Source organism: Candidatus Planktophila sp. (assembly GCF_036734405.1).
Classification (GTDB): domain Bacteria; phylum Actinomycetota; class Actinomycetes; order Nanopelagicales; family Nanopelagicaceae; genus Planktophila.
This window is the reverse complement of sequence record NZ_DAIMYR010000004.1, coordinates 1-55,309: the sequence shown is the minus strand read 5'-3', so window position 1 is coordinate 55,309 and position 55,309 is coordinate 1. Positions and strand designations below refer to the sequence as shown.

The window sequence follows — 55,309 nt, the reverse complement described above, 5'->3', positions numbered from 1 at the left end:
CCGTGTGAGTCAGGGTTACAGTTGCATTTTCTTGTTTGCGAGTAAGCAACAAACCCAATGGCCTACCAACAGTTAAGCCACGGCCGATGACTGTGATTTCTGCGCCTTGTGTCGAAATTTTATAGTGATCTAAAAGCGCAACGATTGCACGAGGTGTGCATGGCAGTGGTGCATCAAAACCCAACACTAGGCGACCTAAGTTCATAGGGTGCAAGCCATCTGCATCTTTTTTGGGATCAATCGCTTCTAGAATCCTTTGCGTATTGATTACTTTTGGTAATGGAAGTTGAACAATGTAACCGGTGCACTCTTTGGAAGCATTTAAATCTGCAATTGCGGCTAAAACATCTTTCTCAGTTGCATCACCTGGAAGATCAAATCGAATTGAGTTGATTCCAACTTCTTTGCAATCCCGATGTTTTCCATTGACATACGAGACCGAACCAGGATCGTCTCCAACCAAGACTGTTCCAAGGCCTGGAGTGATTCCTTGTGATTTAAGTGCAGCTACTCGAACATTTAGTTCGGCTTTCATAGCCGAGGCTAAGGCCTTGCCATCTAGTATCTGCGCGCTCATGTTCTAAGCCTACCGACTTCGTTATGCATGAGAGAAATGCCGAGTATTAGTGAAAAACATTGCTATTCCTGCAGCCTTAGCCGCAGCAATAACCTCTTCATCGCGCACACTGCCACCAGGTTGAACAACTGCGGTTACACCTGCATCAATCAGAATTTGAAGGCCATCTGCAAATGGGAAGAAGGCATCACTTGCCGCTACAGAGCCTTTCACTCGATCTCCTGCACGAGATACGGCTAAACGTGCCGAATCAACTCGATTCACTTGGCCCATTCCAATTCCAACAGAAGCTGTCATCTTTGCTAGCAAGATTGCATTACTTTTCACAGATCGCACACTGCGCCAGGCAAACTCAAGATCCTTCATTGTTTGTTGATCAACTGGTTCGCCACTGACTTGATTCCACTGTGAAGGTAAATCACCGTGTGCATCTATTAAGTCTGTTCCCTGCAACAACATTCCACCCGATACCGGACGTAGCTCCAATGGATTGATCGTCGTGAAGGCACACTTTAGGATTCGAATCGAAGGCTTTTTCATTAACAATTCAAGCGCGTCTGGATCAAAATCAGGTGCAATTAGTACTTCAGTGAAAATCTTGGACAGTAGCTCTGCCATAGCCAGATCAACTTTTCTGTTTGCGGCAACGACTCCTCCAAAAGCAGAAACAGGATCACATTCATGTGCGAGTTGATAAGCAATGGCAATACCTTGCTCACAGACTGCAACACCACAAGGATTAGCATGTTTCATAATTGCAACGGCAGGGTCACGATGATCCAAAACTGCTCTCCAAGCCGCATCAGCATCCGTGTAATTATTAAATGACATTTCCTTGCCATGAAGCTGTTGCGCATCAACAATCCCTGATGTTGCACCAGAATAAATCGCCGCACCTTGATGTGGGTTTTCGCCGTATCGCAATGAACTCTTGCGCTGCCAAATCTGCCCAAGCCAATCTGGAAGTTCATTTCCTTCAGATTGTCCAAGCCAGTTAGCGATGGCTAGATCGTATTGTGCTGTTGTCCGAAATGCTTCGAGCGCTAATTGACGACGCGCTGCTTCAGTAAAGCCACCAGAATTAATTGCCTCAAGGAGTTGGTCATATTGAGATGTGTGAGAAATAACCGCAACTGAGCCATGATTTTTTGCAGCGCCTCGAAGCATTGCTGGGCCACCAATATCAATCTGTTCAATGCTTTCCTCAAAACTGGCACCCGAAGCGATGGTCTCGGCAAATGGGTAAAGATTAATAATCACTAAATCAAAGGGTGCTATCTCTAGGTCAGCAATTGCAGCCATGTGCTCTGAATTTTCTTGATCCGCCAATATTCCACCGTGGATACGAGGATGTAAGGTCTTAACTCTGCCGCCCATAATTTCTGGAAAACCTGTGTACTGGCTGACTTCTACGACAGGTATTCCAGCATCTGCCAAATTCTTGGCAGTCGATCCAGTTGAGAGAATTTCAATACCACTAGCGCTAAGAGCTGTCCCAATTTCGATTAAACGATTTTTATCATAGACACTGACAAGCGCGCGACGTATTGGTTTTCTCATCGTGAAATCGTCTCCAGTGTCGGAATAATCAATGCTATGGTCGCAACGATGAGACCCCGTTCTACTTTCTTAATTCTCTCATGAAGAGTTGCCTCATCATCTTCCGGCAACACCGGAACCTCCATTTGAGTGATAACTGGACCAGTATCCACGCCTGCATCTACCCAGTGCACAGTTGTACCTGTTACCGATACACCCGCCGCTAATGCATCTCGAACGGCATGTGCCCCAGGGAATTCGGGAAGTAATGCAGGGTGGCTATTTATTGTTGGAAAATGATTAACAAAATCAGGAGATAAAATTCGCATAAAACCAGCACTAACAACTAGATCTGGTTTGTAATGCTCCACTTGTTGAAAAAGTCTTGTGTTCCAACTTTGTCGATCGGAATTTAATTCAACTACTGAAGTATTGATTGCAGCTCTTTTTGCTCGCTCTAAGACAGGTGCATCGGCGCGATCAGAGACAACTGCAACAATTTGAATCTCTAGGTCAGTTGCATCAATAATTGCTTGTGCTAAAGACCCCTGCCCTGAAGCAAGAATGACGATACGCTTTCTCATCTGCGATTTATGAATCTCGGCAGATAAATTGCCAGTGCGGCTCCAAGACCAAGTTGGGCAGCAATTGCTAATGTGAACTTCCAGGTAGAGACACCTACTGCAGACATCGCATCGGTAATCAATGCACCGCTAGCTGAGTACCCTACAAATGCTGCAAGTAAAACGGCAACAATTAAACTCTGCAAAAGCACCTTTTGATTGAGGGAAATTGTCCACGAAACTAAAAGCGCACCCGCTGCAACAATAACAAGTACTCCAATCAGGGAAATCAGTGATTTACCTTCAGGCAGAGCACCCAACAATGGCATTGCCGGAATCTTGTTTAAATTGAAGGAAGTTGGCGATACAAGAGTTCCAGACCCAACTGCAAAGCCCACTCCTGAAAAGTAAGCCAGAGTAGAAACTATGGCATTGGGGATATACAAAATATTAAGAAGTAGCAAAAGAAATCCGCCAAAGATTCCTGGCTGCAAAACAGTAGTTAGATTCTTAACCATTGTGATATTTACCAGCAGCAAAATTCCAAAAATAATTGAAGAGCTTCCTAGCAACAAGGCAATAATGCGTGAGCCATAAAGAAATCCTTGGCCCAATGCGACTCGTCTTCCGACCGTTGCCGCACATAACAAAGTAAAAGGAAGAACATAAATTAAGGCGAAGTACCAAACGGGGCGAATTGATTCGGTCTTTGAGAAAAAGGAGGCCCCAACAGCAAACAATGTGTACAAAGCTGCAAAGGCAGCACGTGCTGGGCCTACTAATGAACTGTCATTATCTAAACGTTCAATTGTGCGCGCTACGCCATTACGAATAGCAAGAACCGGGAAGATCAACGCTCCTAGTGGAAGATATGAAAGATGACCCGCCAAACCTGAAGGTGGCAGTGATAAATCAAATGGAATTGAATGCGCACCGATCCAGATCCACAACGCTGCACGCAGTGGGTCCCCTGTATTACCTGTTGCACTGCCTGCAGTAGCCCAAGCAAGGAGCGCGATAAATGATGTAGGAAGTAAAAGCCAAGCAACGCTACGCAAGACTTGGGGCAATGCAGCTCCAAGTACCCGCGTAATCATTGTTATCGACCCATGATTGCGCGTAACAAACGCGCGGTTTCACTAGGTGTTTGGCCAACCTTTACGCCGGCAGCTTCTAATGCATCTTTCTTGCCTTGGGCAGTTCCTGATGAACCAGAAACAATTGCACCCGCGTGACCCATTGTTTTTCCTTCTGGTGCGGTAAAGCCTGCAACGTAACCAACAACTGGCTTGGTTACATACTCTGCAATAAATGCAGCTGCACGCTCTTCTGCATCTCCACCAATTTCACCAATCATGACAATCGCAGTTGTCTCTGGATCATCTTGGAATGCACGAAGGCAATCGATGTGGGTTGTTCCAATTACTGGATCTCCACCGATTCCAACTGCTGTGCTAAATCCGATATCACGAAGCTCGTACATCATTTGGTAGGTCAGCGTTCCTGACTTTGACACTAAACCAATTGGACCTGCACCTGTGATATCTGCTGGAATGATTCCAACATTTGATTTTCCTGGGCTAATCAAGCCTGGGCAGTTTGGTCCGATGATCTGCGTTGTTCCCTTTGTTTGGGCATATGTATAAAAACTTGCAGAATCGTGAACTGGAATACCTTCAGTGATAACAACAACTAATGGCATTGCGGCATCAACTGCATCAATTACAGCTGCCTTTGCAAACTTAGGTGGTACGAAAACAACTGAAACGTTTGCACCAGTTGCGGACATAGCTTCGGCAACTGTATTAAATACTGGAAGTTGATGACCGTCGATATCAACGACCTGGCCACCCTTGCCTGGTGTAACTCCACCAACAACTTTTGTGCCTGATGCCAACATACGTCGAGTGTGCTTGGTTCCTTCAGAACCAGTCATTCCCTGAACAATTACCTTGCTTGAATCATTGATGAAAATAGACATTACTTCGCCGCCAATTCTGCAGCGCGATTTGCTGCTCCATCCATTGTGTCTGCCTGCTCAACCAGTGGGTGCGCAGCCTTAGCCAAAATTGCTCGTCCTTCAACAACATTGTTTCCATCCAGGCGAACCACGATTGGCTTAGTCGCCTTAGGGCCAAGTAATTCAAGGGCTTGAACGATTCCGTTTGCAACAGCATCACATGCAGTGATTCCGCCAAACACATTTACAAATACGCTCTTTACATCCTTGTCACCAAGAATAATTGAAAGACCATCAGCCATGATTTGCGCAGATGCGCCGCCACCAATATCAAGGAAGTTAGCTGGGCGAACTCCACCATGCTTTTCTCCTGCATAAGCAACAACATCCAAAGTGCTCATTACAAGACCTGCACCGTTACCGATGATTCCTACTTCGCCTTCAAGCTTTACGTAGTTAAGACCCTTTTCTTTAGCGGCAGCTTCTAGTGGATTTTCTGCGGCTTGATCAACGAGAGCTTCATGATCTGGTTGTCGGAATTCTGCGTTCTCATCAAGAGTAACTTTTCCATCAAGTGCGATGATCTTGCCATCTTTTGTCTTTACCAATGGGTTAACTTCGACAAGGGTTGCATCTTCACCCTGGAAAACATCCCATAGCTTGAGCAACACATCAGCAACTTGATCTGCAACATCTGCTGGGAATTGCGCAGCTGCAACTATTTCTTTTGCCTTAGCAAGTGAAATGCCATCAACAGCTGACACTGGAATCTTTGCCAGCTTTTCAGGTGCAGAGTGTGCAACTTCTTCGATATCCATTCCACCTGAAACAGATGCCATTACAAGAAATGTTCGGTTTGAACGATCGAGCAAGATAGCTAAGTAATACTCAGATTCGATTGGCGCAGCTGCGGCGATCATTACTGTGCGAACTGTGTGCCCCTTGATATCCATTCCAAGAATTGCGCCAGCCTTTTCGCGAGCATCGTGTGGATTCTCAGCTAGCTTTACTCCGCCAGCCTTTCCGCGTCCACCAACTTTGACCTGTGCCTTAACGACAACCTTTCCGCCAATAGCTGCTGCTGCTTTTTCTGCCTCATCTGCAGTTGTTGCAACGCTTGCAGCTAGTACGGGTACGCCATGCTTTTCAAAGATGTCGCGAGCTTGGTATTCAAAGAGATCCACTGGGCTTCCAATCAGTTCAGTTCTGATGCGCTAATGAGGGTAATCCTAGAGCTTCTCAACGGGTGCATAACGCAGCAGCAAACGCTTCTCACCATATTGTCCGAAGTTAATTGTGGCTTCAGCCTTATCGCCTGCCCCAGCCACCGAAACTACGGTCCCCAAACCGAATGTGTCATGTGACACACGCTCACCGACAGCTAGCTCCATTGCAACGCTCTTCTTTCCTGTCGCTCTTGGCGGAGGCGTTGATGGAGTTCGTGTTTTTTTAATCAAAGATGGAGATACAGATGTTCCTGATTGATTACGCCATTCGATTACCTCTTCAGGAATTTCATCGAGAAAACGTGATGGTGGGTTGTAGTTAGGTGCGCCCCATGTAGATCTGTATTCGGCACGCGAAATATAAAGCCGCTGGCGTGCACGAGTTAAGCCAACGTATGCCAGACGACGTTCTTCTTCGATCTCATCTTTTTCTCCAAGGGTACGAGAGTGAGGAAAAATTCCATCTTCCATACCTGTTAAGAAAACTGTTGGAAACTCAAGACCCTTAGCAGTATGAAGAGTCATCATGGTTACAACTCCGCCATGATCTTCTCCCTCTGGAATTTCATCAGCATCTGCAACCAAAGAAACCTTTTCTAGAAAACCAGCAAGTGATATCTCTTCATCTTCGCCAAGTTCTTCAAACGGTCTTTCTTCGTATTCCATCGAAACTGCGACAAGTTCTTTTAAGTTTTCAACTCGAACTTCATCTTGTGGGTCGGTGCTATCGATCAGCTCTTTCAACAAACCTGATTGTTCAAGCGCGGCTTCAACAATTACAGATGGCTTGGTCTTGGCTTCGACTAATACGCTTAATGCACTGATCATGGAGGTGAACTCATTAATTGCTTGTGCAGCGCGTGAAGGCACCGATCCAACTTCTTGGCAGCGAAGCAAACCTTGCCAAAATGAAATGTTGTTATCTCTGGCAAACAAATCTACGTAATCCAGAGAAGTATCGCCAATTCCTCGTTTTGGAACATTGATGATTCGACGAAGCGAAATTTCATCTTCAGGGTTAGCCAGAACTCGCAAATACGCCAGTAAGTCCTTTACTTCACGACGCTCGTAGAATCGAAGACCACCGACAACTTTGTAAGGTAGCGCGCTGCGCATAAAGACTTCTTCAAATACACGTGATTGTGCGTTAGTGCGATAGAAAATTGCAGTATCACCAGGAGTAGAAACGCCTTCGCGTTGAAGTGATCTAATTTCATCAGCAATAAAGTTTGCTTCGTCATGCTCGCTTTCGGCGACATATCCAACCAGTGGTGTTCCAGAACCTGCATCTGACCACAAGTTTTTCTCTTTACGGCTTTCATTACAAGTGATTACGGCATTAGCAGCATTAAGTATGTTTTGCGTAGATCGATAATTTTGTTCCAGCAATACAGTCCGAGCGTTTGGATAATCCAATTCAAACTGCAATATGTTACGGATCGTCGCACCCCGGAAGCCGTAAATGGATTGATCTGCATCTCCTACAACGCACAGCTCTGCAGGTGGCTGGCCTTCAAGATCGGTCCCCACTAACTCTTTTACAAGAATGTACTGGGCGTGGTTTGTGTCTTGATACTCGTCAACTAAAACATGACGGAAGCGTGATCTAAATCGAGCTTTGGCTTCTGGGAAACGTTGCAAGGCTTCTACCGTTTTTAGAATCAAATCATCAAAATCCATTGCATTAGCCCGCATCAATCGTTGTTGATACACCGCATAAACATCGGCGACGACCTGTTCGAATTGATTAGTTGTTGAGTTCAGATAGTCCTGTGGGCCTAGCAACTCATTTTTTGCATTGGAAATCATGGACTGGAATTGACGTGCTGGATAACGCTTAGGGTCAAGGTTTAACTCTTTGGCCACAATAGTTATTAGTCGTTGCGAATCAGCAGAGTCATAGATGCTAAATGAGTTGCTGTATCCAAGACGTGTTGCTTCTTGGCGCAGGATGCGAACGCAGGCCGAGTGGAAAGTTGAAACCCACATGGATTTTGCAATTGGCCCTACAAGTTCGGCAACACGTTCTTTCATTTCCCCTGCAGCTTTATTTGTAAAAGTGATTGCAAGAATTTGATAGGGAGCAACATGTCTGCGCGACATCAAATATGCGATTCGACGAGTTAAAACTCGAGTCTTTCCTGACCCTGCACCTGCAACAACCAAAAGTGGCCCGCCTGCATGGGTAACCGCCTCCGCTTGTTGAGGGTTAAGTCCCTCAATGAGTGGATCGATTTCAGTCATAAGGTCGAGTCTATTAGGCTTCATGCATGGAACCGATCGCAGATACCGAGATCAAGCGAGTTTTGGTCGTCAATGCCCACCCTGACGATTCAGATTTTGGCGCGTCAGGAACTATTTCGCAGTGGATAAAAAAGGGAATTGAAGTCGCCTACGTCTTTTGCACAAATGGTGATCAAGGTGGCGAAGAGTCAGGTTTTACTAAAGAGGAAATGCCTGCCATCCGTCAGCGCGAGCAACGCGCTGCAGGTGCGGCAATTGGTGTCACTGACATAACTTTTTTAAATTATGTTGATGGACATTTAGAACCAACTCTTGCACTCCGCAAAGATATCGTCCGACAGATTCGAATTTCACAACCAGATCGCATTGTGTGTCAAAGTCCAGAACGCAATTGGGATCGAATTGGTGCAAGTCATCCAGATCATTTAGCTGCTGGAGAAGCAACTATCCAAGCTGTCTATCCTGATGCTCGTAACCCTTTTGCTTTCACTGATTTAATGGAAAAAGAAGGCTTACAGCCGTGGCGCGTGAAAGAGGTATGGGTATCTGGATTTGCCCACCCAGATCATTGGGTTGATATCACCGACACTTTTGATCTCAAGATGGCGGCGCTACATGCCCATGCATCCCAAACTGCACACAATAAAGATTTAGAAAAGATGGTTCGAGAATGGGGTCAGCGCAACGCAGGTATGGGCGGACTTCCAGAAGGTCGAATTGCTGAAGCTTTTAAGATTGTTAATACTGCGTAACAAAGCTAGCTAGGAGATCACAGTGAAGTCGTTAAAGGTTAAGACTAAACTGAGCGCTTCTTATTGGAAGTTGTGGGGCGCAACCACAATCTCAAACCTGGGTGACGGCATAGTTGCTATCGCATACCCATGGTTGGCATCTGCAGTTACACGATCACCTCTTCTCATCGCACTGTCGGCAGTGATCTCGCGCTTACCATGGCTCATTTTTACTCTGCATGCTGGAGTTATCACAGATCGATTTAATCGTAAACGAATAATTGTTGCGATGGACATCGTCCGCGGCTTACTTACCTTTGCAGTCGGAGTATTTGTTTACCTCGAAAGAGATTCCCTTCCGGCTCTTAACGAATTAACTTCTCTAACGAGCTTAGAAACCAATTACATGCTTTACTCTGTTATTCTGATGACTGGCTTTCTTTTCGGCCTAGCAGAAGTCTTGCGAGATAATTGCGCTCAAACCTTGATGCCAGCGATTGTTGAGGACAAGGATTTAGAGAAAGCAAATGGCCGAATGTGGTCTGCAGAATCTCTAGCAAACTCATTTATCGGTCCACCTCTTGGAAGTTTTATTATCGCGACTGCAGTATTTCTTCCATTTTTTGTTGATGCTGTCACCTTTTTTGTGGCAGCAGCACTCATCGCGGGAATGAAGCCGACGGTAAAAAGTTTTGAGCCGCAAGCAAAATCTGATCCGATCAATTTTCGACTCGAAATTAAAGAAGGTTTTTCTTGGCTCTGGAACCATGACTTACTTCGACCAATGGCGATCATCCTTGGATTACTAAACGGTATCGCATCACTTAGTGCGGCTGTCTATATTCTCTTCGCACAGGAAGTTCTAAATACATCGGTCTTTATCTTTGCAATTCTCGGAACAGCTACCGCCTTTGGCGGAATTCTTGGAGGACTACTCGGACCTAAGGTCTCGGAGAAGATCGGGAGTGGTCGATCGCTCGCAATAGCACTTTTTGTAATGCCATTTGGTGCGTTACTAATTGGATTTGCTTCAAAGTGGTATCTCGTTTGGGTGCTTGTATTTTTTCAAACATTCGCTGGCGTCCTATGGAATATCGTTACTGTTTCACTTCGACAGAGTCTGATTCCTGCAAATTTACTGGGTCGTGTAAACAGTGTTTATCGTTTCTTTGCTTGGGGGACCATTCCAATTGGCACTCTCCTCGGTGGAGGAATTGTATTTGCCTTGGAAGGAGTTATTGGCCGCGAAATGGCATTTCGATCTGTTTACTTTATTGGAGCAGGATTTGGATTTATCCTTTTCGTTTACGCGATCAGAGTTTTGACGACCGAGGCGATTGATAAGGCGCGTTCTTCGAGTTTGTAATTAACAAAACTTCGCTTACTTTATTCAGCTATTTGAAACCGTCACACGATTAATTGCGATTGGTTGATTAGGTGTGCCATCTGCGCCACCACCCTTAACGCCAGCTTTAGCAATCGCTTTCACGATATCCAAACCTTGAGTAATCGTTCCCCAAATTGTGTAATTTGCACCCAAAGTTGTGTCTGCAAAAACTAAGAAGAACTGACTTCCATTTGTTCCAGGACCTGAATTAGCCATTGCAACTGTTCCAGCTGGATAGTTGTTTAAAGATTCCGTTGGAAGATTTTCATCGCGGTATGTGAAGTTTGGTCCTCCACCACCTGTAGCCGTTGGATCTCCACACTGCAATACATATAAACCTTTAGTTGTTAAGCGATGACACAAGGAGTTATTGAAGTAGCCACCACGTGCAAGGGTGGCTAACTGAGTAATTGTGATTGGTGCCTTAGCTCCAACAGTTGTTACTACGATATTTCCGCAATTTGTTGCAAAAGTAAATGTACGTGGGAAGCGCTTCAATAATTTCTCAGCTGGTGCAACCAATGGAGGTGTGTGTCCTACTGCTCTAGTTTTTGTACATTTTATTTCAGAAACTTTTGCTGACTTACTTTTTGTGTTAGCAACAGCAGCAGGAGAAATAATTAATGATGAAGCAGATAATGCAGCTACTGATACCGCTGCAACGATCAATCTCTTCACGTGAACTCCTTTTGACATGGCCTAATAGTAAATCGAAACCCTGTGAAAACCCTTAATTTATTCCCATTCAATGGTGCCAGGTGGCTTGCTTGTTACATCAAGAACTACGCGATTGACCTGGCGGACCTCATTGGTTATGCGTGTAGAAATCTTTTCTAGAACCTCGTATGGGACGCGTGACCAGTCTGCGGTCATGGCATCCTCAGAAGATACTGGGCGCAAAACAATTGGGTGCCCATAGGTGCGGCCATCCCCCTGCACGCCGACACTTCGAACATCGGCCAAAAGAACAACTGGGCACTGCCAAATTTCGCGATCTAACCCAGCAGACTTTAACTCTGCTCTAGCAATTGCATCAGCTTCGCGCAATAAATCCAAACGTTCTTGTGTTACTGCGCCAACAATTCGAATCCCCAAACCTGGACCAGGAAATGGCTGTCGCCACACAATCTCTTCCGGTAATCCAAGTTCTAGACCAACCTGTCGGACCTCATCTTTAAACAAGGTGCGAAGCGGTTCTACTAATGTGAATTGCAGATCATCGGGTAAGCCGCCCACATTGTGATGCGACTTTATGTTTGCCGTCCCTGTTCCGCCACCAGATTCAACAACATCTGGATACAAAGTTCCCTGAACTAAGAATTCAACGTTTCCTTCTGCCGCGATATTGCGGGCAGCTGCTTCAAATGAACGAATGAATTCGCGTCCAATTATCTTTCGCTTTTCTTCTGGATCTGTAACATCCTTGAGTGCATCTAGGAACTGTTTCTTGGCATCGACAACTACTAATTGAACGCCGGTAGATGCCACAAAGTCTCGTTCTACTTGTTCGGCTTCACCTTTACGTAATAAACCATGATCGACAAAAACGCAGGTTAATTGATTTCCAACCGCCTGCTGGATTATTGCGGCCGCAACCGCCGAATCAACTCCGCCAGATAATCCACAAATTACTTTCTTGTCGCCAATTACTTGCTTGGCTTTTGCTATTTCAGTATCGGCAATATTTGTAGTTGTCCATGTCGCATCGCACTTTGCGATATTTACCAGCCAATTACTAAGGATTGCTTGCCCGTACTCACTGTGTAGGACCTCTGGGTGAAATTGAACACCCGCAAACAGCGCCGTTTCATTTTCGAAGGCAGCAATTGCGGTATCAGCAGTTGCGCCACACACAGTAAATCCTGCAGGAACTTTGCTGACTGCGTCACCATGTGACATCCACACTTTTTGCTGGGCTGGCAGTCCTGTAAACAACTTGGAAGTTGTAACCACTGTTGTGTCTGTGCGACCAAACTCTGATTTACCTGTTTGTGTTACAACACCGCCAAGTGCCACCGCCATGGCTTGGAACCCATAACAAATACCAAAAACTGGAACACCTAGCTTAAGTATTTCAGCATCCAATGCTGGAGCATTTTCTGCGTAGACGCTGGAAGGTCCACCAGACAAAATAATTGCAGCAGGATTCTTGGCCTTTACTTGGGCAGCAGTAATTGAAGATGGAACAATTTCTGAATAAACATGTGCTTCGCGAACACGTCGTGCGATTAATTGTGCGTACTGTGCGCCAAAATCAACAACTAGTACTCCGCGCGTTTCAGCCACGATGAATAAGAACCTCTACGCGCTGGAACTCCTTCACATCTGAGTAACCACATGTTGCCATTGCGCGACGAAGAGCTCCAAACAAGTTCATTGATCCATCTGCTGTATGTGAAGGTCCGAGCAAAATCTCTTCAAGGGTTCCAACAGTTCCAACATTGACGCGTTCACCACGTGGAAGAACTGGGTGGTGGGCCTCTGAGCCCCAGTGCCAACCAAGTCCAGGTGCTTCAACCGCTTTTGCTAAAGGTGATCCCATCATTACCGCATCTGCACCACATGCAATCGCTTTTGCAATATCACCGCTACGACCTACTGAACCATCTGCAATCACATGAACATAGCGTCCACCTGATTCATCAAGATATTCACGTCTGGCAGCAGCAACTTCGGCAACTGCAGATGCCATAGGAACTTCTACTCCTAATACTTTGCGCGTTGTATGTGTTGCGCCTCCACCAAATCCAACCAAAACTCCAGCTGCTCCTGCACGCATTAAGTGAAGGGCGGCTGTCGATGTTGCAACTCCACCAACAATTACCGGCACATCTAATTCATAAATAAACTTCTTAAGGTTAAGAGCTTCATCTGCCGCAGCAACATGTTCTGCTGAAACTGTTGTTCCGCGAATAATGAAAATATCTACTCCGGCAGCAATTACAGCTTTATGGAATTCAGCGGTGCGCGCTGGTGACAATGAAGCTGCAACAGTTACTCCAGCATCACGAATTTGCTGAATGCGTTCTTTAATTAATTCTGGACGAATTGGAGCGGCATAAATTTCCTGCATGCGCTTGGTCGCATGCTTATCGGGCATTGACGCAATTTCGCCCAAAGGAATTCGAGGATCGTCATAGCGAGTCCACAAACCTTCAAGGTTGAGAACACCTAGGCCACCAAGTTTTCCAATCGCGATAGCAGTCTCGGGTGAAACTACTGAATCCATTGGAGCTGCAAGCATTGGCAAATCAAATTTGTAGGCATCGATCTGCCAAGTAGTTGAAACATTTTCAGGATCGCGGGTACGTCGGCTAGGAACAATGGCGATGTCATCAAAGGAATAAGCGGTGCGAGCGCGCTTTCCTGGGGCGATTTCGATGTTATTCATTAGCGGCCCTTCTTCTGATAGTTCGGTGCATCAGCAACATGTGCCACATCATGAGGGTGGCTTTCTTGTAATCCTGCAGCGGTAATTTGAATCAAACGACCTTCGCGGCGAAGGGTTTCGATATCAGGTGCACCTGCATACCCCATACCTGAACGAAGTCCACCAACGAGTTGATGTACAACCTCAGCCACAGATCCGCGGAATGCAACCTTGCCTTCAATACCTTCAGGTACAAGTTTGTCTTCAGACAAAACATCATCCTGCATGTAACGATCCTTCGAATAAGACTTCTGCTCACCGCGAGATTGCATCGCACCTAGTGAACCCATACCGCGATAAGCCTTGTACTTGACGCCGTTAATTTCAATCAATTCACCAGGTGATTCTTCGCAACCTGCAAGAAGTGAACCCAACATCACTGAGTTAGCACCAGCGACAAGAGCCTTCACGATGTCACCTGAATACTGCAAGCCACCATCTGCAATTAAAGGAATGCCAGCTTTGTTACAAGCCTTTGATGCTTCCAAAATTGCCGTTACTTGTGGAACTCCAACACCTGCAACAACACGAGTTGTACAAATAGAACCTGGACCAACGCCCACCTTTACTGCATCAGCACCTGCATTAATCAGAGCTTGTGCACCTGCACGTGTAGCAACATTTCCGCCAATAATTTGGGTGTTTGGTGAGAATTTTTTAATGCGGGCGATTGAATCCAGAACTGCTCGGTGGTGACCGTGTGCTGTATCGACTACAACTACATCAACGCCGGCTTCGATCAAAGCTTGTGCGCGTGCAAAACCATCATCACCAACACCTACGGCCGCTCCAGCCAAACCAACATTCTTAACAAGTTTGACGTGAGTAACTTGGGCTTCAATCGGAAGGTTACGGTGGATGATTCCGATTCCGCCGGCTTTTGCCATGGCGATCGCCATTTCAGATTCTGTAACTGTGTCCATCGCTGAAGAAACCAGCGGTACCGCAATAGAAATATCTCGAGTTAATTGAGTAACTGTGCTGACTTCAGATGGGACAACATCAGATGCATCAGGCAGAAGTAAAACATCGTCGTAGGTGAGTCCAAGCATTGCGACTTTGTCTGTATCGCTCATGTGACCCCCTTCCCTATCGAAGGCCAAAGTCTATCGGGGCTTTAGAGCCCTACTGCACGCTCGATTTCAGCGCATGCTTGCGACAAATCGCTGACATGGGCCACAGGGCAATCCGCATTCACGCCCCAACCTGGACCACCGATGATGATGCGTGGGGCAGGACGGACAGCTGGAATATCTGTGTAAAAACGTGGATCACCGTTGCGTGGCAATTGTGCCCACAGGAAAACCGCCGGTGGAGCTGAACGCGTAATCACGCCACTGAGAGCTTCTAATGGTGTGCGCGCTCCAAGAAAATAGGTCGAAATATTTTTCTCTGCCAACGCCGATGCCAAAGCATGCAGTGCCAATGAATGCATTTCTTCGCCGACTGATGCGAGTAAAACAGGCCGCGGATTACATGGTTCGGAAACTCCCGAGGATTTCTCGCGCAAGACTCCCTTAAGAATTTCGGTAAGTAGATGTTCTACCTCAATACCGGTTTGTGTCTTTTCCCAATCTTCACCAATCAAAAACAAGAGCGGGACAATAACTTCAGACCACGAAGCAATTACTCCATGTTTTTCAATGTCTTTGCGCAGTGCATCTTCAACAAATGTTTTGTCCAATAATTTAGATGCGGCGTAAAGGGCTTCGACTAGCTCTTCGCGAACTTCAAAACTATCCATGATGTGTTCAACTGAAATTGGACCCTTGAAATCTTTTGCTTGCTGGGCTGCATCGGCCGGAGCTACCCCTGCCGTAATCAACTTTCGCATTGTGGTCAGGATCGCTAGATCTTGCGGGCAGTAACGACGATGCTCGCCCGCCTCGTGCGCTGAAGGTCCAAGGCCATAACGGCGGTCCCAGGTTCTAAGGGTTGCTGGAGCCACTCCTATGCGGCGAGCGACCGCGGCAACGGTCAATAGCTCCTCTTCCATGGGGCTATCGTGTCGTGAAGTGGTCCAACTCACCACCTGAAAACGCCATTTGAACAACTTATGGCACGGAAATACTTGAACAACCTATGGCGCGGTTGTACAGTATCGCCATGGCCGAAATTTCACGCTTACCCCGCCCCGTTGCTGATGAATGGGAGTGGCAGTACCAAGGTTCATGCCGCGAACTTCCTTCTGAGATGTTCTTTCATCCAGATGGAGAGCGCGGACCTCGCCGACGCAATCGCGAGAATACAGCGAAGGCTGTCTGTGCAGCATGTCCAGTGATCGCTGCATGCCGTGCACACGCACTTGCAGTGCAAGAGCCGTATGGAATTTGGGGAGGATTATCTGAAGATGATCGCCTAGCAATTCTTGGCAAGGACGGCGTTACTCCGGATATTTCACACGCTTCATAGTTTTCTTCCGACCTCGAGAAATAAAAAAGCCCCGCAGAGAAATCTGCGGGGCTTTTTCCATTCAATTTACTTTAGTGAGAGTGTCCACCTGGGCCATGTGAATGTCCATGTCCGCCGGCAGCATCAGCAGCTGCTTGCTCTGCTGGCTTCTCATAGACAACTGCTTCAGTTGTAATAAACATTGCGGCAATTGATGCAGCGTTTGCTAGTGCCGAACGAGTTACCTTTACTGGATCGATAACACCATCTGCAGCAAGATCGCCGTAGACATCAGTTGCAGCGTTGAAGCCCTCGTTGTGCTTCATTGCGCGAACCTTTGCAACTACTACGTAGCCTTCTAGTCCTGCGTTTTCTGCAATCCAACGAAGAGGCTCATCACACGCTTTGCGAACTAAACGAACTCCAACAGCCTTGTCGCCTGTGAATCCTAGATCGCCTTCGAGTGAATCAGCTGCGTGAACTAGTGCAGCACCTCCACCAACAACGATTCCTTCTTCAACAGCGGCGCGAGTTGCAGAGATTGCATCCTCTAGACGGTGCTTCTTTTCATTTAATTCAACTTCAGTATGTGCGCCAACCTTGATTACGCATACTCCACCAGCAAGCTTTGCCAGACGCTCCTGCAATTTTTCCTTGTCCCATGAAGAGTCGCTGTTTTCGATCTCCTTGCGAAGTTCAGAAACACGAGCAGCAACTGCTGCCTTATCGCCTGCTCCATCAACAATTGTTGTTGCATCTTTAGTAACAACGATGCGACGAGCTTTTCCAAGATCTTCAAGCGTTACTCCATCAAGCTTCATTCCAAGCTCTGAAGAAATTACCTGTCCACCTGTAAGGATTGCGATGTCCTGAAGCGTTGCCTTGCGGCGATCTCCAAAACCTGGCGCCTTAACTGCAGCTGAAGCAAAAACTCCACGCATACGGTTAACAACGAGGGTTGAAAGCGCTTCGCCTTCGATGTCTTCAGCGATAATCAATAGTGGCTTTGATGTCTGGGCAACCTTTTCAAGCAATGGCAATAGATCAGCCAGCGCAGAAATCTTGTTTGCTGAGATCAACACGTAAGCATCCTCAAGGATTGCCTCCATGCGATCTTGATTGGTAACAAAGTATGGAGAGATGTAACCCTTGTCGAATTGCATTCCTTCTGTGAATTCAAGATCTAGTCCAGTTGTTGATGCTTCTTCAACTGTAATAACTCCATCTTTACCCACACGGTCCATAGCTTCAGCAATTAGTTCGCCAATTGCGCGATCTTGTGCAGAAATAGTTGCAACATCTGCAATCTGTGGCTTTCCATTAACTGGAGTTGCCTGCTCACGGAGCTTTTCTGAAACCGCTGCTACGGCTGCTTCGATACCCTGCTTAATATCCATTGGCTGTGCGCCCGCTGCAAGGTTACGAAGTCCTTCTTTAACCATTGCTTGAGCAAGAACAGTTGCTGTTGTAGTTCCATCGCCTGCGACATCATTTGTCTTTGTCGCAACTTCTTTAACTAACTGAGCTCCCATGTTTTCTGCAGGATCTGAAAGTTCGATCTCCTTTGCAATTGTCACACCATCATTAGTGATGATCGGTGCGCCAAAAGACTTAGCGATAACAACGTTACGACCCTTAGGTCCAAGTGTTACTTTTACTGTGTCAGCAAGAATGTTGACACCACGCTCCATGGCGCGGCGTGCTTGCTCATCAAATTGAAGGCTCTTTCCCATTTACTTCTCGATTACAGCGAGAATGTCGCGAGCTGAAAGAACAAGTAGATCTTCTCCACCGTGCTTGATTTCAGTTCCGCCGTACTTGCTGTAAAGAACTACATCGCCAACCTTGACATCCATTGGAACGCGTACGCCATCATCAAAGCGACCTGGGCCTACTGCGATAACAGTGCCTTCCTGTGGCTTTTCTTTTGCTGTATCTGGGATAACAAGACCTGATGCTGTCGTTGTTTCAGCCTCATTTGTCTTGATAACAATGCGATCCTCTAGTGGCTTTACTGCCATGGTGTGCTCCTTCTAGTTTTACCTTTTGGTTTCCTCATGCGACCCGAATTAGCAGACTCAGGTCGTGAGTGCTAACGCAAACTCTAGGCGTGCTATTCCCCTGCAGCAAATCGAGGCAGCCACGCTGGAAATCGGAATTAGAGGCTGACGGTGGTCACAGGCAGGCTTGAATCAGCGTCAAAAGCCACTGGGCTGGGCATGCGGCCGGCTGAGACCATCAATGAGCCAAGGGCGGCGACCATCGCCCCATTATCAGTACACAATCCGGGGTTTGGAACGCGCAGCTGGATTCCGACCTTGTCGCACCGCTCCTGAGCCACGGCCCGAAGTCTGGAATTAGCCGCAACTCCGCCAGCGATCACAAGGGAATCAATCCCAGATTGCTTGCACGCAGCAAGGGCTTTCAACAACAAAACATCAACGATTGCTTCTTGGAAAGAGGCTGCAACATCTGCTCGTGCGTAATCTGGTGTTGCTTCTAAATATCTAGCAACTGCGGTTTTTAAGCCAGAGAAAGAAAAATCAAGAGGCCGGGTCTGCCAATCATTTGATGTTGTTAAGCCACGTGGAAAATCAATAGCGCTCGCATTTCCATCGTGTGCCAGTTTGTCTATTGCAGGACCGCCCGGGAAACCTAACTTCATTACGCGAGCAATTTTATCAAAAGCTTCTCCTGCAGCATCATCCATAGTTTCGCCAAGTTTTGTAATAGAGCCGGTAATGTCATCAACTTGTAGCAATGATGAATGACCACCGCTGACTAACAAAGCAATTGTTGGATCAAGCGGCTTGTCATGAGTTAAGTAATCAACACTGACATGTGCGGCTAAATGGTTTACTGCATAGATTGGTTTATTTAATCCCAGTGCTAAACCTGCCGCCGAGCCAACTCCAACCAAAAGGGCCCCAACTAATCCAGGTCCACCAGTTACAGCAACTGCATCAATATCTTTAAGAGAAATCTTTGAATCTTTCAATGCTTGATACAAAGTTGGAATCATTGCTTCTAGATGGGCACGACTTGCGATTTCAGGAACTACTCCCCCAAACCGTGCATGTTCTTCCACACTTGATGCGATTACGTTAGCTAGCAATGTGCGGCCACGAACAATGCCGACAGCGGTTTCATCACATGAAGTTTCGATTCCTAAAACAATTGGTTGGCTCATGGCAAATCCAATCGCATCACCACAGCATTTAACCCTGCACCAAAGTAATCCTTGCGAATGTTTAGTTTTGAATACCCCAAAGATTCATATAAACCAATTGCCTCGATGTTATCTACTTTGACTTCAAGCATCATTGCGATTGAGCCTTGCGCTGTAGCCCATTCGGTAATCATCCTCATCAATTGGCGGGCAATTCCTTTTCCGCGCTGGGCAGGAATAACGCCCACAGTCAGTACATCTGCTTCGGCGCCCCCTGGTGCGAAAACACCTGCGTATCCAATGATGTTGCGTGCTTCATCTACTGCAACAACAAAGTGGCGGGTTGGGCTAGAAAACTCTTCTTTGTATTGGGAAGCAGACCACGGTGAATATGGAAACAGCTCTCTATCCAGAGAAACAAAAACTGGAAGATCAAAGGCGTTAGCTTGGCGATAAGTAATCATCTATCAGCCGTTGCTACCGCGTCAGGTCTACGCAAATAAATTGGCTCGGTGATATTGCCAGGCAAATTGACCAATGACACCATGTCCGGAAAAAGATCTGCGTGAATTGGTGCACCCGTGACATCTGCCGGAAAATTAACTGCAGGTTGGCCAACTCGAACACCATTTGTATATCGCGCCCAGTAAACCTCTTTGCGACGTGCATCAACGGTGATGATGAAATCAGCTTCATTAATCTGTGCCGCAATTGCATCCAGGGAACAAACACCACGCACGGGTATTTCGCGGGCTAGCGCAAAACTTTGTGCAAATGCGATTCCTACTCGTAGCCCAGTAAATGGTCCTGGGCCCATTCCAACAATAACTTGATCAACATCGCTGATTGCTAACGCATCTTGAACTAATACTGGTAAGGATGGACCGTGCGCAGTTGCACCATCTCGAAAACCGTTATACAGAACAGTGCCTTTTTCAATTATTGCCACACTGGTTCGTGAAGTTGAAGTATCTATCGCTAAAACTTTGCTCATAACGAAAACCCTGCCCAGCGTGAACCGATGGGATTAACGTCAACTTTTCTTACGTCATCGCTTCGATCAATTGTGATTTCAAGGCGGTCTTCGCTTAATCGCGCTGATTCAGCACCGCCCCATTCGATTACGGTAATTGAATTCGCAATGTCTAGATCTAAATCATCTAAGTAAAGATTGGGGTTTTCAGAATCCACTAAACGGTATGCATCAACATGGATAAATGGAATTGCGGCTTTGTGAACTCTTGAAATAACAAAGGTTGGAGATGTAACTCCGGAAACACCAAGCCCTGCTCCGATTCCCCGAGCCAGAACTGTCTTGCCTGCGCCAAGTGGGCCATTTACAAGGAGTAGATCACCAGCACGCAGATGTGCGGCTAACTGAAGGCCAAGGTGATGCATGGCTTCCGGTGTTGCAATTGTGATCACTGTCTTAGAGTAAAGGAAAGCGGGGCCAGATAAATCTGGCCCCGCTTTTTACTTACACCCTATATAGAGCTGATTACTTAGTTATCTCCGTAGTATTTCAACTGCGGAGCGCTGTAACCACGATCGTAAGTCATATTTCCTGCCTTACGAAGCTTAGTAAGCAATGGACCTCCTGAAAGATGCTGCCCATTAGCTGAGGCATGTGCAAGTAGATCTGCAATTGCCATGTACTGAGATGTGGTGAAGTTACAGTGATTAGTACCAGTTGCAGCAGGAACAGATGTATCTGGCGCTCCCGCAGCTGTGTACTTGGTGTACTTCTCAGGTGGGAGGTTCCAAATAGCTAGCACATTGTTAACAGGACGCTTGCGATCTCCTGCCTTTCTTGCAGCTACCCACTTCTCTGCCCAATAAGTTGCATACTTATCAATCACTGACTGCTGGTTACCAGCAGTAGTGATTGGATCTGCAACACCGGTAAAGAGGATGGTTGGGATTTCAACCTTTCCTGAATGCGAAGCAAGTGTCTTCAACTTAGCTACTGCAGCAGGACTTGCCTTAGCGCGAGGTGATGCAGCAAGAACACTGAGAAGTCCCGCTGTTCCTGATGTACCTGAAAGCGCTGATGCCCATGAATACTGATCCTCAGCAACTCTTGCTGAATAGTCAGTGTTGGTGTTATCAAACACTGCGCCGCCAGCTTGTAGTTCCAAGTCATGCGTTGCAAGAACTGCAAGTGCTGCAGCGTTTGCTACGTTCTGAAGAGCGGCAAATGCTGGGTTAATCGCAAGCTGGAAGGAAAGAGCGCTCGCAGCTGGCAAACCAGCAGGTGCTGATGTTGAATCGAAGTTCGCTGATTGCATCGGAATTCCAGACATCAACGCTACTAATACAAGTGCGCTACGTGAAGGAATTGCCTTGATTGCATCTGGAACCTTTGAAGTCGCTGGCCAAGCTGGAGTGCTTGGGTTTGCAGCAAAAGCTGCTTGCAGTGATCCGATAGCTGTGAAGACCTTAACTAGGTCTCCCATCGCTTCGGCGTAACCCGCAGTTCCAGCTGAGTAGTTACCACCCTTGATTGTTGGATCAAAGAAGGTTTTGATACCCCAGAGCGCATCTCCTGCCATTGTCATAAGCGGAGTGATATCGCTAGCCATACACAGCGGTGCTGCAGCACTGAAGAGATCAGAATGCTTCTCTGCAAGAGCTTGAGTAATGAATCCACCTAGAGATTCGCCCCATGCAACAACTTTTGTGGTCTTGGTGAACTGCTTCTTGAATAGACCTACAAGTTCAACGTTGGTCTTGATTGCTGAATCTGCATTCCAACCTTGGCGTGCAAAACCAGAACCAACAACACCATATCCCTTTGCCAAAAGCGCGCCAATTACTGTTGCGTTTGGGCCAGGCTGCGGTGTATTAGTGACTGTGTATCCACCGTATCCAGGAATTCCAGCAGGAACTGGAACATTTGGACGGTATCCATGTGAATACAGATAAACAGTTCCATTGAAGTTTGCAGGAACCATCATTGCGTACGGCGCACCATCAGATGTTGCACCTCCGCATGTCTGAACTGGGATCTTGCCATCGCAAACAGGGTTTGCGCTGGCAACCGTAGGTGCTGCAACAAGCAGTGATGCAGCAAGTGCTGCTCCTGCTACGAGCGTTAAGGAACGCTTGAATTTAAAGTTTCTCATGAGTTACTTGGTAATCCTTTCGCTGGCATTGCCGGACGTTTGAAAGTGGATACCGTAACTGGACCAGTGCCACTGTTAGTGGTGTAGAGCGTTACTTTTCCACCAAATGGCTTTCTATCTCCATTGGCATCCATCACTGCCATGTAGTAACCGGTGTGACCAACGTTGCTGGTCTTTGAAAAACCAAGAGGAGAATAGGCAACGGATGCAAAGGTTGAACCCTTGGTTTCCATAGCTCTAATCAATCCCTTACGAGTTGGTCGTGGTCCTGCGGCACGCAAAGCTTGAACAGTCATAAGACCAATGTTCATACCTTGCAATACATAGTCATCAAAGGCAGTACCTGTGTTGTACTTGGTGTTGATCTCTTGGAATTGCTTCACGTACTCATCGCTAGTGTCATTTGGTGATGGGTTACCAGCTGGAGTCTGTGCGCCATTAAGAACTGCTAGTGGAACACCGAGAGCTCGAAGAGTTAATGGGTCTGCACCAACTGATCCAAGGATCCACTGTGGTGCGTACTTAGCTGCTGCAGCTACTGCAAGCAGCGGAGCTGTTGCTGAAGTTACACCAAAGAAGACAACGACTTGAGCTCCACCTGCTGCAAGCTGGGAAACCCAGGTCTGTGCAGTAGCAGCGCTCTGAGTGCCTGATGTGTAAGCAACAGTTACATCAAATTTAGTTCCGGCTGCCCTGAAGGCACCCATTCCATCAATTCCAAACTCATCGTTCTGATAAACAATGCCGATTTTCTTTCCGGCATGATTCTCTTTCAGGAATTGTGCGATGATCTTTGCTTCCATTGCATATGAAGGAAGAACCATGAATGAGGTCGGATAAGTTTTCTTATTTGCAAATCCACTAAATCCAGTGTTGAGGAAAAGACTTGGGATTCCGCGTCGTGCAATACCGACTGACTTGTGTACTGATGTGAAGTTTGCAGTTCCAAGTGGGCCAACTAATGCAAAAACTTTATCCTTCAAAATCAATTCGTTTGTCTTAGCAATCGACAGTTGTGGTGAGTACTCATCATTTTTTTGGATGAGAGTGACTTTTCGACCATAGACCCCGCCATTGTCATTGACATACTTGAAGTAGGCGTTCATCGCATTGCCGATCTTGTTATAGCCAGGCGATGCTGCTCCAGTAAGCGGAAGAGTTATACCGAGTTTTATCTCGCTGCTGGTGACTCCGGTCTCTGCGTATGCTGGAAGCGATGTTGCAAATAAGCTTCCAACTGCGAGAACTGTGGCTGCAAGCCAGGTCCCCTTTCTGCGGGTCTTTCTGATCATTGTTTTCCTTCCATCGAGGGTGGTTGAACTTCTCGTAATCTACTAGTTACTTACTAGTAATTTAAGCGCTCATGTCTTCTTTTTATGGTGGTGTCCACGCAACTTCTCGCCCGGCCCATTTGGTGTAAAAATTACTGAGAGGATCAGCAAAACACTGACAATCAGGCTTGGGAGATAATTGTTCAGGTTCTCACCACCTCCAAATCTGTTGGCCACAACATCTGCGACCTCGGGAATGAGAACTAAAATCAGGGCGCCGAAGACCACCCCCGGCAAGCTCGAGACCCCAGCGAGTACGGCCCCTGTAACCAAAGCAAAGGAAAGAGTCAGTGTGTATGCCCCAGGTGCAACCAGGCTTATGGTCATGGCCAGCACCGCGCCGGCTAGTCCAGCAAGGGCTGAACTGATGGTGAAGGCAAGGATCTTCATCCGCGATGAATTGATTCCCGAAAGCTCGGCGGCCAATGGGCTGCTACGGATCGCACGCCAGGTTCGCCCGTAACGTGATTGAAGGATATTCGAGGTAATAAACAAAGCAAGCAGTGCAATAAAGCTTGCGATCCAAAAGAACCATTTATATTGCGAGAACTCTGGGCCAAATCTTTCCGGAGGAAAACCAACATCAAAGAGAAGTCCAGGAACTCCGCCAAGAAAATCAAATTGATTAGCAATTTCTGGAAGACCCACCGCCAAAGCCAAGGTTGTTCCCGCCAGATATGGTCCGGATAATCGGGCAGCTGCCGTTCCTAGGAAAGCACCAAAGAGAGCTGAGGCAACTATTGCCATTACAAATGCAAACCAAACGGGACTTCCTAGATTGTTGAGGGACAGGGCCGCGGCATAACCACCGACGGCCATCATCGCTCCATTACCAAGTGATACTTGGCCAGAATAACCAGTGAGCAAAACTATTGATGCAAGCGCAATCGTGTACATCGCGATCTGTGCGCCTTGATAAACACGAAGTTCATCTACGCGATCACCAACTAAAACCAAGACCCAACCAATGAAGATAAACAAAGCAATTTTTTTACGCACGGCGGGCCCTGCCCTTCGCCATTATTCCATCTGGCTTAACAAGAAGCACCACAATCAGAACTACAAATCCACCGATAAACACCAATGATGTTCCGACGTAGTTCAAAATAAAGGTAAGAGCAATTCCTAGAAGTAATGCACCAACGACAGACCCGACCATACTTTCAAGTCCACCAATGACCGCTGCAATAAATCCAAAGACGAGCAATAGATCTAGTGAATAAGGTGAGAGGAAGTTGTTAGATGTAACTAACATTCCAGCGACGCCACCAACCCCACCAGAAATCGCCCAACCTATAGTCCTGATTCGAGCCGTCTTGATACCCGCTAACTGCGCAATCTCGGGCGCATAAGCAGAGGCACGTAGCGATAATCCCAAATTTGTGCGTTGAAATACTATGGCCAAGGTAATAAGAATTGAGAAAACGGTGCCAATAACCAGCAGATTTAAGGCTGAGAATGGAATCGTCGTATCACCAATTGTGAAACCGTCTGTGGATGCTGGCGCTTTGATTGATTTGAATTCTCCGCCCCAGATCAATCCCACAATGCCTCTGATTATTCCGAGTAAGCCCAAGGTTGCAATTACCGGTGCAACCACGGCGGCAGCTCCTGAAACGGCATGTTTAAATAAAACTCGCATGAAGAAAAAATCCACTGCTGCTCCAAGTAAAGCTCCGGCAGCAATGGCACCGGCCAAGCCAAGCCAGAATATTTCAGTTCGGCTAGCAATCTCAAAACCAATATAGGTGGAAAGCATTGCTTGACCAGCTTGGGCAAAATTGACTACACGAGTTGATCTCCACACCAGCACCAAAGCAATCGACATCAGGGCATAAATAGATCCGGTTGATATGCCAATAAGAACGGTCTCTAATAGTTTGCTCATTAGTACCCCAAATATGCCGCGCGCACGGCAGGATCATCGATGAGCGCTTGGGCATGATTCATTGCAACAACTCTTCCAAGATTGAGAACAATTCCAAGATCGGCAATCTTTAGTGCTCCCATTGCATTTTGTTCTACCAATAGAACTGTTAAGTTCATTGAAGTTGTTAAGTCGCGAATTGTTTGGAAAATCTGTTCAATAACCAGTGGTGCAAGACCAAGGGATGGTTCATCCAAAAGAAGTAGTTGTGGTTTAGACATAATCGCTCTGCCAATAGCCAACATCTGTCGCTCGCCGCCAGATAAAGTATCGGCACGTTGTTGTAAGCGCTCACCTAATCGTGGAAATATTGAAACAACTTGATCGATAGATTCTTTTGATTCTTTGGCATTACGGCGCCAAATAGCACCTAACTCTAAGTTCTCGCGCACTGTTAACTCTGGGATAACTGATTTACCTTCGGATACATGTGAAATGCCCCGGCGAACTAATGTTTCGGGTTTCATTCCAACAATCTTCTCGCCCTTCCACATCACTGAGCCATGTGTTGGTTGATTGAGCCCAGAAAGAGCGCGCAGTAAAGTGGTTTTGCCCGCTCCATTGGCCCCAATAATGGCTGCAAGCTTGCCGGTTGGTACCGCTATCGAAACTTGGTTGACCGCACAAATGGCCCCATGATGCACAGTTAAATTTGAAACATTAAGCGACATTGTTGCTTCCTGTTCCAAGATAAGCAGCCATCACTGCTGGATCACGTCGCACTTTCTCAGCATCTCCACTTGCAATCACTTCACCAAAGTTAAGAACATAGAGCCTGCTACAAACTGACATAACAACATCCATGTGGTGTTCAATGAGAAGCACAGACATGTCAACACTAAGATTCTTGATTAGCGAATTCATCCACTCAATATCTTGGCTTCCCAAACCTCCGGCAGGTTCATCCAACATTAAAATCTTTGGCTCACTCACTAGGGCACGTGCAATAGCAACACGCTTGGTGTCGGGGTATGACAACGTGTCTGCACGGCGATGTGCGATACCACCTGCATAAACACGTTCTAATGCAACTCGTGCTTTGTCGCGAATTTGATTCTCATCTTTTCTGTTGCGACCAAGAGCTGCTGAAAGAAATCCAGTCGTTGCTAAATGTTGCGCACCAATCATGACATTTTCTAAAACAGTTAAGTCTCCGAAGAGCCCCACACCTTGCAATGTTCGCGCGATACCTAGATCAACTAATTCATATGGCTTTGGGAAATCATGTTTTTTTCCATTGAGATGGAGTTCGCCTGAATCTGGATTTACCAAGCCGCAGAGTGCATTAAACAAAGTTGTCTTGCCCGCACCGTTAGGGCCAATCAATCCAACAACTTCATTCTTTGCAACTTCTAAATACACATCATTGAGTGCCCGAAGACCGCCGAAGGAGACGTTTACTCGTTCGACTTGCAGCGCTGAATTATTAGTAGACATGAGGTGCGTAGATTCTAGGCACACGGGGCCCGATTCGTGTAATTATTTCATAATTAATTGATAACGATGCAGCTCCCCAGTCATCTGCTGTGTACTCACCGGTAGAACCATCGCCAAAAATAATCACCCAATCACCCGTAGCAGCCTTGGATTGAGCCCCCAGATCCACCACAAATTGATCCATAGAAACTCGGCCAATTATTGGTGCGCGTTTCCCATCTACAAATACACCAGCACCTTGTGCGACTCGTGGAATCCCATCTGCATATCCCATTGCAACAACTCCCAGTTTTGTCTCAGCAGTTGTATGGGCCGTAGCGCCATATCCAACGGGTGAATTAGCCGGAACTGTCTTTACTAAATGCAGTTTTGCGCGTACCTGCATCGCGGGTTTTAATCCAAGCGATGCACTATCACCCAGAGTTTTCACATCTGGTGACATTCCATACATCGCAATTCCGACTCTGACCATATCAAACCGGGACTCTTTATCTTTAAGTGTTGCTGCAGAATTAGAAAGGTGACGAACAATATTGGTGTAACCAAATGATTCAACAGTCGCAACCATTTCCTTGAATCGATTGCGTTGCAAAACATTTTGTTCTTCATCTGGTTCATCGGCTCGGGCAAAATGAGAGAAAATTCCAACGATGTCGATGTTGGCAACATGGTGAGCATCCAATTTGCCCCACTCATTGAGAAATCCTCCGCGAGTCATTCCGGTATCAACTTCTAAGTGGACACGTGGACGATTGTCGGATTTCACCGCACCGATTTGTCCAAGGGCGATAATTGATGATGCAGCTAATTCGATCTGATTATCGACAGCTAATTTAAAGTCAGATCTGGGTGGAACTAGCCAGGCAAGAATTGGTGCCGTAATGCCCGCCTTGCGTAGGGTTATTGCTTCTTCCAATAGCGCTACACCCAACATTGATGCGCCTGCATCCAGGGCAGCTTGAGCAACCGGGAGTAATCCATGTCCGTATGCATCTGCCTTAACGACAGCCATTACAGGAGCACCTGAAACTTCTTTCAGATGCTTGATGTTCGCCTTAATGCGATCAAGATCAATACGCGCTTCAGCTCGCTCGAACATTTCCGAAGTCTAGTGCAACTGGCTTTTCGAAGGAACATACCTATCAATAGCAATAACCGCGACTAACAAAGCACTTCCAACAAATAAGCCACCCAAAAGATCGCTAAACCAATGGGTATGGCGGATCAGGGACACAACGCAAACTGTAAGACTGATTAGAACCACACCTGCGCTAGCAAGGCGTCCTTGGTAGCGATCTACCTTTGCATATCGGTAAATCAAGTACGCCAGAATTCCCCACGACAAAACCGCATTAGATGCATGCCCGCTTGGATATGACATTCCACCTGCATGCAAAAGATCAAAACCATCACGAGGTTTTGTGCGACCCAAAACAATTTTGAATGATCCAACAACAAGATTGAGAGAAAGTAATGAAATCATCGCTAAATTAAGTGGACGCCACGTTTTGAATTTATATGCGATAAATGATGCGGCAATCAGCAATATTGTTGCGGTTAAACTCCGCAGTCCTAAATCATCTAAACGTCTGAGAATGAATCCTGCTAGACCTTCAAATTGAGGTTTAGATTGACTATTGATCTCTTTGTCATAAGCAACTAATGGACCATTTGTCAGAACTTGTTGGGTAACTATCAAAAACCCCACAAAAAGAAGTAAGGACCAGCGAAGGGCTCGGTCCATTTGCCTCTTGCGTGTTTGTGCTAATTTTTCCATTATTCAACCGTTACAGATTTAGCCAAGTTTCTTGGTTGGTCAACATCATTACCGCGAACAACCGCCATTTCATAAGCAAATACCTGCAGCGGAACTGTTGCTAAAACTGGCTGGAACAAAGCAGGAGCAATTGGAATTCGAATCACGTGCTCTGCGCCATCAACACGTGCCCCTTCTTCTGCAATAACAATTACACGAGCACCGCGCGCTTTGACTTCTTGAATATTGCTGAGCATCTTTTCATCCAAAGCATGTTCGTGGCCCGCTGGAAGAATCGCAATCACAGGCGTTCCTTGATCAATTAGTGCGATTGGACCGTGCTTTAATTCGCCGCCAGCAAAACCTTCGGCGTGGATGTAGGCAAGTTCTTTGAGCTTTAATGCACCTTCTAGTGCCACGGGATAACCAATATTTCTACCTAGGAACAAAACGGTGTTATTCGTTGCAAATGTTCGAGTTAGCTCGCGCAGCGGTTCTACCGTTTCTAGGATCTGCTCAATCTTTCCTGGAAGTTCTAAGAGCTCCTTGTATAGATCTCGAACTTCTGAATCCTTTAAGGATCCATTTACCTGACCTAGATGTAAACCAATCAGATACACCGCGATGATCTGAGTTAACAAAGCCTTCGTTGATGCCACTGCAATTTCGGGGCCTGCATGTGTGTAAAGGACTGCATCTGATTCGCGAGGAATCGTTGAACTATTTGTATTACAGATTGCTAAAACTCTTCCACCGGCTGCCTTTGCATGACGTACCGCCATCAAGGTGTCCATGGTTTCACCAGATTGGGATATCGCAATGATTAAGGTACTTGGATCAATGATTGGATCGCGATATCTAAATTCGCTAGCAATCTCTACATCAACTGGAATCTTTGCCCATTTTTCAATTGCATACTTCGCGACCAAGCCTGCGTGATAGGCGGTTCCACACGCAATTACAGTAATTTTCTTTAGTGAACGAATTTCGTCGGCACTCATATGAAGTTCATCTAGCAGAATTTGATTGTTATCGCTTAAGCGGCCAATCAAGGTATCTGCAACAGCCTTTGGTTGTTCAAAGATTTCTTTCAACATGAAATGGGCAAAACCACCCTTTTGTGCAGCACTTGCATCCCATGAAATTTCGTAATGCTTTGGTTTTACTGGATTGCCATCAAGGTCGGTGATTTCAACCGATGTCGGAGTCATTGTGACAACTTCATCTTGGCCAAGTTCAATTGCTTTCTTTGTGAACTCAATAAAGGCTGCAACATCAGATGCCATGAAGTTTTCACCATCACCCAAACCAACAACAAGTGGTGAATTACGTCGAACTCCAACGATTACATCGGGAGCATCGGCGTGAATAGCCAGCAAGGTAAATGATCCACGTAGTGCTTTGACGGCATCTCGCATTGCTGCGGTTAAATCTCCATTGTGCGATTTACGCAAGTCGCTAAGCAAGTGCGCCACTGATTCTGTATCTGTCTCAGATGAAAACTTATGCCCTTTAGCTTCTAACTGTGTGCGAAGCTCAGTGTAATTTTCAATTATTCCATTATGAATAACGGCAAGCTTTCCTTCATTATCAACATGAGGATGTGCGTTGCCATCTGTTGGCCCACCATGAGTGGCCCAACGTGTATGACCAATTCCTGAATGAACATCAGGAAGAGAGGCATCAAGTGAATTTTCTAAGTTAGAAAGTTTGCCAGCCTTCTTTTCAATGAATAACTTGCCTGGTGTGCCAAGCGCGATTCCTGCAGAGTCGTATCCGCGATATTCAAGGCGGCGCAGACCTTCGATTAATGGATGTGAGGCAGATTGGGGTCCTGTGTAACCCACAATTCCGCACATATTTAACTACTCCTAGTTCGTTTATACAGACAACTGAGCGTGAACTACATCTGCAAGGTGCTGAGCAACTTCTTGCGCAAGGCTATCACTGGCAGCTTCAACCATGACTCTTACCAGCGGTTCAGTTCCAGATGCGCGCAATAAAACTCGCCCTGAATCCCCCAGTTGTTGCTCGGCTGCTTTCACAGCTAATTCAATAATAGTATTTCCAGGCAGCTTATCCTTTGCCACATTTTTCACATTGATAAGAACTTGTGGGAAGCGAACCATGGTTGATGCTAATTCTTGGAGAGTTTTTCCAGTGAGAACAACTTCTTGCATCAGTTGAAGCGCGGTTAACAAACCATCGCCGGTATTAGCTAATTGGCGCATAATGACATGGCCAGATTGTTCCCCGCCAAGTGAATAATCATTTGCAATCATGTTTTCAAGCACATAACGATCGCCAACCGGAGTTGTAACAACGTTGATTCCAGAATCTTTCATGGCATGCATGAAGCCAAGATTGCTCATAACGGTGCCCACAACCGTGTCGGCTTTCAAAACTCCGCGAGCTTTAAAGCCGCGAGCCAAAATTGTAAGAATATGATCGCCATCGATTTCATTACCCAAGGCATCAATTGCTAAACAACGATCCGCATCGCCATCATGAGCGATACCAAGATCAGCACCTTCTTTAAGCACGGCAGATCGAAGTTGATGCAAATGTGTTGAACCACAGTCATCATTGATATTCCAACCATCAGGTTGATTAAAGATTGCAACTACTTCTGCTCCTGCTCGGCGATATACCTCTGGTGCAACATAAGATGATGCTCCATTGGCGCAATCGACGACAATCTTTAGACCTTTTAGTGGTGTTTCAACAGAAGATAAAAGATGCTTTAAATACTTCTCTGCAACAGCTTCATCTTTAATCACGCGGCCAACATTGCGACCAGTCGGGCGCTCCCAGTCCTCGCCCATGCGAGCTTCAATACGAGCCTCGATTGCATCATCTAGCTTTCCGCCACCACGGGCAAACAATTTGATTCCATTGTCTGGCATTGGGTTATGAGATGCAGAAATCATCACACCTAAATCGCACTTCATTTCTGCTACTAAGTGCGCGATTGCAGGTGTTGGAAGCACGCCTACTCGATACACATTGATTCCAGCACTTGTTAAACCAGCGACAACGGCTGCTTCTAGGAACTCTCCAGAGGCACGTGAATCCTGCCCAACAATTGCAGTTGGTTGGTGATCTTTATTTGACGAGCTTTCTACCAATATATGCGCAGCGGCGACAGAAACATCTAATGCGAGTTCTGCGGTGAGATCACGATTGGCTAAGCCACGGATTCCATCGGTGCCAAAAAGCGCCAATTGAACTCCTTTGGTAAAAGTGAATTAACGCTTTGAGTATTGAGAACGCTTACGAGCCTTCTTAAGGCCGTACTTCTTGCGCTCAATTACACGTGCATCACGTGAAAGGAATCCAGCCTTCTTAAGTGCTGGACGGTTTGCTTCCTCATCAATTTGGTTAAGTGAACGTGCAACACCTAAACGAAGTGCGCCAGCTTGACCTGAAACTCCACCACCGTTGATGCGAGCAAAAACGTCGTACTGGTTTTCAGCACCAACTGTGCGGAATGGTTCTGACACTAGTTGTTGGTGAACCTTGTTTGGGAAATAGTTTTCAAGAGCCTTACCGTTTACAACCCAACGACCTGTTCCTGGAACAAGGCGAACACGTGCAACAGCTTCCTTACGACGACCGGTGCCTGCACCTGGTGCCTTGATTGCTGGACGGTTTGTTGCAGCTGCTGGTGTTGAAGATGAGTATGAAGTAGGAGCTTCTTCGTTGTCGATTAGATCAAAGTTCTCTGACATTTACTTTTCCCTTACTTCACGATTTGTGAAACTTGATTGAATACATATGGCTTTGGTGCTTGAGCAGCATGTGGATGCTCTGGACCTGCGTAAACCTTTAGCTTTGATCCGATCTGACGACCAAGTGAGTTCTTTGGAAGCATTCCCTTGATTGCCTTTTCAACTGCACGTGTTGGGTGCTTCTCAAGAAGCTCGCCGTACACAGTAGAAGTTAAACCGCCTGGGAAACCTGAGTGATGGTGTGACCACTTCTGTGATGCCTTGTTACCTGACAACGCGATCTTTTCTGCGTTAATAACAACGACGAAGTCGCCCATGTCCATGTGTGGAGCAAATGTTGTCTTGTGCTTTCCACGAAGAAGAACGGCAGCATGTGTTGCAAGACGGCCCAAGACCACATCTTGTGCATCGATGATGTGCCAGTTACGGACTGCATCACCAGCTTTTGGACTGTATGTACGCACGCTCTTGCCTACCTTCTTATAGTAATTAGTGACGGCGCTCTTTCAAGCGCAGAGGAGTAAGGGTACCTTCGTCAGGCTCAGGGGTCAAAATGGCCCTTTAAAGCACGCTCGGATAGTCCACTTGGCGAAGGCTCAGCCCACAAGCCGGAAAGACCAAACTATCTGAGATTCGAACCTTGTTAGCCAGGGTCTGCTCGATCCAGTCTGGCCCAAAACGCCCATCTGCCACACAAACAACTGCGCCGACTAAGTTGCGAACCATTGAATAGCAGAATGAATCGGCAACAACATCGCCGATGAGAAAGCCGGCTGAATCTCTGGTCCATTCGAAACGTTGCAGATTTCGAACAGTTGTAGAGCCTTCGCGAAACTTGCAATAGGCGGCAAAATCGTGGCTACCCAGCATTAGCGCACTGGCTTGATTCATGAGATCTACATCTAGCACGCGGTACCACGGGGCCACATCTAGGCGATCGAGCGGTAGGACAGTTTGATTGCCATCCAAAATCTTGTATGTGTAGTGACGGCGTAGCGCTGAAAAGCGAGCATTAAATGGACCGTTGACGACTGCGACTTTTAAAATCCGCACATCGGTATCTAACATGCGGTTTAACTTGTAGCTCAACTCATCTAAATTTAGTGAGTCGGGTACATCGACATGGATGACCTGACCTGTGGCATGTACGCCTGCATCGGTGCGCCCCGCAACAATAGTTTCAATCTTTGATTGCGTTGCTGTTGTTAGCGCCTTTTCGACTTCTTCCTGCACCGTTCTGCGATCTGGTTGTCTTCCCCAGCCAGAAAAGTTTGTTCCATCGTATGCAAGATCGATCCGTAAACGAAGAAACCCACTCTCAGGGTAGAGAGTGGGTTCCGTCATGATAATAATTTCTAAAAAAGAAAGTTTTACTTATCTTTCTCAGTTAGTAGTTCAATTACTGCCATTGGTGCGTTGTCACCCTTGCGAGGACCGACCTTAGTAATACGTGTGTATCCACCTTCGCGTGTTGCAAAACGTGGACCGATTTCAGTGAACAAAGTGTGTACTACGCCCTTGTTTTGAATCTGCGCCATAACCTGACGACGTGCAGGCAGATCACCCTTCTTAGCGAAAGTAATGAGCTTCTCCGCTAATGGACGCAGGCGCTTAGCCTTTGCCTCTGTTGTTGTGATCTTGCCATGCTCGAACAACTGCTCTGCGAGTGTGCGTAGAAGTAGTCGCTCATGTGATGGGCCTGAACCCAGACGAGGACCTTTACTTGGTGTTGGCATTATCGATTCTCCTAGGCCTGCTCTGCATCGACGAAATCATCGTCGACTGATGCGTTGTAGTTCTGATGTTGGGTTGGATCGAAACCAACTGGGCTGTCCTTTAGAGACATTCCCATTGAGACAAGCTTTGCCTTGACCTCATCAATTGATTTTGAACCAAAGTTACGGATATCTAGCAGGTCAGCCTCTGAACGGTTAACTAGCTCTCCAACTGTGTGAATGCCTTCGCGCTTCAAGCAGTTGTATGAACGAACTGTTAGATCTAGATCTTCGATTGGAAGCGCAAGATCTGCAGCAAGTGCTGCATCCATTACAGATGGCCCCATCTCGATACCTTCAGCATCAAGATTAAGTTCACGTGCAAGACCGAATAGCTCAACCAATGTGCGACCAGCTGATGCAACTGCATCGCGTGGCTTCATTGATGGCTTTGTTTCTACATCTACAACAAGGCGATCGAAGTCTGTGCGCTGTTCAACACGAGTTGCTTCTACCTTGTATGTAACCTTCAAAACTGGTGAATAGATTGAGTCAACAGGAATGCGACCGATTTCTGCGCCAGCCTGCTTGTTTTGTACCGCTGTTACGTAGCCACGGCCACGCTCAACTGTAAGTTCAATCTCAAGATTGCCCTTGCCGTTAAGTGTTGCGATGTGAAGTTCAGGGTTGTGAACTTCTACGCCAGCTGGAACCGCAATATCTGCACCAGTAACAACACCGGCACCTGACTTACGGATGTAAACAACTGCTGGCTCATCGTTATCTGATGAAAGCACCAAGTTCTTGATGTTCAAAACGATATCGGTGAGATCTTCCTTGACTCCTTCAAGAGTTGTGAACTCGTGAAGTGCACCTGCAACGCGAATGCTTGTAACTGCTGCACCTGGAATAGATGAAAGCAATGTACGACGCATGCTGTTACCAAGTGTGTAACCAAAGCCTGGCTCTAGCGGTTCAATGATGAACCGTGAGCGATGCTCAGAAACTACTTCTTCGCTGAGAGTTGGACGTTGTGCAATTAGCACTGCTGCTCCTCTTCATTCGGGGAAATCCACTATTTGATTTCCGCTCTTTCCCCTGATCCTTCAATCAGGGGCCCTGCTAGGTACTGCCCGCATGTCCTGTGCTTTCGCACAAGACTTTCAAAAATTACTTGGAATAAAGTTCAACGATTAGCTGCTCTTGAACCTGGGTATCGATGACTGCACGAGCAGGAACTGAGTGAATGATGATTCGCATCTGTGAACCAACAACCTCCATCCATGCTGGAACTGCCTTCTCGCCAAGCTCTGCGCTAGCAACGATGAATGGTGTTAGGTCCAATGACTTTGGAAGAACATCAATGATGTCCATCGCAGAGACACGGAATGAAGGAATGTTTACCTTCTTACCATTTACCAAGAAGTGACCGTGACGAACTAACTGACGTGCCATGTCGCGACTCTTTGCAAAGCCTGCACGGAACACAACATTGTCTAGACGTGTCTCAAGAATGACGAGAAGGTTTTCACCTGTCTTGCCCTGCTTGCGGTTAGCTTCTTCGTAGTAACCACGGAACTGCTTTTCTAGAACACCATAAATACGTGCGCACTTTTGCTTTTCGCGCATCTGCAATAGGTACTCAGATTCCTTTGAACGGCCACGGCCGTGCTGTCCTGGTGGATAAGGACGTGATTCGATTGGACACTTTGGTCCATCGCACTTTGAGCCCTTAAGGAAGAGCTTTACTTTTTCGCGACGGCAACGCTTGCAGTCTGCTCCGGTATAACGAGCCATTTATTCTCTTCCTTCCTTAAACTCGACGTGGTTTCGGTGGGCGGCAGCCATTGTGTGGAGCTGGAGTTACATCTGAGATGGCTCCAACTTCTAGGCCTGCTGCTTGCAATGAACGGATTGCAGTTTCGCGTCCGGAACCAGGTCCCTTTACGAAAACATCTACTTTCTTAAGGCCGTGCTCCTGTGCGCGACGAGCTGCTGCTTCTGCTGCAAGCTGTGCTGCGAATGGAGTCGACTTACGTGAGCCTTTGAAACCGACCTGGCCAGAAGATGACCAAGAGATAACAGCGCCCGTTGGGTCTGTAATTGAGATGATTGTGTTGTTGAAGGTCGACTTAATGAAAGCCTTACCAACAGCAATGTTCTTCTTCTCTTTCTTACGAATCTTTACCTTGCCCTTTGTTGCGGCAGCGGTCTTTGATTTAGGAGCGGCCATTACTTAGTCACCTTCTTCTTACCTGCAATTGCCTTACGAGGTCCCTTACGTGTACGCGCATTTGTATGTGTGCGCTGACCACGTACAGGTAGTCCCTTGCGGTGACGAATACCTTGGTAGCTCTGGATTTCAACCTTGCGACGAATGTCGCCAGAAATTTCACGACGAAGATCACCTTCGATTTTGAAGTTTGCTTCGATGTATTCGCGAAGCTTTGCAAGATCTGCTTCTTGCAGATCCTTAACGCGAATGTCTGGACTAATGCCAGTTTCAGCTAATGTCTTTTGTGAACGGGTAAGACCCATTCCAAAGATGTACGTGAGTGCGATTTCCAAACGCTTTTCGCGTGGAAGATCGACACCAACTAGACGTGCCATGTATCTACCTATCTATATCTGGAGGTCCTCCGCATTACTCCTCATTGTTTTAAATGAGCCCCGGCCTACCAGTCCAGGGGTCTTCTGCAATTTCTTGCCGAAGTCGTAATACGAGTTATTTATTAAGTTGTACTGCTTATCCTTGACGTTGCTTGTGACGCAGGTTTTCGCAAATGACCATGACGCGACCCTTGCGGCGAATGACTTTGCACTTATCGCAAATCTTCTTAACGCTTGGATTAACCTTCATGTCTATTGCTCCCCTTGTTACTTATAACGATAAATAATTCGACCCTTTGTTAGGTCGTACGGACTCATTTCAACGATCACACGATCGGCAGGAAGAATACGAATGTAGTTCTTTCGCATCTTGCCGCTTATGTGAGCGAGGACTTTGTGTCCGTTAGTTAGCTCCACGCGAAACATTGCGTTAGGTAAAGCTTCAGCAACGGTGCCTTCCATTTCGATGGCGCCATCTTTTTTAGCCAAGCTGTACCTACATTTCTGTTTAAGCGTGAAACAAGCGAACTCGTAGTTTAGGGCTCAGGCTCAAATAAGGGAAATCCGCCCAATGAACTACATCTTTGTAATTCAGGCCACAGATCAGTTGCGTTTTACGCTGAAAATCGAGCTGGCTAGCAAGACCGCCAAGCCGATAAAAACCGCCCCTGCCCCTGATGCTGCGGCCAAGGCTCCAGCAGTTGCCGGCACCATAAATTGGCCAAATCTATTGCCCATCAAACGGGCAGATACTGCAAGTGCGCGTTCGCTGCTTTCAGTCTTTTGTGAAACCAAAGACATGGTTAGTGGTTGTCCAACCCCAAGTGAAAAACCTGCAATGAAGACAATTGCACCCAATGAATATGGCGTGTGCGCGAATGCCATTGCGCCACAACACACAGTTGAAATGATCGTGCTCCACCACAGTAATTGGAATGTTGAAAAGCGCTGGCTCAGTCGGCCCAAGAAAAACCTAGACATCATCGTTGTGCCAGCTCGAATAGCAAGGATTGCTCCAATTGCATACGGAGAGAAGTTGTTCTCTGTGCCAAACAACGGCAAGAAAACGACAAGAACATCAGCCACTGATGAAATCGCTAATGAAATGTATATCGCAGCCATAATTCCAGGGCGCTTGACTAATTTCGCTGCAGCCCTAAAAGTACCTTCTGTATTCTCTTTGGCTTCAACAGTCGGTCTTTCATTGCGCCACCTGATCACTGGAACCAGAGCAATGATCGTTAAAACAACACCAAGTAAGAAAGCATTAGATGTTGATTTAGGAAGCGTTCCATTGGAACCCGCAACAACCGCTGCGATAATCGGTCCCAGCATGTGTCCTACAGATGCGCTGAAGGTATAGAAACCAAAATATCTGTCATAACTTGCACGTGGTGCACGCAAAGCAACCATCGACTGCCCGCCCACCATGCATGCTAAGTGCGCCAGTCCTGCAGCAGCGGTTGCAATTCCAAGAGTTACTAGACTATTTGCAAAAATCAGTGCCACAGATGTGGCCATCATTGCCAAAGTTCCATAGATGACAAATTTGGCTTCTCCGAGTTTTCCAACCCACGATCCAAACTGCAGGGCTAACAAAACTGGAAACAGCGCATATAAAGCTGCGATCAAACCGACTTGCGCTGCATTGGCATCTAGTTCAATAGCGCGATAAGTAATCATCGGGCGTAGAACGTAGATTGTTGCCTGAGTAAGCGTTGATGAAACTAAGAGTGGCTTAGCCCAGGGAAGTAACTTATCTGCAGCCATTTAATTCTTTATTGCAAAAGTCTTTTTGAAGTTCCAGACAAGCGGTCCAATAATCACCAAAATCAAGATTCCGTAAATCACTTTAGGGAAAGTTCCATCAATCAAGATGCCCCAATCTCCCTGGCTAATCTGCAAAGAACGCTTGAAATACAGCTCTGAAAGTGGCCCCAGAATTGCACCAATAATCAATGGGGTAATTGGAACGCCGAAACGACGGAAGAGGAACCCAATAACACCAACTGCCAGAGCAACCTGCAAATCAAAGGTTGAGTTGTTCAGTGCATATGCACCCAAAAGCGCAAAGGTAGTAATGCCAGCATATAAATAATGTGAAGGAATCTTAAGAAGCATCACCCAAAAACGAATCAATGGAAGATTAAGAACCAATAACAGGAAATTTCCGACAAAAAGTGAGGCAATCAAGCTCCACACAATTTCGGGATTTGTCTGGAAAAGCATTGGACCTGGTTGAATATTGAAAGATTGAAATGCAACTAAGACAACTGCAGCTGTTGCAGATGTCGGTAAGCCAAGTGCAAGCATTGGAACCAGAACACCCGCCGCATTTGCATTATTAGCCGCTTCTGGGCCAGCAACTCCTTCGATCGCACCTTTACCAAACTCATCTTTATTTTTTGAAAGTGCTTTTTCAACACCGTAGGACAAAAATGTTGGAACTTCAGATCCACCTGCAGGAATTACTCCTAAAGGAAAACCAATCGCTGTTCCTCGTAACCATGGTCTCCATGAACGTCTGAAATCTTCGCGGGTCATCCACGCTTTGCCGTTGACCTGCAAAACTGATGCCTTAACCATTGTGTGGCGGCTGGCCAAGTACAAAGTTTCTCCAAGTGCAAAAATTGCAACAATGACAGTCACTGTTTCGATTCCATCGATCGCTTCTAGCTTTCCAAAAGTGAGACGCAATGCACCTGACTGAAGATCTGCACCGATCAGGCCGATAACCAGACCTGTTGAAAGCGCAACTAATCCGCGAATACGTGAAGTACCAAGCAGAGTTCCGACAGTTGCAAAAGCTAAAATAATTAAAGCTAAGTAGCCAGCAGGTTGAATGGTTAGGGCAAATTCAGCTAATACTGGTGCGCCGAAAGCGAGCAAAATTGTTGCGATAGTACCTGCAACGAATGAGCCAATAGCTGCAGTTGCAAGTGCTGCTCCAGCACGCCCAGCCTTTGCCATTTTATTGCCTTCAAGGGCGGTGATTACCGAACCGCTCTCACCCGGCGTATTGAGCAAGATGGATGTAGTCGAACCACCATACATAGCGCCATAGAAAATTGCGGCAAACATGATTAATGCTGAGGTTGGATTAACAGTTAAAGTGATTGGAAGCAATAAACCAATTGCTAAAGCTGGGCCGATTCCAGGGAGCACTCCAACGAGTGTTCCTAAGAAAGTTCCCAAGAGGCCAAACATTAAGTTTGTTGGCGTAAAGACTGTCTGGAATCCGTCTAGTAATAGAGCAAAATTATTACCCATTATTTTAGGATCCCTTCAAAAATGCCCGAAGGTAAATTTATATTTAAACCTTTGCTAAATGAAAAATAAACAATTACGGCAAAAACCGTGCTTATAGCTAAATCTTTGAGGGTTCTGCGAGATCCAAATGCATAGGCAACTCCCCAAAAACAAACTGTTGCGGCGATTACATACCCTGCGGTCTCAAGCAAAATAACATGCATGCCAATAGCTGTTACAGCAATTGCCATGGTCTTCCAATTAAGTGGTCTGTATGGATCTCCCGGTTCATCCCCTTCGGGTACACCGTGTTTTCCACGCAATACATCCACAATCAATCCAAAACCAACTAAGGATGCAAATGCTGCAACCATGTATGGAAAAGTTTGCGGACTAACGATCGAGTTATCTTGAGGGATGTCCATGCCTGCGGTGTCCCACGCAACAAAAATTCCAAGCAAGAAGAAGGAGCTGGCAAATGCCAGCTCCCCCTTTCCTTGCTTAGAGAGCTTGTTGAGAATCAAATTAGATTCCAAGACCCTTCATTACCTTGTTAATTTCTGGGATGTGCTTCTCGAGGAAAGTCTTGAACTTAGCCCCAGCTTCGAACTCGTTATCCCAGTTGTTCTTCTTCAGTTGTTCTTTCCATGAAGGCGAGATGTGCATAATGTCAATCACCTTGATGAAGTTGAGGTAATCAGCCTTTGGAAGATCAGCTGGTGCCATGATTCCGCGCCAGTTTCCGTATACAAGGTTGTAACCCTGACGAACAAAGGTCTGACCCTTAAAGCCCGCAAGTGGCTTTGCAGATGAGACTCCAAGAACGCGAACTTTTCCTGATGCAACGAAAGCGTTGAATTCAGATGAACCTGAGATACCAACCTGAGTTGATCCGCTGAGGATAGATGTAAGAACTTCTGGACCACCAGAGAACACAACGTAATTTAACTTCGTTGGATCTATGCCTGCAGTTTGTGCAAGCAGACCGATTACTTGGTGATCGATTCCACCCTTGCTACCACCAGCGATTGCAACACCGTTTGGCTTTGCAACAAGATCATCCATAAGTTGCTTGAGCGTGCGGTACTTTGAATTAGCTGGAACAACAATTGCATTGTATTCACGAAGAACCTTTGCAATTGGTGTTGAAGTTAGAAGATCAAGAGGTGACTTGTTTGAATAAAGTCCACCAGTCATTGCAATTCCAGTTACAAGAGCGGCTTCTGGCTTGCCCTTGATCTCTTGGAATGCGCCAAGACCAACAGCGCCACCTGCACCAGGCTTGAATGTTGAGGTGTATTCACCAAGCAAACCTTCAGCCTTAAGAGTGTCGCTGATCGCGTTACTTGTTAATGAATATCCACCTGGATTTGCTGGAACAGTCCAGTCAATATTTTTCAGAGGCTTGACATCTTTGTACCACCACTTTGTTTGGCCTTTATATGAGCCTGTTGGTACAACCATGCATGTTAAATCTGAGCCATCTACTCCGCGACCCTTTGCAACTTTATTTGACTTTGCTGATGCTGCGGTGCAGTCATCACCAATTATTGCCTTGGCTGCTGGCTTGATAGCAGCTTGCGCTGGAAGTGTTGAGCTTGCCATGACAGCAACTGCAGTTGCCGCAATAGCTAAGCGGATAAAAGAGTTTTTCTCATCGATGAGTTCTCCATACTTAGTGCCCCTCGAGGGTGAGGGATGACCAGAAAATACAGGCTGGAAGGGTGAGATGTAAGGGTTTTTAGTATCAAAAAGGTAACGAAATCGCTGTTTTTACAGAAGATCTGAAATAGCAACACCGAGGCGAGCAAGCTCAGCCTTGCCACCATCAAAGGCGGTTAATACAAATGGTTTGCCATCAGGCAGGATTGCATAAGTATGTTCAAAGTGTGACCCACGTGACTTATCAGTCGAGACAACTGTCCAATCATCCCCGAGAACCTTGGTGCGCGCTGATCCACGAGTGATCATTGGTTCAATTGCTAAAACAAAGCCAGGAATTATCTCTGGACCGTTGCCTGCTTTACCAAAGTTAAGTACATGGGGCTCTTGATGCATCTCTGTACCAATTCCATGGCCGCCGTACTCCTGCAAAATTCCATACTTACCTTGCGAATTTGTGTACTGCTCAATTGCAAATCCAATATCAGAAAGTCTTGCACCATTCATTCCAGCTGCGATTCCACGCCACATTGATTCTTCGCATACATCCATTAACTTTTGATCTTCTGGATCAACAGCACCGATGCCAATTGAAAAAGCTGCATCGCCATGCCAACCTTCGATGATCGCCCCGCAATCAATTGAAACTACATCGCCATCATTGATGACTCGATCACCAGGAATTCCGTGAACGATTTCATCATTTATTGAAACGCAGATTGTTGCTGGAAAGCCGTGATAGCCCTTGAAGTTTGAGGTTGCACCGTTTCGCTTGATAACCGCTTCCGCAATCGTATCTAGCGCACTGGTTGTCATTCCAGGCTTAATCGCTTCACGAATTGCTTTGTGAATCTCTGCGACCACTAAACCCGCACGACGCATGGTCTTTAGTTGATCAAAGGTTTTTACCTGGATAGCCATAAGTGAAAACTTACTGCGCGAGGCGGCTTAGAGCTGAAATTGCACTAGCCGTAATGTCTTCAATTTTTCCGACAGCAGTGATTGAAATGAGCAAACCCTCATTGCGGTAGAAAGAAATAATTGGTGCAGTCTGCTCTGCATAAACTTCGAGGCGGCGCTTAATGACATCTTCCTGGTCATCGACTCGCTTTTCGATCTCTGCACGTTGTAGCAACCGTGCGATGATCTCGGCATCTGGTGCTGAAAACTCTAAAACCGCATGAAGTGGAGTCTTCTTTTCGGCAAGGATTGCGCGCAATACCTCTGCCTGGGCAACGTTGCGTGGAAAACCATCCAGAATAAAACCATTTGCGGCATCATCATGGGTTAAGCGATCCTTAACCATTTCATTAGTTACAGAATCTGGAACCAGTTCTCCGCGATCCATAAATGTTTGGGCTTGCTTTCCTAGTTCAGTTCCAGCTTTTAAGTTAGCGCGAAAAATATCGCCAGTTGAAATATGTGGAATTGAAAAGTGCGAGGCCAGGAATTGAGCTTGTGTTCCCTTGCCAGCACCTGGTGGACCTACCAGGACTAAACGCATTACTTAAGGAATCCCTCGTATGAACGCTGCTGTAGTTGAGATTCAATCTGCTTTGCAGTATCCAAACCAACACCAACCACGATCAAGATTGCAGTTCCACCAAATGGGAAGTTTTGCGTTGCTCCAAAGAGAACAAGTGCGCCAATTGGAATGATTGCAACTAATGCAAGGTACAAAGATCCTGGGGCTGTGATGCGTGAAAGCACATACTGTAAGTACTCAGATGTTGGTCTTCCGGCACGAATACCTGGAACGAATCCACCGTACTTCTTCATGTTATCTGCAACCTCATCTGGGTTGAAGGTAATCGCAACGTAGAAGTATGTGAAGAAAACAATCAGTGATGCGTAAGTAAGGACGTAAATAATGTTGTCGCCGTTAACAAAGTTACGGCTAATCCAAACCGCCCAGCCAGCTGTACTTCCTGTGAAGTTCACGATGAGTGAAGGAATGTAAAGCAATGATGATGCGAAAATTACTGGAATAACACCAGCCTGGTTTACCTTGATTGGAATGTATGTGCTGGTTCCACCGTATGCCTGGCGTCCAACCATGCGCTTTGCATACTGAACCGGAATACGACGTTGAGCCTGCTCAACAAAGACAACTGCGGCAACAATTAGAACACCGACAGCCAAGATGAAGAAGAATGCAAAGAGACCCTTCTGCAATCTAATTGACCATAGTTGGCTTGGGAAACTTGCTGCGATAGATGTAAAGATCAAGATTGACATACCGTTTCCAACACCACGATCTGTGATGAGCTCACCAAGCCACATAACAACTGATGTACCAGCAGTCATTACAACGATCATTGTGATGATGCGCTGCCATGAAGTGTCAGGGATGATTGCAAGGTCGCAACCTGCGATCAAACGTCCTGGTGTACGAGCAACTGCGATCAAACCTGTTGACTGCAAGATTGCCAAACCAATTGTTAAGTAACGTGTGTACTGAGTTAGCTTTGCAGTTCCTGATTGTCCCTCTTTCTTAAGAGTTTCAAAGCGAGGAATTACGACAGTTAACAACTGCACAATGATCGATGCGGTGATGTAAGGCATGATTCCTAGAGCAAAAACAGAGAGCTGAATAAGCGCTCCACCACTGAATAGGTTAATCAAACCAAACAAACCACCGGTCTCAGCTGACGCCAAGCACTCCTTCACATTTGTGTATGAAACACCAGGTGTCGGAACAAGTGAACCAAAACGGAACAAGGCCATGATTGAGAGAGTGAAGAAGATCTTATTTCGTAGATCTGGTGTCTTAAAAGCGGTAGCAAATGCGGTAAGCATTTATCTTCTCCTCTGTCTCTTTCGTTTTAAAAAGTTCGCTTATTAGAGAACGTTTGTTGTGCCGCCAGCTGCAGTGATCTTGTCTACAGCAGATGATGAGAAAGCGTGTGCAGTAACACTCACCTTGACATCAATTTCGCCGTTTCCAAGCACCTTTACAGGCAAGCTATCGCGTACAGCACCCTTTGCAATCAGATCTGCAACAGTTACATCGCCACCCTTAGGGAATAGCGCATTAATTGTTGAGACATTAACTGCCTGGTACTCAATACGTGCTGGGTTCTTAAATCCACGAAGCTTTGGCAAGCGCATTACGAGAGGTAGCTGACCACCTTCGAAACCTGCACGAACTGTGTTACGAGCACGTGTTCCCTTACCACCGCGACCCGCGGTCTTACCCTTTGATGCTTCACCGCGACCCTTACGAGTTTTAGCTTTCTTAGCACCTGGAGCTGGACGAAGATGATGAAGTTTTAGTGTCATCTTTATTCGACCTCCTCAACCTTGATCAGGTGGCGAACGGCGTAAACCATGCCACGAATTTCTGGACGATCTTCTTTAACAACAACATCGTTAATGCGCTTGAGGCCCAATGAACGAAGAGTGTCGCGCTGCTCAGGCTTGTTTCCAACCTTCGAGCGAATCTGAGTTACTTTCAAACGTGGCATTAGGCACCTACCGTGATCTGTGAAGCGCGGATAATTGCTGCAGGTGCAACATCTTCCAATGGACGACCACGTCGCGCAGCAATTTGTGCTGGGCTTTCAAGCATCTTCAATGCAGCAACGGTTGCGTGAACCATGTTGATTGCATTGTTAGATCCAAGTGACTTAGTCAAAACATCTGTGATGCCTGCACACTCAAGAACTGCACGCACTGGACCACCGGCGATAACTCCGGTACCTGGGCTAGCTGGACGTAGAAGAACTACACCTGCTGCAGTTTCACCTTGTACTGGGTGAGGAACTGTTCCTTGAACACGTGGAACTGTGAAGAATGACTTCTTCGCTTCTTCCACTGCCTTAGCAATCGCTGCTGGAACTTCCTTAGACTTTCCGTAACCAATACCGACCTGACCGTTACCGTCTCCGACAACTACAAGTGCGGTGAATGAGAAACGACGTCCACCCTTTACAACCTTAGATACGCGGTTGATAAATACAACGCGCTCCATGAATGGATTCTTTTCTTTCTCACGATCATCACGACGCTCGCGACGCTCTGGGCGTCCCTTGCCTCGCTCGTTGCCTGCTGCTGCTGGCGCGGTAGTTGGATTAGTAGACATTAGAACTCCAATCCGTTCTCTCGTGCACTGTCAGCTACTGCTGCAATACGACCGTGGTACTTATTTCCTGCGCGATCAAACACGACAGTTGTAACTCCAACAGCCTTGGCGCGTGATGCAATCAATGCACCAACAGCCTTTGACTTTGCAGTCTTGTCGCCCTTATCGGCACGAAGATCAGTTTCCATTGTGGATGCATAGGCAAGTGTCTTGCCTTGTGCGTCATCAATAACCTGTACGAACAAGTGACGAGATGAGCGAGAAACAACTAAACGTGGACGAGATGCTGTTCCAGCGACCTTCTTGCGGACGCGGAATGCACGACGGGCACGGGCGTTTGTTGCCGAACCTTTGCGGACTTTTACACCAATAGCCATTACTTCTTACCTGTCTTTCCTTGCTTACGGCGAACAACTTCACCTGAGAGACGCAAGCCCTTGCCCTTGTAAGGATCAGCCTTGCGAAGCTTCTTTACCTTTGCAGCTACTTCGCCAACCAACTGCTTATCAATTCCAGAGATATGGAACTTTGTTGGTGACTCAACCTTGAAGGTGATTCCTTCAGGTGCTGGGAATTGGATGTTGTGGCTGTAACCAAGTTGGAACTCGAGGTCCTTACCCTTTTCAGCAACACGGTAACCAACACCGACGATTTCAATAGTTAGTGTGTAACCGTTAGTTACGCCCTCGACCATGTTCGCAACAAGTGTGCGAGATAGACCGTGAAGTGAACGTGTTACACGCTCTTCATTAGGACGTGCAACGGTGATAACACCAGCTTCTTGAGAAACTTGAATTGGCTCAGCAACGTTTAGTGAAAGTGTTCCCTTAGGACCCTTCACTGCAACATGCTGTCCAGCGATTGTGATTTCAACGCCGCTTGGAACGGCGATAGGCATACGACCAATACGTGACATTAGATGATCACCATACGTAGGCGAGAACTTCTCCGCCTACGCCCTGCTTATTGGCTTGCTTATCAGTAAGCAATCCAGATGATGTTGAAATAATTGCAACGCCTAGTCCACCAAGTACCTTAGGTAGTGATGTTGACTTTGCGTAAACGCGAAGTCCTGGCTTGCTTACGCGACGCAAACCAGCGATTGAACGCTCACGGTTTGCACCAAACTTAAGGTCAAGAACAAGGTTCTTACCTACTCCATTTTCTGCATCTTCAACACGGTATCCCGCGATGTATCCCTCTTGTTGAAGGATCGCAGCGATACGTACCTTGACCGATGATGACGGCATTGAAACCGAATCATGGTAGGCAGAGTTCGCGTTGCGCAGACGAGTCAACATGTCTGCGATCGGATCTGTCATTGTCATACGTGGCCTCGTGGCCTTTCTCGAACTGGTTTCTTTCTATAGACCTTGTTCGTTGTAGTTAGTTGGATAGGACCTAATTCTTTTATTAAGTTGGTGTTACCAAGATGCCTTGGTGATACCAGGTAGCTCACCACGGTGAGCCATTTCGCGGAAGCACACACGGCAGATACCAAACTTCTGATAAACAGAGTGTGGACGTCCGCAACGCTGGCAACGTGTATAGCCGCGAACCTTGAACTTAGGTTTGCGAGCTGCCTTTACCTTGAGCGATGTCTTTGCCATGGCTTATGCCTCCTTGAATGGAAAGCCGAGCGCCTTGAGTAGTGCGCGACCTTCATCATCATTCTTTGCTGTCGTTACGAAAGTAATATCCATACCGCGTGGACGATCAACCTTGTCCTGTTCGATTTCTGGGAATACAACCTGCTCGGTTAGACCGAATGTGTAGTTTCCACGTCCATCAAACTGCTTTGGTGAAAGACCACGGAAGTCGCGAATACGTGGAAGTGAGATTGAAAGCAAACGATCTGCAAACTCCCACATACGATCTCCGCGCAAAGTTACGTGTGCACCGATTGGTTGACCCTCACGAAGCTTGAACTGCGCAATTGACTTGCGAGCCTTAGTAACTTGTGGCTTCTGTCCAGTGATTGTTACTAGATCGCGGATTGCGCCTTCGATCAACTTTGAATCACGTGCAGCATCGCCAACACCCATGTTCACAATCACCTTGGTAAGTGTTGGAACCATCATTGGATTCTTAAATCCAAATTCAGCCTTTAGTGCAGGAGCAATAGTGCTCTTGTACTTAGCTTTTAGACGTACATCTACCTTGGTTGACATTAGATGTCCTTTCCGGTGCGACGTGAGATGCGAACATTCTTGCCTTCGTCATCTTTGCGAACACCAAGACGAGTTGCCTTGCCATCCCCATCAACAACCATGACATTTGAAATATGTAGTGATGCTTCAACAGTGATGATTCCGCCGACCTTTACGCCGCGTTCACCAGTTGACTCCTTTGTGTGACGCTTCTGGCGATTAACGCCTTCAACTGTTACACGGTTGCCATCAACTGAAATTACCTTTCCTGTTGTACCGCGATCTTTACCTGCGATAACAAGAACGGTGTCATCCTTCTTAATCTTTGCCATTATTAGAGCACCTCCGGAGCTAGCGAGATGATCTTCATAAAACGCTTATCGCGAAGTTCACGTGCAACTGGTCCGAAGATACGGGTTCCACGTGGCTCGCCATCAGCCTTCAAGATCACTGCTGCGTTTTCGTCAAACTTAATGTAAGAACCATCTGGACGACGACGTTCCTTAACTGTACGAACGATGACAGCCTTAACGACTTCACCCTTCTTAACTTGTCCGCCAGGAATTGCATCCTTAACAGAACAAACGATGATGTCTCCGATACCGGCATAGCGGCGCTTGGATCCACCGAGCACACGAATACAAAGAAGCTCTTTAGCTCCTGTGTTATCCGCGACGCGTAGGCGCGATTCTTGTTGAATCATTTGTTATCCACCGAACCCTTACTTTGCCTTCTCGAGAATCTCGACCAAACGCCAGCGCTTCGTTGCTGACAATGGACGAGTTTCCATGATGAGTACACGATCGCCCATGCCGGCAGTGTTCTGCTCGTCATGTGCTTTTAACTTGCTTGAGCGAGACATAACCTTTGAGTACATCCCGTGCTTTACACGATTTGAAACTTCAACGGTGATGGTCTTATCCATCTTGTCGCTTACAACAATTCCTTCACGGACCTTACGGTCGCTGCGATCTGCATTGTTAGTAGTCATTACGCAGCTCCTCCGATTCCTAGTTCGCGTTCGCGAATAATTGTGTAGACACGTGCGATCTCTTTGCGAACTTCGCTAAGACGACCGTGGCTTTCTAGCTGTCCTGTAGCTGCCTGGAAACGTAGGTTGAAAAGTTCTTCCTTCAACTCACGCACCTTGGTTGCTAGATCTTCAGCTGACAATTGGCGTAGTACTTCATTAGTTGTAATAGCCATTTATGCCTCCTCACGCTTTACTACACGACACTTCATTGGAAGCTTGTGCATCGCAAGACGCATAGCTTCCGTTGCGATTGCTTCTGATACACCAGAGATCTCGAACATAACGCGACCTGGCTTAACGTTTGCAATCCACCACTCTGGTGAACCCTTACCGGAACCCATACGAGTTTCAGCAGGCTTCTTCGTGATTGGACGATCTGGATAAATATTGATCCAAACCTTTCCACCACGCTTGATGTAACGAGTCATAGCGATACGAGCCGCTTCGATCTGACGGTTAGTTACATATGCAGGAGCTAAAGCTTGAATACCGTAATCACCAAATGCAACTTGTGATCCACCCTTTGTTGCGCCCTTACGGGATGGGTGGTGTTGCTTACGGTGCTTAACACGACGTGGAATCAACATTAGTTTGTTGCTCCTTCCGCAGTTGCAGTAGGTGTTCCTTGAGAAACAGTTACTTCTGCCTTTGGTGCACGAGGTGTGCGAGGTCCGCGGCGTTCTGGCTTTGGTGCACGAGCTTCAGCTAATGCTTTTTCAGCACGCTCTGTACGTGAACCAATAACTTCGCCCTTGTAGATCCAAACCTTTACACCCAAGCGACCGAAAGTTGTATGTGCTTCGTAGAAGCCATAATCAATATCAGCGCGAAGTGTGTGTAGAGGTACTCGACCTTCACGGTAGAACTCTGAGCGAGACATTTCTGCTCCACCAAGACGACCACCACACTGAACACGAATGCCCTGTGCGCCAGACTTCATTGCTGTTTGCATTGACTTCTTCATTGCGCGACGGAATGAAACACGTGCAGCAAGCTGCTCCGCGATTCCTTGTGCAACAAGTTGTGCATCGATCTCTGGGTTCTTAACCTCAAGAATGTTTAGCTGTACTTGCTTGCCAGTTAGCTTCTCTAGACGCTGACGAAGGATGTCTGCTTCTTGACCACGACGGCCAATAACAATTCCTGGACGTGCAGTATGTAGATCGATACGGACGCGATCACGTGTGCGCTCGATTTCAATTCGAGATACACCAGCGCGCTCCATACCCTTCTGCATCAAGCGACGGATTTCGACATCTTCCTTGACGTAATCCTTGTATAGCTTGTCTGCGTACCAACGTGACTTGAATTCAGTTGTAATGCCGAGACGGAAGCCGTGTGGGTTTACTTTTTGACCCATTACTTGGTCGCTCCCTTCTTATTCATAGTCTTGCTAACGGTTTTTACATCGCTAACTGCAACTGAGATGTGTGATGAACGCTTCAAGATACGGAAACCGCGACCCTGTGCACGTGGACGGAAACGCTTCATTGTGCGGCCCTCGTCTACTAGTGCTTCAACAACCCAGAGCTCTGAAGCATCACGGATTGCTGGGTTCTTAGCCTTCGCATTTGCAACTGCAGAGTTAAGAAGTGTGAACACATCTTGTCCTGCAGCTTGTGGTGCGAACTTCAAAATGTTGAGTGCTTCATCAGCACGTTGTCCACGAATAAGGTCGACGATACGACGAGCCTTCTGTGGTGTATGGCGAATGTCGCGCAGTACTGCGCGTGCAACCAATGCATTTTCTTGTGTGTTAGCCACGAGCTGCCTTTCGATCGTCGCCCTTTACGTGACCACGGAAGGTACGTGTTGGGGAGAATTCACCTAACTTATGACCGACCATTGCATCAGTTACGAAAACCGGAATGTGCTTACGGCCGTCGTGAACTGCAATGGTGTGTCCGATCATTGAAGGAATAATCATTGAGCGGCGTGACCAAGTCTTGATCACGTTCTTTGTGTTGGCATCGTTTTGTGCATCTACTTTCTTGAGTAGATGTCCATCAACGAATGGACCCTTCTTGAGACTTCTTGGCATAAGGGCTCCTACCTACCGCTTCTTATTCGACTTGCGACGACGGATGATCATTGAATCTGATGCTTTCTTCTTACGAGTGCGGCCTTCAGGCTTACCCCAAGGAGTCACTGGGTGACGTCCACCAGAAGTCTTACCTTCACCACCACCGTGTGGGTGATCTACTGGGTTCATAACAACACCACGAGTAGTTGGGCGAACACCTAACCAGCGCTTACGTCCAGCTTTTCCGTAGTTAATGTTTCCTTGTTCTGCGTTTCCAACTTCACCAACAGTTGCGCGGCAACGAACATCAACGTTACGAATTTCGCCAGATGGCATACGTAGTTGTGCGTACGGTCCATCCTTTGCAACCAGCTGTACTGATGCACCAGCTGAACGAGCAATCTTTGCTCCTCCACCTGGACGTAGTTCAATTGCGTGAACTGTTGTACCTACTGGAATGTTGCGAAGTGGAAGATTATTTCCTGGCTTGATATCGGCCTTTGGACCGTTTTCAATAGTTGCGCCTTGAACTAACTTGTCTGGTGCAATGATGTAACGCTTTTCTCCATCTGCGTAGTGCAGTAGAGCAATGCGAGCAGTGCGGTTTGGGTCGTACTCGATGTGAGCGACCTTCGCTGGAATGCCATCCTTGTCATTGCGAACAAAATCAATAAGACGGTATGCACGCTTGTGACCGCCACCTTGGTGACGAACAGTTACGCGACCTTGGTTGTTACGTCCACCCTTTGAGTGAATTGGACGAACAAGTGACTTTTCAGGAGTCGAGCGAGTGATTTCAGCGAAATCAGGAACGCTTGCGCCGCGTTGACCAGGGGTCGTTGGCTTTAATTTACGAAGTGCCATGATGATCCTTTTCTTTTCAAGGTCCAGTTCCTGTTAGGAAACCGGTCCTCCGAAAATGTCGATGCGGTCGCCAGCTGCAACTTGAACAATCGCGCGCTTGGTGTCTTTACGCTTTCCATCACCAAAACGAGTCTTCTTGTTCTTGCCCTGACGGTTCATTGTGTTAACGCTTACTACCTTTACGTTAAATACCTTTTCAACAGCGATCTTGATCTCTGTCTTGTTTGCATCTGGTGCAACGATGAAGGTGTACTTGTTCTCATCTAGCAACCCGTAGCTCTTTTCAGAAACTACTGGTGCAACTAGAACGTCGCGGTAATCTTTCATGCGCTGACCTCACTTTCGCGTGAGTTAATGGTGATTTCAGATTCACGTGCGGTCGAAGTCGCACCCTTGCCCTTTGAAGGAGCTTTTAGGAAATCTTTGATCGCAGTCTCTGAAAAAACAACGTCATCGCTCTTGAGGATGTCGTATGCATTCAACTGATCTGGAACAAGAAGGTGTAGATCATCAGCGTTACGAAGTGAACGCCACGCTAGATCTTCAGTACGTGACACGACAACAAGAAGATTCTTGCGATCGCTGAACTGACGAACTGCTGCAATTGCTGACTTTGTTGAAGCAGCTGTTGCGATTGAATCAAGCACGTGAATGCGATCGTGACGCTGGCGGTCTGAAAGAACTCCGCGTAGTGCAGCAGCGATCATCTTCTTTGGTGTGCGTTGGAAATATGTACGTGGGCGAACAGCATGTGCTGCACCTCCACCACGTTGTAACGGTGCACGGATAGAACCCTGACGAGCACGACCTGTGCCCTTCTGCTTGAAAGGCTTCTTTCCTGAACCAGATGTTTCACCACGGTTCTTTGCCTTTTGTGTTCCCTGGCGAGCAGCTGCAAGTTGTGCAGTTACTACCTGGTGAATCAAAGGAATGTTTGTCTGCGCATCAAAGATGTCTGAAGGAAGATCTACTGATCCAACCTTCTTACCTTCTGCGTTCTTTACCTCAACAGTAAGCGCCATGATTAGTTGCCAGCCTTTCCTGCTGTTTCATAGATCGCGTGCTTAGCTGCAGAGCGGATGAAAACAAGCTGTCCGTCTGGGCCAGGAACTGATCCCTTGATTAAAAGTAAGTTGCGGTCTGCATCAACAGAATGCACAACAAGGTTTTGAGTTGTAACGCGAACGCCACCCATAACACCTGACATGCGCATACCCTTGAAAACACGACCTGGTGTTGAACATGCACCAATTGAACCTGGCATACGGTGCTTACGATCTACACCGTGAGATGAACCAAGACCACCGAAACCGTGGCGCTTCATAACACCAGCAGTTCCCTTACCTGTGCTTGTTCCAGTTGCATCAACTAATTCGCCAGCTGCGAAAACTGTTGCACCAAGCTCTTGTCCAACTGTGTAGTTAGATGTATCGAGTGTGCGAAGTTCTGCTACTGAACGGCGTGGTGTAACACCAGCCTTTGCGAAGTGACCAGCAAGTGGCTTTGTAATTTTCTTTGGGTCGATTGCGCCGAAAGCGATCTGAACAGCTGAGTAACCATCTTTCTCAGGTGTACGAATCTGCGTAACTACACATGGACCTGCTTCAACAACGGTTACTGGAACCATCTTGTTGTTGGCATCAAAAACCTGAGTCATGCCCAGCTTCTTACCGAGAACGCCCTTGATGGACGAGCCCGCTGCTTGAGTTGTATAAGTCATTGTTGTCGTCCTTTCCTTAGAGCTTGATCTCGATGTCGACGCCTGCTGGCAAGTCGAGACGCATCAATGAATCAACAGTCTTAGGTGTTGGATCGATGATGTCGATTAGGCGCTTATGTGTGCGCATCTCGAAGTGTTCGCGGCTGTCCTTATATTTGTGAGGAGAGCGAATAACACAGTATGTGTTCTTCTCTGTTGGTAGCGGCACTGGACCCGCGACCGTTGCACCTGTGCGCTCAACAGTTTCAACGATTTTCTTCGCTGAACTATCAATCACCTCATGGTCATAGGCCTTGAGTCGAATGCGGATCTTTTGTCCCGCCATGTCGTTCTCCTTCTTATTTATTCTTCGTTTAAATTTAATTGTCAAACTTTTGTTTTTTGCCCGGCGGTTTTTAAGCCGCCGGGCTCAAACATTTAATTCTGTGGAGCTATTACTTCTTAATCTTTGTAACGCGACCAGCACCTACTGTGCGGCCACCTTCACGGATTGCGAAGCGAAGTCCTTCTTCCATTGCGATTGGCTGAATCAGTGTTACTGACATTTCAGTGTTATCGCCAGGCATAACCATTTCTGTACCTGAAGGAAGTGTTACAACACCAGTTACGTCAGTTGTACGGAAGTAGAACTGTGGACGGTAGTTGTTGAAGAATGGTGTGTGACGTCCGCCTTCATCCTTTGAAAGGATGTATGCAGATGCATCAAACTCTGTGTGAGGTGTGATTGAACCAGGCTTGCAAACAACCTGACCACGCTCAACATCTTCACGCTTTAGACCACGAAGTAGAAGTCCAACGTTCTCGCCAGCCTGACCTTCGTCAAGAAGCTTACGGAACATTTCAACACCTGTAACAGTTGTCTTCTGAGCATCTGTACGGATACCGACGATTTCAACTTCTTCGTTAACCTTTACGATTCCGCGCTCAATACGTCCAGTGATAACTGTTCCACGACCTGTGATTGTGAAAACATCTTCAACAGGCATTAGGAATGGCTTATCAACTTCACGCTCTGGCTGAGGAATAAATGCATCTACTGCATCCATTAGCTCCATCAACTTGTCAGCCCACTTCTGGTCACCCTCGAGTGCCTTTAGTGCTGAGATGCGAACGATTGGAGTGTCATCGCCTGGGAACTCGTACTTAGATAGAAGTTCACGAACTTCCATTTCAACAAGTTCAAGAATTTCTTCATCGTCAACCATGTCTGACTTGTTAAGAGCCACAACGATTGATGGAACGCCAACCTGACGAGCAAGTAGTACGTGCTCCTTAGTCTGTGGCATTGGACCGTCTGTAGCTGCAACAACGAGGATTGCTCCGTCCATCTGTGCAGCACCAGTGATCATGTTCTTGATGTAGTCAGCGTGACCTGGGCAGTCAACGTGTGCGTAGTGACGCTTCTCTGTCTGGTACTCAATGTGAGCGATAGAGATTGTGATACCGCGTTGACGCTCTTCAGGAGCCTTATCGATATCAGAGAACGCTGTAGCAGCATTCAGTGTTGGGTACTTGTCATGCAAAACTTTTGAGATCGCTGCAGTAAGTGTGGTCTTTCCATGGTCAATGTGACCGATGGTTCCAATGTTTACGTGCGGCTTGGTGCGCTCGAACTTGGCCTTTGCCATTTTGGTTCCTCTTTCGTTTACTAGTGCTTAGTTATTAGGGGTTGTGC

At 46.8% G+C, this 55,309-nt stretch carries 69 protein-coding genes and 1 pseudogene (1 of these 70 cut by a window edge); 3 read left to right on the top strand and 67 right to left on the bottom strand.

The genetic code is table 11. The features are described from left to right. The 7 genes in view from AC9UC2_RS05780 to pcrA are tightly spaced (at most 45 nt apart) and all read right to left on the bottom strand, a layout consistent with a single transcriptional unit that may run on beyond the window. A protein-coding gene (locus AC9UC2_RS05780) for a bifunctional methylenetetrahydrofolate dehydrogenase/methenyltetrahydrofolate cyclohydrolase (protein WP_509526311.1) crosses the window boundary here: on the bottom strand, nt 1–577 show its 5' portion. 263 nt of this gene lie to the left of the window's left edge; only the first 577 of its 840 coding nucleotides appear in the window; its start codon is at nt 575–577; its stop codon lies off the left edge, out of view. A 21-nt stretch (nt 578–598) separates the two neighbouring features. Continuing rightward, nucleotides 599–2,137 (bottom strand): bifunctional phosphoribosylaminoimidazolecarboxamide formyltransferase/IMP cyclohydrolase, encoded by a 1,539-nt coding sequence (gene purH / locus AC9UC2_RS05775; RefSeq protein ID WP_509526308.1) that lies wholly within the window; start codon nt 2,135–2,137, stop codon nt 599–601. Beyond that, nucleotides 2,134–2,700: a phosphoribosylglycinamide formyltransferase gene (gene purN, locus AC9UC2_RS05770; protein ID WP_509526306.1), complete on the bottom strand. Its 567-nt coding sequence runs from the start codon at nt 2,698–2,700 to the stop codon at nt 2,134–2,136. Before purN ends, purH begins: the two co-directional genes overlap by 4 nt. After that, entirely contained in the window at nt 2,697–3,776 is a 1,080-nt protein-coding gene (locus AC9UC2_RS05765) for a cell division protein PerM (protein WP_509526304.1), read from the bottom strand. Before AC9UC2_RS05765 ends, purN begins: the two co-directional genes overlap by 4 nt. A 2-nt stretch (nt 3,777–3,778) precedes the next feature. Then, nucleotides 3,779–4,660 (bottom strand): succinate--CoA ligase subunit alpha, encoded by an 882-nt coding sequence (sucD, locus tag AC9UC2_RS05760; RefSeq protein ID WP_509526302.1) that lies wholly within the window; start codon nt 4,658–4,660, stop codon nt 3,779–3,781. Next, nucleotides 4,660–5,823 (bottom strand): ADP-forming succinate--CoA ligase subunit beta, encoded by a 1,164-nt coding sequence (gene sucC / locus AC9UC2_RS05755; protein WP_509526300.1) that lies wholly within the window; start codon nt 5,821–5,823, stop codon nt 4,660–4,662. The genes sucD and sucC overlap by 1 nt, the downstream gene beginning before the upstream one ends. Before the next feature lie 45 nt (nt 5,824–5,868). Next, nucleotides 5,869–8,109: a DNA helicase PcrA gene (gene pcrA / locus AC9UC2_RS05750; RefSeq protein ID WP_509526297.1), complete on the bottom strand. Its 2,241-nt coding sequence runs from the start codon at nt 8,107–8,109 to the stop codon at nt 5,869–5,871. Nucleotides 8,110–8,135: 26 nt separating this feature from the next. Here pcrA and AC9UC2_RS05745 point away from each other — a divergent pair, with 26 nt between their 5' ends. Both AC9UC2_RS05745 and AC9UC2_RS05740 read left to right on the top strand, forming a co-directional pair. After that, on the top strand, nt 8,136–8,861 hold the full coding sequence (locus tag AC9UC2_RS05745) for a PIG-L deacetylase family protein (RefSeq protein ID WP_509526295.1): 726 nt from the start codon (nt 8,136–8,138) through the stop codon (nt 8,859–8,861). Nucleotides 8,862–8,883: 22 nt separating this feature from the next. Continuing rightward, nucleotides 8,884–10,206, top strand: coding sequence for an MFS transporter (locus AC9UC2_RS05740; RefSeq protein WP_509526292.1), 1,323 nt, complete (start codon nt 8,884–8,886; stop codon nt 10,204–10,206). A 24-nt stretch (nt 10,207–10,230) separates the two neighbouring features. Here AC9UC2_RS05740 and AC9UC2_RS05735 read toward each other — a convergent pair whose 3' ends face one another. The 5 genes from AC9UC2_RS05735 to AC9UC2_RS05715 are packed head-to-tail and all read right to left on the bottom strand — an operon-like array spanning nt 10,231 to nt 15,653. After that, complete coding sequence (locus AC9UC2_RS05735) at nt 10,231–10,923, bottom strand: peptidylprolyl isomerase (RefSeq protein WP_509526289.1); 693 nt, start codon at nt 10,921–10,923, stop codon at nt 10,231–10,233. 39 nt (nt 10,924–10,962) lie between these two features. Then, nucleotides 10,963–12,513 carry a glutamine-hydrolyzing GMP synthase gene (guaA, locus tag AC9UC2_RS05730; RefSeq protein WP_509526287.1) on the bottom strand — a complete coding sequence of 517 codons (1,551 nt, stop codon included), beginning with the start codon at nt 12,511–12,513 and terminating at the stop codon, nt 10,963–10,965. After that, on the bottom strand, nt 12,506–13,618 hold the full coding sequence (locus tag AC9UC2_RS05725; RefSeq protein ID WP_509526284.1) for a GuaB3 family IMP dehydrogenase-related protein: 1,113 nt from the start codon (nt 13,616–13,618) through the stop codon (nt 12,506–12,508). The genes guaA and AC9UC2_RS05725 overlap by 8 nt, the downstream gene beginning before the upstream one ends. Further along, a complete protein-coding gene (guaB, locus tag AC9UC2_RS05720) occupies nt 13,618–14,733 on the bottom strand; it encodes an IMP dehydrogenase (RefSeq protein ID WP_509526282.1) in 1,116 nt (371 codons plus the stop codon). Before guaB ends, AC9UC2_RS05725 begins: the two co-directional genes overlap by 1 nt. A gap of 41 nt (nt 14,734–14,774) precedes the next feature. After that, the gene (locus AC9UC2_RS05715; RefSeq protein ID WP_509526280.1) at nt 14,775–15,653 is read right to left on the bottom strand and encodes a MerR family transcriptional regulator; all 879 of its coding nucleotides are present in this window, start codon (nt 15,651–15,653) and stop codon (nt 14,775–14,777) included. A gap of 110 nt (nt 15,654–15,763) precedes the next feature. Here AC9UC2_RS05715 and AC9UC2_RS05710 point away from each other — a divergent pair, with 110 nt between their 5' ends. Further along, nucleotides 15,764–16,069 carry a WhiB family transcriptional regulator gene (locus AC9UC2_RS05710; protein WP_509526277.1) on the top strand — a complete coding sequence of 102 codons (306 nt, stop codon included), beginning with the start codon at nt 15,764–15,766 and terminating at the stop codon, nt 16,067–16,069. A gap of 71 nt (nt 16,070–16,140) precedes the next feature. Here the strand turns inward: AC9UC2_RS05710 and groL are convergent, their stop codons facing one another. The 55 genes and pseudogenes from groL to tuf all read right to left on the bottom strand — a co-directional run bounded on the left by groL (nt 16,141) and on the right by tuf (nt 55,262). Further along, nucleotides 16,141–17,781, bottom strand: a complete 1,641-nt coding sequence (gene groL / locus AC9UC2_RS05705) for a chaperonin GroEL (protein WP_509526275.1) — start codon at nt 17,779–17,781, stop codon at nt 16,141–16,143. Next, a complete protein-coding gene (gene groES / locus AC9UC2_RS05700; protein WP_445822238.1) occupies nt 17,782–18,069 on the bottom strand; it encodes a co-chaperone GroES in 288 nt (95 codons plus the stop codon). Nucleotides 18,070–18,206: 137 nt separating this feature from the next. Beyond that, nucleotides 18,207–19,238: a tRNA (adenosine(37)-N6)-threonylcarbamoyltransferase complex transferase subunit TsaD gene (gene tsaD / locus AC9UC2_RS05695; RefSeq protein WP_509526272.1), complete on the bottom strand. Its 1,032-nt coding sequence runs from the start codon at nt 19,236–19,238 to the stop codon at nt 18,207–18,209. Beyond that, nucleotides 19,235–19,681: a ribosomal protein S18-alanine N-acetyltransferase gene (rimI, locus tag AC9UC2_RS05690; RefSeq protein ID WP_509526270.1), complete on the bottom strand. Its 447-nt coding sequence runs from the start codon at nt 19,679–19,681 to the stop codon at nt 19,235–19,237. The genes tsaD and rimI overlap by 4 nt, the downstream gene beginning before the upstream one ends. Further along, nucleotides 19,678–20,211 carry a tRNA (adenosine(37)-N6)-threonylcarbamoyltransferase complex dimerization subunit type 1 TsaB gene (tsaB, locus tag AC9UC2_RS05685; protein ID WP_509526267.1) on the bottom strand — a complete coding sequence of 178 codons (534 nt, stop codon included), beginning with the start codon at nt 20,209–20,211 and terminating at the stop codon, nt 19,678–19,680. Before tsaB ends, rimI begins: the two co-directional genes overlap by 4 nt. After that, nucleotides 20,208–20,639: a tRNA (adenosine(37)-N6)-threonylcarbamoyltransferase complex ATPase subunit type 1 TsaE gene (gene tsaE / locus AC9UC2_RS05680; RefSeq protein ID WP_509526593.1), complete on the bottom strand. Its 432-nt coding sequence runs from the start codon at nt 20,637–20,639 to the stop codon at nt 20,208–20,210. The genes tsaB and tsaE overlap by 4 nt, the downstream gene beginning before the upstream one ends. 80 nt (nt 20,640–20,719) lie before the next feature. Beyond that, complete coding sequence (locus AC9UC2_RS05675) at nt 20,720–22,342, bottom strand: alpha/beta hydrolase family protein (RefSeq protein ID WP_509526265.1); 1,623 nt, start codon at nt 22,340–22,342, stop codon at nt 20,720–20,722. After that, nucleotides 22,339–23,634, bottom strand: a complete 1,296-nt coding sequence (locus AC9UC2_RS05670) for an ABC transporter substrate-binding protein (RefSeq protein WP_509526263.1) — start codon at nt 23,632–23,634, stop codon at nt 22,339–22,341. The genes AC9UC2_RS05675 and AC9UC2_RS05670 overlap by 4 nt, the downstream gene beginning before the upstream one ends. A 69-nt stretch (nt 23,635–23,703) precedes the next feature. Next, nucleotides 23,704–24,672 carry a branched-chain amino acid ABC transporter permease gene (locus AC9UC2_RS05665; RefSeq protein ID WP_509526260.1) on the bottom strand — a complete coding sequence of 323 codons (969 nt, stop codon included), beginning with the start codon at nt 24,670–24,672 and terminating at the stop codon, nt 23,704–23,706. Continuing rightward, nucleotides 24,665–25,561, bottom strand: a complete 897-nt coding sequence (locus AC9UC2_RS05660; RefSeq protein ID WP_509526257.1) for a branched-chain amino acid ABC transporter permease — start codon at nt 25,559–25,561, stop codon at nt 24,665–24,667. Before AC9UC2_RS05660 ends, AC9UC2_RS05665 begins: the two co-directional genes overlap by 8 nt. After that, nucleotides 25,561–26,271: an ABC transporter ATP-binding protein gene (locus AC9UC2_RS05655; RefSeq protein ID WP_509526255.1), complete on the bottom strand. Its 711-nt coding sequence runs from the start codon at nt 26,269–26,271 to the stop codon at nt 25,561–25,563. The genes AC9UC2_RS05660 and AC9UC2_RS05655 overlap by 1 nt, the downstream gene beginning before the upstream one ends. Further along, nucleotides 26,261–27,037: an ABC transporter ATP-binding protein gene (locus AC9UC2_RS05650; protein ID WP_509526252.1), complete on the bottom strand. Its 777-nt coding sequence runs from the start codon at nt 27,035–27,037 to the stop codon at nt 26,261–26,263. Before AC9UC2_RS05650 ends, AC9UC2_RS05655 begins: the two co-directional genes overlap by 11 nt. Continuing rightward, nucleotides 27,027–28,136 (bottom strand): alanine racemase, encoded by a 1,110-nt coding sequence (gene alr / locus AC9UC2_RS05645; RefSeq protein WP_509526250.1) that lies wholly within the window; start codon nt 28,134–28,136, stop codon nt 27,027–27,029. Before alr ends, AC9UC2_RS05650 begins: the two co-directional genes overlap by 11 nt. Before the next feature lie 9 nt (nt 28,137–28,145). Further along, nucleotides 28,146–28,814 carry a phosphatase PAP2 family protein gene (locus AC9UC2_RS05640; protein ID WP_509526248.1) on the bottom strand — a complete coding sequence of 223 codons (669 nt, stop codon included), beginning with the start codon at nt 28,812–28,814 and terminating at the stop codon, nt 28,146–28,148. Beyond that, nucleotides 28,814–30,652: a glutamine--fructose-6-phosphate transaminase (isomerizing) gene (glmS, locus tag AC9UC2_RS05635; protein WP_509526245.1), complete on the bottom strand. Its 1,839-nt coding sequence runs from the start codon at nt 30,650–30,652 to the stop codon at nt 28,814–28,816. Before glmS ends, AC9UC2_RS05640 begins: the two co-directional genes overlap by 1 nt. A gap of 21 nt (nt 30,653–30,673) precedes the next feature. Further along, on the bottom strand, nt 30,674–32,017 hold the full coding sequence (glmM, locus tag AC9UC2_RS05630) for a phosphoglucosamine mutase (protein WP_509526242.1): 1,344 nt from the start codon (nt 32,015–32,017) through the stop codon (nt 30,674–30,676). 24 nt (nt 32,018–32,041) lie between these two features. Then, complete coding sequence (gene rpsI / locus AC9UC2_RS05625) at nt 32,042–32,524, bottom strand: 30S ribosomal protein S9 (RefSeq protein WP_445821073.1); 483 nt, start codon at nt 32,522–32,524, stop codon at nt 32,042–32,044. 11 nt (nt 32,525–32,535) lie between these two features. Further along, entirely contained in the window at nt 32,536–32,988 is a 453-nt protein-coding gene (rplM, locus tag AC9UC2_RS05620; protein ID WP_509526239.1) for a 50S ribosomal protein L13, read from the bottom strand. Between the two features lie 97 nt (nt 32,989–33,085). Next, a complete protein-coding gene (gene truA, locus AC9UC2_RS05615; RefSeq protein WP_509526237.1) occupies nt 33,086–33,868 on the bottom strand; it encodes a tRNA pseudouridine(38-40) synthase TruA in 783 nt (260 codons plus the stop codon). A gap of 38 nt (nt 33,869–33,906) precedes the next feature. Then, nucleotides 33,907–34,260, bottom strand: a pseudogene (gene rplQ, locus AC9UC2_RS05610) (50S ribosomal protein L17); the annotation flags it as partial. Nucleotides 34,261–34,271: 11 nt separating this feature from the next. Then, a complete protein-coding gene (locus AC9UC2_RS05605; protein WP_509526235.1) occupies nt 34,272–35,285 on the bottom strand; it encodes a DNA-directed RNA polymerase subunit alpha in 1,014 nt (337 codons plus the stop codon). Nucleotides 35,286–35,409: 124 nt separating this feature from the next. Beyond that, the gene (gene rpsD / locus AC9UC2_RS05600) at nt 35,410–36,036 is read right to left on the bottom strand and encodes a 30S ribosomal protein S4 (RefSeq protein ID WP_506626695.1); all 627 of its coding nucleotides are present in this window, start codon (nt 36,034–36,036) and stop codon (nt 35,410–35,412) included. Nucleotides 36,037–36,052: 16 nt separating this feature from the next. Then, complete coding sequence (gene rpsK, locus AC9UC2_RS05595; RefSeq protein ID WP_509526232.1) at nt 36,053–36,472, bottom strand: 30S ribosomal protein S11; 420 nt, start codon at nt 36,470–36,472, stop codon at nt 36,053–36,055. Next, complete coding sequence (gene rpsM / locus AC9UC2_RS05590) at nt 36,472–36,849, bottom strand: 30S ribosomal protein S13 (protein ID WP_509526230.1); 378 nt, start codon at nt 36,847–36,849, stop codon at nt 36,472–36,474. Before rpsM ends, rpsK begins: the two co-directional genes overlap by 1 nt. A gap of 136 nt (nt 36,850–36,985) precedes the next feature. Beyond that, nucleotides 36,986–37,099, bottom strand: a complete 114-nt coding sequence (gene rpmJ, locus AC9UC2_RS05585) for a 50S ribosomal protein L36 (RefSeq protein ID WP_017955275.1) — start codon at nt 37,097–37,099, stop codon at nt 36,986–36,988. A 17-nt stretch (nt 37,100–37,116) separates the two neighbouring features. Further along, entirely contained in the window at nt 37,117–37,338 is a 222-nt protein-coding gene (gene infA, locus AC9UC2_RS05580) for a translation initiation factor IF-1 (RefSeq protein ID WP_445821684.1), read from the bottom strand. A gap of 114 nt (nt 37,339–37,452) precedes the next feature. Then, complete coding sequence (locus AC9UC2_RS05575) at nt 37,453–38,619, bottom strand: MFS transporter (protein WP_509526226.1); 1,167 nt, start codon at nt 38,617–38,619, stop codon at nt 37,453–37,455. Further along, nucleotides 38,620–40,119 carry a tripartite tricarboxylate transporter permease gene (locus AC9UC2_RS05570; protein ID WP_509526224.1) on the bottom strand — a complete coding sequence of 500 codons (1,500 nt, stop codon included), beginning with the start codon at nt 40,117–40,119 and terminating at the stop codon, nt 38,620–38,622. Next, on the bottom strand, nt 40,119–40,634 hold the full coding sequence (locus tag AC9UC2_RS05565; protein WP_509526221.1) for a tripartite tricarboxylate transporter TctB family protein: 516 nt from the start codon (nt 40,632–40,634) through the stop codon (nt 40,119–40,121). The genes AC9UC2_RS05570 and AC9UC2_RS05565 overlap by 1 nt, the downstream gene beginning before the upstream one ends. Next, on the bottom strand, nt 40,624–41,703 hold the full coding sequence (locus tag AC9UC2_RS05560) for a Bug family tripartite tricarboxylate transporter substrate binding protein (protein ID WP_509526219.1): 1,080 nt from the start codon (nt 41,701–41,703) through the stop codon (nt 40,624–40,626). Before AC9UC2_RS05560 ends, AC9UC2_RS05565 begins: the two co-directional genes overlap by 11 nt. Before the next feature lie 168 nt (nt 41,704–41,871). Continuing rightward, a complete protein-coding gene (map, locus tag AC9UC2_RS05555; protein WP_509526217.1) occupies nt 41,872–42,681 on the bottom strand; it encodes a type I methionyl aminopeptidase in 810 nt (269 codons plus the stop codon). Nucleotides 42,682–42,691: 10 nt separating this feature from the next. Then, nucleotides 42,692–43,264, bottom strand: a complete 573-nt coding sequence (locus AC9UC2_RS05550) for an adenylate kinase (RefSeq protein WP_509526214.1) — start codon at nt 43,262–43,264, stop codon at nt 42,692–42,694. Then, a complete protein-coding gene (gene secY / locus AC9UC2_RS05545; RefSeq protein ID WP_509526211.1) occupies nt 43,264–44,559 on the bottom strand; it encodes a preprotein translocase subunit SecY in 1,296 nt (431 codons plus the stop codon). Before secY ends, AC9UC2_RS05550 begins: the two co-directional genes overlap by 1 nt. A gap of 42 nt (nt 44,560–44,601) precedes the next feature. Beyond that, on the bottom strand, nt 44,602–45,042 hold the full coding sequence (gene rplO / locus AC9UC2_RS05540; protein WP_445821877.1) for a 50S ribosomal protein L15: 441 nt from the start codon (nt 45,040–45,042) through the stop codon (nt 44,602–44,604). A 2-nt stretch (nt 45,043–45,044) separates the two neighbouring features. Continuing rightward, a complete protein-coding gene (gene rpmD, locus AC9UC2_RS05535; protein ID WP_445821876.1) occupies nt 45,045–45,227 on the bottom strand; it encodes a 50S ribosomal protein L30 in 183 nt (60 codons plus the stop codon). Continuing rightward, nucleotides 45,227–45,844, bottom strand: a complete 618-nt coding sequence (gene rpsE / locus AC9UC2_RS05530; protein ID WP_509526207.1) for a 30S ribosomal protein S5 — start codon at nt 45,842–45,844, stop codon at nt 45,227–45,229. Before rpsE ends, rpmD begins: the two co-directional genes overlap by 1 nt. Beyond that, a complete protein-coding gene (gene rplR, locus AC9UC2_RS05525) occupies nt 45,844–46,221 on the bottom strand; it encodes a 50S ribosomal protein L18 (protein ID WP_509526205.1) in 378 nt (125 codons plus the stop codon). The genes rpsE and rplR overlap by 1 nt, the downstream gene beginning before the upstream one ends. Next, nucleotides 46,221–46,760: a 50S ribosomal protein L6 gene (rplF, locus tag AC9UC2_RS05520; RefSeq protein WP_506626683.1), complete on the bottom strand. Its 540-nt coding sequence runs from the start codon at nt 46,758–46,760 to the stop codon at nt 46,221–46,223. The genes rplR and rplF overlap by 1 nt, the downstream gene beginning before the upstream one ends. A gap of 7 nt (nt 46,761–46,767) precedes the next feature. Further along, complete coding sequence (gene rpsH, locus AC9UC2_RS05515) at nt 46,768–47,172, bottom strand: 30S ribosomal protein S8 (RefSeq protein ID WP_445821872.1); 405 nt, start codon at nt 47,170–47,172, stop codon at nt 46,768–46,770. Nucleotides 47,173–47,268: 96 nt separating this feature from the next. Further along, on the bottom strand, nt 47,269–47,454 hold the full coding sequence (locus AC9UC2_RS05510) for a type Z 30S ribosomal protein S14 (RefSeq protein WP_095526894.1): 186 nt from the start codon (nt 47,452–47,454) through the stop codon (nt 47,269–47,271). Between the two features lie 3 nt (nt 47,455–47,457). After that, nucleotides 47,458–48,015 (bottom strand): 50S ribosomal protein L5, encoded by a 558-nt coding sequence (gene rplE / locus AC9UC2_RS05505; RefSeq protein ID WP_509526202.1) that lies wholly within the window; start codon nt 48,013–48,015, stop codon nt 47,458–47,460. Beyond that, nucleotides 48,015–48,326 (bottom strand): 50S ribosomal protein L24, encoded by a 312-nt coding sequence (gene rplX / locus AC9UC2_RS05500; protein WP_509526199.1) that lies wholly within the window; start codon nt 48,324–48,326, stop codon nt 48,015–48,017. Before rplX ends, rplE begins: the two co-directional genes overlap by 1 nt. A 2-nt stretch (nt 48,327–48,328) precedes the next feature. Continuing rightward, nucleotides 48,329–48,697, bottom strand: a complete 369-nt coding sequence (rplN, locus tag AC9UC2_RS05495; protein WP_445821869.1) for a 50S ribosomal protein L14 — start codon at nt 48,695–48,697, stop codon at nt 48,329–48,331. A gap of 18 nt (nt 48,698–48,715) precedes the next feature. Then, nucleotides 48,716–48,985 (bottom strand): 30S ribosomal protein S17, encoded by a 270-nt coding sequence (gene rpsQ, locus AC9UC2_RS05490; protein ID WP_509526196.1) that lies wholly within the window; start codon nt 48,983–48,985, stop codon nt 48,716–48,718. Then, entirely contained in the window at nt 48,985–49,200 is a 216-nt protein-coding gene (gene rpmC / locus AC9UC2_RS05485) for a 50S ribosomal protein L29 (RefSeq protein ID WP_509526194.1), read from the bottom strand. The genes rpsQ and rpmC overlap by 1 nt, the downstream gene beginning before the upstream one ends. After that, complete coding sequence (gene rplP, locus AC9UC2_RS05480; RefSeq protein ID WP_509526191.1) at nt 49,201–49,614, bottom strand: 50S ribosomal protein L16; 414 nt, start codon at nt 49,612–49,614, stop codon at nt 49,201–49,203. It abuts the gene before it with no gap. After that, complete coding sequence (rpsC, locus tag AC9UC2_RS05475) at nt 49,614–50,387, bottom strand: 30S ribosomal protein S3 (RefSeq protein ID WP_509526189.1); 774 nt, start codon at nt 50,385–50,387, stop codon at nt 49,614–49,616. Before rpsC ends, rplP begins: the two co-directional genes overlap by 1 nt. Next, a complete protein-coding gene (gene rplV, locus AC9UC2_RS05470) occupies nt 50,387–50,791 on the bottom strand; it encodes a 50S ribosomal protein L22 (protein WP_509526187.1) in 405 nt (134 codons plus the stop codon). Before rplV ends, rpsC begins: the two co-directional genes overlap by 1 nt. Then, nucleotides 50,784–51,068 carry a 30S ribosomal protein S19 gene (gene rpsS, locus AC9UC2_RS05465; RefSeq protein WP_509526185.1) on the bottom strand — a complete coding sequence of 95 codons (285 nt, stop codon included), beginning with the start codon at nt 51,066–51,068 and terminating at the stop codon, nt 50,784–50,786. The genes rplV and rpsS overlap by 8 nt, the downstream gene beginning before the upstream one ends. Before the next feature lie 12 nt (nt 51,069–51,080). Next, nucleotides 51,081–51,914, bottom strand: coding sequence for a 50S ribosomal protein L2 (rplB, locus tag AC9UC2_RS05460; RefSeq protein ID WP_509526183.1), 834 nt, complete (start codon nt 51,912–51,914; stop codon nt 51,081–51,083). Nucleotides 51,915–51,947: 33 nt separating this feature from the next. After that, entirely contained in the window at nt 51,948–52,241 is a 294-nt protein-coding gene (rplW, locus tag AC9UC2_RS05455) for a 50S ribosomal protein L23 (RefSeq protein WP_445821861.1), read from the bottom strand. Then, entirely contained in the window at nt 52,238–52,936 is a 699-nt protein-coding gene (rplD, locus tag AC9UC2_RS05450) for a 50S ribosomal protein L4 (RefSeq protein WP_509526180.1), read from the bottom strand. Before rplD ends, rplW begins: the two co-directional genes overlap by 4 nt. Nucleotides 52,937–52,938: 2 nt before the next feature. Further along, complete coding sequence (gene rplC / locus AC9UC2_RS05445; RefSeq protein ID WP_509526177.1) at nt 52,939–53,634, bottom strand: 50S ribosomal protein L3; 696 nt, start codon at nt 53,632–53,634, stop codon at nt 52,939–52,941. Nucleotides 53,635–53,650: 16 nt separating this feature from the next. Then, nucleotides 53,651–53,959: a 30S ribosomal protein S10 gene (gene rpsJ / locus AC9UC2_RS05440; RefSeq protein WP_017955300.1), complete on the bottom strand. Its 309-nt coding sequence runs from the start codon at nt 53,957–53,959 to the stop codon at nt 53,651–53,653. 109 nt (nt 53,960–54,068) lie between these two features. Continuing rightward, nucleotides 54,069–55,262, bottom strand: a complete 1,194-nt coding sequence (gene tuf / locus AC9UC2_RS05435; protein ID WP_509526172.1) for an elongation factor Tu — start codon at nt 55,260–55,262, stop codon at nt 54,069–54,071. Nucleotides 55,263–55,309: the final 47 nt, after the last annotated feature.

Bases quoted from the DNA above. Each gene is read 5' to 3' on its own strand.
- tuf (WP_509526172.1), bottom strand. From the start codon at position 55,262: ATGGCAAAGGCCAAGTTCGAGCGCACCAAGCCGCACGTAAACATTGGA.
- AC9UC2_RS05735 (WP_509526289.1), bottom strand. From the start codon at position 10,923: ATGTCAAAAGGAGTTCACGTGAAGAGATTGATCGTTGCAGCGGTATCA.
- rpsS (WP_509526185.1), bottom strand. From the start codon at position 51,068: ATGCCAAGAAGTCTCAAGAAGGGTCCATTCGTTGATGGACATCTACTC.
- rplP (WP_509526191.1), bottom strand. From the start codon at position 49,614: ATGTTGATTCCACGTCGTGTTAAGCACCGTAAGCAACACCACCCATCC.
- rpsD (WP_506626695.1), bottom strand. From the start codon at position 36,036: ATGGCTCGTTATACCGGAGCAGACTGCAAGCGTTGCCGTCGCGAAAAA.
- rplC (WP_509526177.1), bottom strand. From the start codon at position 53,634: ATGACTTATACAACTCAAGCAGCGGGCTCGTCCATCAAGGGCGTTCTC.
- purH (WP_509526308.1), bottom strand. From the start codon at position 2,137: ATGAGAAAACCAATACGTCGCGCGCTTGTCAGTGTCTATGATAAAAAT.
- rpsE (WP_509526207.1), bottom strand. From the start codon at position 45,844: ATGTCTACTAATCCAACTACCGCGCCAGCAGCAGCAGGCAACGAGCGA.
- rpsQ (WP_509526196.1), bottom strand. From the start codon at position 48,985: ATGACTACTAACAATGCAGATCGCAGCGACCGTAAGGTCCGTGAAGGA.
- groL (WP_509526275.1), bottom strand. From the start codon at position 17,781: ATGGGAAAGAGCCTTCAATTTGATGAGCAAGCACGCCGCGCCATGGAG.
- rplB (WP_509526183.1), bottom strand. From the start codon at position 51,914: ATGGCACTTCGTAAATTAAAGCCAACGACCCCTGGTCAACGCGGCGCA.
- rplF (WP_506626683.1), bottom strand. From the start codon at position 46,760: ATGTCACGTATTGGTCGTATGCCTATCGCCGTTCCAAGCGGCGTTGAA.
- rplD (WP_509526180.1), bottom strand. From the start codon at position 52,936: ATGGCGCTTACTGTTGAGGTAAAGAACGCAGAAGGTAAGAAGGTTGGA.
- rpmD (WP_445821876.1), bottom strand. From the start codon at position 45,227: ATGCCACGTTTGAAAGTAACTCAGATTCGCTCGAAGGTTGGAAACAAG.
- AC9UC2_RS05570 (WP_509526224.1), bottom strand. From the start codon at position 40,119: ATGGGTAATAATTTTGCTCTATTACTAGACGGATTCCAGACAGTCTTT.
- rpsC (WP_509526189.1), bottom strand. From the start codon at position 50,387: ATGGGTCAAAAAGTAAACCCACACGGCTTCCGTCTCGGCATTACAACT.
- rpmC (WP_509526194.1), bottom strand. From the start codon at position 49,200: ATGGCTATTACAACTAATGAAGTACTACGCCAATTGTCAGCTGAAGAT.
- AC9UC2_RS05745 (WP_509526295.1), top strand. From the start codon at position 8,136: ATGGAACCGATCGCAGATACCGAGATCAAGCGAGTTTTGGTCGTCAAT.
- truA (WP_509526237.1), bottom strand. From the start codon at position 33,868: ATGACGGAACCCACTCTCTACCCTGAGAGTGGGTTTCTTCGTTTACGG.
- rpsM (WP_509526230.1), bottom strand. From the start codon at position 36,849: ATGGCACGTCTAGTTGGTGTCGATCTTCCACGCGAAAAGCGTTTGGAA.
- AC9UC2_RS05560 (WP_509526219.1), bottom strand. From the start codon at position 41,703: ATGGCAAGCTCAACACTTCCAGCGCAAGCTGCTATCAAGCCAGCAGCC.
- AC9UC2_RS05650 (WP_509526252.1), bottom strand. From the start codon at position 27,037: ATGTCTACTAATAATTCAGCGCTGCAAGTCGAACGAGTAAACGTCTCC.
- AC9UC2_RS05670 (WP_509526263.1), bottom strand. From the start codon at position 23,634: ATGATCAGAAAGACCCGCAGAAAGGGGACCTGGCTTGCAGCCACAGTT.
- pcrA (WP_509526297.1), bottom strand. From the start codon at position 8,109: ATGACTGAAATCGATCCACTCATTGAGGGACTTAACCCTCAACAAGCG.
- rplO (WP_445821877.1), bottom strand. From the start codon at position 45,042: ATGACACTAAAACTTCATCATCTTCGTCCAGCTCCAGGTGCTAAGAAA.
- purN (WP_509526306.1), bottom strand. From the start codon at position 2,700: ATGAGAAAGCGTATCGTCATTCTTGCTTCAGGGCAGGGGTCTTTAGCA.
- rplW (WP_445821861.1), bottom strand. From the start codon at position 52,241: ATGAAAGATTACCGCGACGTTCTAGTTGCACCAGTAGTTTCTGAAAAG.
- AC9UC2_RS05550 (WP_509526214.1), bottom strand. From the start codon at position 43,264: ATGCGTTTAGTCCTGGTAGGTCCACCAGGTGCTGGCAAGGGAACACAA.
- groES (WP_445822238.1), bottom strand. From the start codon at position 18,069: ATGGCAGTAAAGCCACTAGAGGATCGCATTGTTATCAAGACAAATGAG.
- glmS (WP_509526245.1), bottom strand. From the start codon at position 30,652: ATGTGCGGAATTGTGGGTTACACAGGACCCCAATCTGCCTCACATCCA.
- AC9UC2_RS05710 (WP_509526277.1), top strand. From the start codon at position 15,764: ATGGCCGAAATTTCACGCTTACCCCGCCCCGTTGCTGATGAATGGGAG.
- sucD (WP_509526302.1), bottom strand. From the start codon at position 4,660: ATGTCTATTTTCATCAATGATTCAAGCAAGGTAATTGTTCAGGGAATG.
- rplR (WP_509526205.1), bottom strand. From the start codon at position 46,221: ATGGCTATTGGTGTAAAAGTCCGCAAAGGTTCGGCAACAAACGCCCGT.
- AC9UC2_RS05575 (WP_509526226.1), bottom strand. From the start codon at position 38,619: ATGGCTGCAGATAAGTTACTTCCCTGGGCTAAGCCACTCTTAGTTTCA.
- rpsJ (WP_017955300.1), bottom strand. From the start codon at position 53,959: ATGGCGGGACAAAAGATCCGCATTCGACTCAAGGCCTATGACCATGAG.
- AC9UC2_RS05655 (WP_509526255.1), bottom strand. From the start codon at position 26,271: ATGTCGCTTAATGTTTCAAATTTAACTGTGCATCATGGGGCCATTTGT.
- rpsI (WP_445821073.1), bottom strand. From the start codon at position 32,524: ATGTCAGAGAACTTTGATCTAATCGACAACGAAGAAGCTCCTACTTCA.
- alr (WP_509526250.1), bottom strand. From the start codon at position 28,136: ATGTTCGAGCGAGCTGAAGCGCGTATTGATCTTGATCGCATTAAGGCG.
- secY (WP_509526211.1), bottom strand. From the start codon at position 44,559: ATGCTTACCGCATTTGCTACCGCTTTTAAGACACCAGATCTACGAAAT.
- tsaB (WP_509526267.1), bottom strand. From the start codon at position 20,211: ATGAGCAAAGTTTTAGCGATAGATACTTCAACTTCACGAACCAGTGTG.
- rplX (WP_509526199.1), bottom strand. From the start codon at position 48,326: ATGGCAAAGATTAAGAAGGATGACACCGTTCTTGTTATCGCAGGTAAA.
- guaB (WP_509526282.1), bottom strand. From the start codon at position 14,733: ATGAGCGATACAGACAAAGTCGCAATGCTTGGACTCACCTACGACGAT.
- AC9UC2_RS05725 (WP_509526284.1), bottom strand. From the start codon at position 13,618: ATGAATAACATCGAAATCGCCCCAGGAAAGCGCGCTCGCACCGCTTAT.
- rpsH (WP_445821872.1), bottom strand. From the start codon at position 47,172: ATGACAATGACAGATCCGATCGCAGACATGTTGACTCGTCTGCGCAAC.
- AC9UC2_RS05675 (WP_509526265.1), bottom strand. From the start codon at position 22,342: ATGAGAAACTTTAAATTCAAGCGTTCCTTAACGCTCGTAGCAGGAGCA.
- rimI (WP_509526270.1), bottom strand. From the start codon at position 19,681: ATGATTACTTATCGCCAAGCTAACGCCTTTGATCTTCCAGTTTTTGTT.
- tsaD (WP_509526272.1), bottom strand. From the start codon at position 19,238: ATGAGCCAACCAATTGTTTTAGGAATCGAAACTTCATGTGATGAAACC.
- rpmJ (WP_017955275.1), bottom strand. From the start codon at position 37,099: ATGAAGGTTAATCCAAGCGTTAAGAAGATTTGCGATAAGTGCAAAGTC.
- rpsK (WP_509526232.1), bottom strand. From the start codon at position 36,472: ATGGCCGCTCCTAAATCAAAGACCGCTGCCGCAACAAAGGGCAAGGTA.
- map (WP_509526217.1), bottom strand. From the start codon at position 42,681: ATGGCTATCCAGGTAAAAACCTTTGATCAACTAAAGACCATGCGTCGT.
- AC9UC2_RS05765 (WP_509526304.1), bottom strand. From the start codon at position 3,776: ATGATTACGCGGGTACTTGGAGCTGCATTGCCCCAAGTCTTGCGTAGC.
- AC9UC2_RS05510 (WP_095526894.1), bottom strand. From the start codon at position 47,454: ATGGCAAAGACATCGCTCAAGGTAAAGGCAGCTCGCAAACCTAAGTTC.
- rplN (WP_445821869.1), bottom strand. From the start codon at position 48,697: ATGATTCAACAAGAATCGCGCCTACGCGTCGCGGATAACACAGGAGCT.
- AC9UC2_RS05640 (WP_509526248.1), bottom strand. From the start codon at position 28,814: ATGGAAAAATTAGCACAAACACGCAAGAGGCAAATGGACCGAGCCCTT.
- AC9UC2_RS05715 (WP_509526280.1), bottom strand. From the start codon at position 15,653: ATGGAAGAGGAGCTATTGACCGTTGCCGCGGTCGCTCGCCGCATAGGA.
- AC9UC2_RS05660 (WP_509526257.1), bottom strand. From the start codon at position 25,561: ATGAGCAAACTATTAGAGACCGTTCTTATTGGCATATCAACCGGATCT.
- rplE (WP_509526202.1), bottom strand. From the start codon at position 48,015: ATGTCAACCAAGGTAGATGTACGTCTAAAAGCTAAGTACAAGAGCACT.